The organism is Promicromonospora sp. MEB111, assembly GCF_030209445.1.
In the GTDB taxonomy this organism is placed as follows: domain Bacteria; phylum Actinomycetota; class Actinomycetes; order Actinomycetales; family Cellulomonadaceae; genus Promicromonospora.
Genome location: NZ_JARVSD010000016.1, coordinates 57,672 through 113,082 on the forward strand (window position 1 = coordinate 57,672; position 55,411 = coordinate 113,082).

Annotated in this window: 56 protein-coding genes and 1 pseudogene (2 of these 57 only partly in view); 31 read left to right on the forward strand and 26 right to left on the reverse strand. The window is 72.8% G+C overall.

Annotated features, from left to right (window positions below):
* The 3 genes from QRN56_RS19485 to QRN56_RS19495 all read left to right on the forward strand — a co-directional run.
* Positions 1-606, forward strand: partial view of a TetR/AcrR family transcriptional regulator gene (locus QRN56_RS19485; protein WP_285106467.1) — the 3' portion only. The gene continues 9 nt to the left of window position 1, outside the view; 606 of the gene's 615 nt are visible here — the last part of the coding sequence; its start codon lies off the left edge, out of view; its stop codon occupies positions 604-606.
* Positions 607-702: 96 nt separating this feature from the next.
* A complete protein-coding gene (locus QRN56_RS19490; RefSeq protein WP_285106004.1) occupies positions 703-1,272 on the forward strand; it encodes a TetR/AcrR family transcriptional regulator in 570 nt (189 codons plus the stop codon).
* 25 nt (positions 1,273-1,297) lie between these two features.
* On the forward strand, positions 1,298-2,818 hold the full coding sequence (locus tag QRN56_RS19495) for an aldehyde dehydrogenase family protein (protein ID WP_285106005.1): 1,521 nt from the start codon (positions 1,298-1,300) through the stop codon (positions 2,816-2,818).
* Positions 2,819-2,889: 71 nt separating this feature from the next.
* Here QRN56_RS19495 and QRN56_RS19500 read toward each other — a convergent pair whose 3' ends face one another.
* The 4 genes and pseudogenes from QRN56_RS19500 to QRN56_RS19510 form a co-directional block, all read right to left on the reverse strand.
* A complete protein-coding gene (locus QRN56_RS19500) occupies positions 2,890-3,339 on the reverse strand; it encodes a roadblock/LC7 domain-containing protein (protein ID WP_285106007.1) in 450 nt (149 codons plus the stop codon).
* 38 nt (positions 3,340-3,377) lie between these two features.
* Positions 3,378-4,193 carry an SDR family NAD(P)-dependent oxidoreductase gene (locus QRN56_RS19505; RefSeq protein ID WP_285106009.1) on the reverse strand — a complete coding sequence of 272 codons (816 nt, stop codon included), beginning with the start codon at positions 4,191-4,193 and terminating at the stop codon, positions 3,378-3,380.
* A gap of 142 nt (positions 4,194-4,335) precedes the next feature.
* Positions 4,336-4,536, reverse strand: a pseudogene (locus QRN56_RS27660) (dehydrogenase); the annotation flags it as partial.
* A complete protein-coding gene (locus QRN56_RS19510) occupies positions 4,533-5,384 on the reverse strand; it encodes a helix-turn-helix transcriptional regulator (RefSeq protein ID WP_285106010.1) in 852 nt (283 codons plus the stop codon). The pseudogene QRN56_RS27660 and the gene QRN56_RS19510, both read right to left, overlap by 4 nt.
* A gap of 215 nt (positions 5,385-5,599) precedes the next feature.
* Between QRN56_RS19510 and QRN56_RS19515 the strand changes: the two genes are divergently transcribed.
* From QRN56_RS19515 to QRN56_RS19545, 7 genes are all read left to right on the forward strand, one after another.
* A complete protein-coding gene (locus QRN56_RS19515; RefSeq protein ID WP_285106012.1) occupies positions 5,600-6,355 on the forward strand; it encodes an SDR family NAD(P)-dependent oxidoreductase in 756 nt (251 codons plus the stop codon).
* A 59-nt stretch (positions 6,356-6,414) separates the two neighbouring features.
* Positions 6,415-7,359: an SDR family oxidoreductase gene (locus QRN56_RS19520; protein ID WP_285106014.1), complete on the forward strand. Its 945-nt coding sequence runs from the start codon at positions 6,415-6,417 to the stop codon at positions 7,357-7,359.
* 52 nt (positions 7,360-7,411) lie between these two features.
* Positions 7,412-8,773 carry an MFS transporter gene (locus QRN56_RS19525; protein WP_285106016.1) on the forward strand — a complete coding sequence of 454 codons (1,362 nt, stop codon included), beginning with the start codon at positions 7,412-7,414 and terminating at the stop codon, positions 8,771-8,773.
* A 420-nt stretch (positions 8,774-9,193) separates the two neighbouring features.
* Positions 9,194-9,817, forward strand: coding sequence for a (2Fe-2S)-binding protein (locus QRN56_RS19530; RefSeq protein ID WP_350224589.1), 624 nt, complete (start codon positions 9,194-9,196; stop codon positions 9,815-9,817).
* Entirely contained in the window at positions 9,817-10,794 is a 978-nt protein-coding gene (locus tag QRN56_RS19535) for an FAD binding domain-containing protein (RefSeq protein ID WP_285106018.1), read from the forward strand. The genes QRN56_RS19530 and QRN56_RS19535 overlap by 1 nt, the downstream gene beginning before the upstream one ends.
* Before the next feature lie 18 nt (positions 10,795-10,812).
* Entirely contained in the window at positions 10,813-11,988 is a 1,176-nt protein-coding gene (locus tag QRN56_RS19540) for an XdhC family protein (RefSeq protein WP_285106020.1), read from the forward strand.
* An 11-nt stretch (positions 11,989-11,999) separates the two neighbouring features.
* Positions 12,000-12,332: a hypothetical protein gene (locus QRN56_RS19545; protein WP_285106022.1), complete on the forward strand. Its 333-nt coding sequence runs from the start codon at positions 12,000-12,002 to the stop codon at positions 12,330-12,332.
* 44 nt (positions 12,333-12,376) lie between these two features.
* Here the strand turns inward: QRN56_RS19545 and QRN56_RS19550 are convergent, their stop codons facing one another.
* Positions 12,377-12,550 carry a hypothetical protein gene (locus tag QRN56_RS19550; RefSeq protein ID WP_285106024.1) on the reverse strand — a complete coding sequence of 58 codons (174 nt, stop codon included), beginning with the start codon at positions 12,548-12,550 and terminating at the stop codon, positions 12,377-12,379.
* Between QRN56_RS19550 and QRN56_RS19555 the strand changes: the two genes are divergently transcribed.
* Entirely contained in the window at positions 12,525-14,261 is a 1,737-nt protein-coding gene (locus QRN56_RS19555) for a xanthine dehydrogenase family protein molybdopterin-binding subunit (protein WP_285106026.1), read from the forward strand. The two genes, QRN56_RS19550 and QRN56_RS19555, sit on opposite strands and share 26 nt — an antisense overlap.
* A gap of 23 nt (positions 14,262-14,284) precedes the next feature.
* On the opposite strand, the gene QRN56_RS19560 is transcribed toward QRN56_RS19555, so the two are convergent.
* From QRN56_RS19560 to QRN56_RS19585, 6 genes are all read right to left on the reverse strand, one after another.
* Positions 14,285-16,024, reverse strand: a complete 1,740-nt coding sequence (locus QRN56_RS19560; RefSeq protein WP_285106028.1) for an alpha/beta fold hydrolase — start codon at positions 16,022-16,024, stop codon at positions 14,285-14,287.
* A 178-nt stretch (positions 16,025-16,202) separates the two neighbouring features.
* Positions 16,203-16,550 carry a MerR family transcriptional regulator gene (locus tag QRN56_RS19565; RefSeq protein ID WP_285106029.1) on the reverse strand — a complete coding sequence of 116 codons (348 nt, stop codon included), beginning with the start codon at positions 16,548-16,550 and terminating at the stop codon, positions 16,203-16,205.
* Positions 16,551-16,593: 43 nt separating this feature from the next.
* The gene (locus QRN56_RS19570) at positions 16,594-17,514 is read right to left on the reverse strand and encodes an alpha/beta fold hydrolase (RefSeq protein WP_285106031.1); all 921 of its coding nucleotides are present in this window, start codon (positions 17,512-17,514) and stop codon (positions 16,594-16,596) included.
* Positions 17,515-17,609: 95 nt separating this feature from the next.
* Entirely contained in the window at positions 17,610-18,149 is a 540-nt protein-coding gene (locus QRN56_RS19575; protein ID WP_285106033.1) for a small multidrug efflux protein, read from the reverse strand.
* A 146-nt stretch (positions 18,150-18,295) separates the two neighbouring features.
* Positions 18,296-18,958: a hydrolase gene (locus tag QRN56_RS19580; RefSeq protein ID WP_285106035.1), complete on the reverse strand. Its 663-nt coding sequence runs from the start codon at positions 18,956-18,958 to the stop codon at positions 18,296-18,298.
* 49 nt (positions 18,959-19,007) lie between these two features.
* Positions 19,008-19,562 carry an NAD(P)-binding domain-containing protein gene (locus QRN56_RS19585; protein WP_285106037.1) on the reverse strand — a complete coding sequence of 185 codons (555 nt, stop codon included), beginning with the start codon at positions 19,560-19,562 and terminating at the stop codon, positions 19,008-19,010.
* Positions 19,563-19,688: 126 nt separating this feature from the next.
* On the opposite strand from QRN56_RS19585, the gene QRN56_RS19590 reads away from it, so the two are divergent.
* Positions 19,689-20,597, forward strand: a complete 909-nt coding sequence (locus QRN56_RS19590) for a LysR substrate-binding domain-containing protein (protein ID WP_285106469.1) — start codon at positions 19,689-19,691, stop codon at positions 20,595-20,597.
* A 237-nt stretch (positions 20,598-20,834) separates the two neighbouring features.
* Here QRN56_RS19590 and QRN56_RS19595 read toward each other — a convergent pair whose 3' ends face one another.
* The 3 genes from QRN56_RS19595 to QRN56_RS19605 all read right to left on the reverse strand — a co-directional run bounded on the left by QRN56_RS19595 (position 20,835) and on the right by QRN56_RS19605 (position 24,360).
* Positions 20,835-22,703, reverse strand: a complete 1,869-nt coding sequence (locus tag QRN56_RS19595) for a carboxylesterase/lipase family protein (protein WP_285106038.1) — start codon at positions 22,701-22,703, stop codon at positions 20,835-20,837.
* A 101-nt stretch (positions 22,704-22,804) separates the two neighbouring features.
* Positions 22,805-23,245, reverse strand: a complete 441-nt coding sequence (locus QRN56_RS19600) for a TetR/AcrR family transcriptional regulator (RefSeq protein WP_285106040.1) — start codon at positions 23,243-23,245, stop codon at positions 22,805-22,807.
* 263 nt (positions 23,246-23,508) lie between these two features.
* Positions 23,509-24,360 carry an enoyl-CoA hydratase/isomerase family protein gene (locus QRN56_RS19605; RefSeq protein ID WP_285106042.1) on the reverse strand — a complete coding sequence of 284 codons (852 nt, stop codon included), beginning with the start codon at positions 24,358-24,360 and terminating at the stop codon, positions 23,509-23,511.
* A 121-nt stretch (positions 24,361-24,481) separates the two neighbouring features.
* Here QRN56_RS19605 and QRN56_RS19610 point away from each other — a divergent pair, with 121 nt between their 5' ends.
* The 6 genes from QRN56_RS19610 (at position 24,482) to QRN56_RS19635 (ending at position 28,962) form a co-directional block, all read left to right on the forward strand.
* Positions 24,482-24,871 (forward strand): winged helix-turn-helix transcriptional regulator, encoded by a 390-nt coding sequence (locus tag QRN56_RS19610; protein ID WP_285106043.1) that lies wholly within the window; start codon positions 24,482-24,484, stop codon positions 24,869-24,871.
* Positions 24,872-25,051: 180 nt separating this feature from the next.
* Positions 25,052-25,816, forward strand: a complete 765-nt coding sequence (locus QRN56_RS19615; RefSeq protein ID WP_285106045.1) for a MerR family transcriptional regulator — start codon at positions 25,052-25,054, stop codon at positions 25,814-25,816.
* A gap of 76 nt (positions 25,817-25,892) precedes the next feature.
* Positions 25,893-26,606: a nuclear transport factor 2 family protein gene (locus QRN56_RS19620; protein ID WP_285106047.1), complete on the forward strand. Its 714-nt coding sequence runs from the start codon at positions 25,893-25,895 to the stop codon at positions 26,604-26,606.
* A gap of 68 nt (positions 26,607-26,674) precedes the next feature.
* The gene (locus QRN56_RS19625) at positions 26,675-27,256 is read left to right on the forward strand and encodes a MarR family winged helix-turn-helix transcriptional regulator (protein WP_285106048.1); all 582 of its coding nucleotides are present in this window, start codon (positions 26,675-26,677) and stop codon (positions 27,254-27,256) included.
* Between the two features lie 328 nt (positions 27,257-27,584).
* Complete coding sequence (locus QRN56_RS19630) at positions 27,585-27,926, forward strand: hypothetical protein (protein WP_285106049.1); 342 nt, start codon at positions 27,585-27,587, stop codon at positions 27,924-27,926.
* A gap of 202 nt (positions 27,927-28,128) precedes the next feature.
* Positions 28,129-28,962, forward strand: a complete 834-nt coding sequence (locus QRN56_RS19635; protein ID WP_285106051.1) for a hypothetical protein — start codon at positions 28,129-28,131, stop codon at positions 28,960-28,962.
* 17 nt (positions 28,963-28,979) lie between these two features.
* Here the strand turns inward: QRN56_RS19635 and QRN56_RS19640 are convergent, their stop codons facing one another.
* Positions 28,980-29,258: a hypothetical protein gene (locus QRN56_RS19640; protein WP_285106052.1), complete on the reverse strand. Its 279-nt coding sequence runs from the start codon at positions 29,256-29,258 to the stop codon at positions 28,980-28,982.
* 82 nt (positions 29,259-29,340) lie between these two features.
* On the opposite strand from QRN56_RS19640, the gene QRN56_RS19645 reads away from it, so the two are divergent.
* A complete protein-coding gene (locus tag QRN56_RS19645) occupies positions 29,341-30,096 on the forward strand; it encodes an alpha/beta fold hydrolase (RefSeq protein WP_285106054.1) in 756 nt (251 codons plus the stop codon).
* Here QRN56_RS19645 and QRN56_RS19650 read toward each other — a convergent pair.
* Positions 30,065-30,619, reverse strand: coding sequence for a DUF1990 domain-containing protein (locus QRN56_RS19650; protein WP_285106055.1), 555 nt, complete (start codon positions 30,617-30,619; stop codon positions 30,065-30,067). The genes QRN56_RS19645 and QRN56_RS19650 overlap by 32 nt on opposite strands.
* Positions 30,620-30,714: 95 nt before the next feature.
* Between QRN56_RS19650 and QRN56_RS19655 the strand changes: the two genes are divergently transcribed.
* Positions 30,715-31,332, forward strand: coding sequence for a hypothetical protein (locus QRN56_RS19655; RefSeq protein WP_285106057.1), 618 nt, complete (start codon positions 30,715-30,717; stop codon positions 31,330-31,332).
* A gap of 97 nt (positions 31,333-31,429) precedes the next feature.
* Positions 31,430-32,338 carry an alpha/beta fold hydrolase gene (locus tag QRN56_RS19660; protein ID WP_285106058.1) on the forward strand — a complete coding sequence of 303 codons (909 nt, stop codon included), beginning with the start codon at positions 31,430-31,432 and terminating at the stop codon, positions 32,336-32,338.
* Here QRN56_RS19660 and QRN56_RS19665 read toward each other — a convergent pair.
* Positions 32,322-33,596 (reverse strand): cytochrome P450 family protein, encoded by a 1,275-nt coding sequence (locus tag QRN56_RS19665; RefSeq protein ID WP_285106060.1) that lies wholly within the window; start codon positions 33,594-33,596, stop codon positions 32,322-32,324. The two genes, QRN56_RS19660 and QRN56_RS19665, sit on opposite strands and share 17 nt — an antisense overlap.
* A 116-nt stretch (positions 33,597-33,712) precedes the next feature.
* On the opposite strand from QRN56_RS19665, the gene QRN56_RS19670 reads away from it, so the two are divergent.
* Both QRN56_RS19670 and QRN56_RS19675 read left to right on the forward strand, forming a co-directional pair.
* Entirely contained in the window at positions 33,713-35,155 is a 1,443-nt protein-coding gene (locus QRN56_RS19670) for an FAD/NAD(P)-binding protein (RefSeq protein WP_285106062.1), read from the forward strand.
* Between the two features lie 105 nt (positions 35,156-35,260).
* A complete protein-coding gene (locus QRN56_RS19675; RefSeq protein ID WP_285106064.1) occupies positions 35,261-36,277 on the forward strand; it encodes a hypothetical protein in 1,017 nt (338 codons plus the stop codon).
* Between the two features lie 180 nt (positions 36,278-36,457).
* Here the strand turns inward: QRN56_RS19675 and QRN56_RS19680 are convergent, their stop codons facing one another.
* Together QRN56_RS19680 and QRN56_RS19685 are read right to left on the reverse strand one after the other, a co-directional pair.
* Complete coding sequence (locus QRN56_RS19680) at positions 36,458-38,386, reverse strand: glycoside hydrolase family 3 protein (RefSeq protein ID WP_285106066.1); 1,929 nt, start codon at positions 38,384-38,386, stop codon at positions 36,458-36,460.
* The gene (locus QRN56_RS19685; protein WP_285106068.1) at positions 38,383-39,720 is read right to left on the reverse strand and encodes an MFS transporter; all 1,338 of its coding nucleotides are present in this window, start codon (positions 39,718-39,720) and stop codon (positions 38,383-38,385) included. The genes QRN56_RS19680 and QRN56_RS19685 overlap by 4 nt, the downstream gene beginning before the upstream one ends.
* A 144-nt stretch (positions 39,721-39,864) precedes the next feature.
* Between QRN56_RS19685 and QRN56_RS19690 the strand changes: the two genes are divergently transcribed.
* Positions 39,865-42,261 (forward strand): glycoside hydrolase family 3 C-terminal domain-containing protein, encoded by a 2,397-nt coding sequence (locus QRN56_RS19690; RefSeq protein WP_285106069.1) that lies wholly within the window; start codon positions 39,865-39,867, stop codon positions 42,259-42,261.
* Here QRN56_RS19690 and QRN56_RS19695 read toward each other — a convergent pair.
* The 3 genes from QRN56_RS19695 to QRN56_RS19705 form a co-directional block, all read right to left on the reverse strand.
* Positions 42,258-42,953, reverse strand: a complete 696-nt coding sequence (locus tag QRN56_RS19695) for a TetR/AcrR family transcriptional regulator (protein WP_285106071.1) — start codon at positions 42,951-42,953, stop codon at positions 42,258-42,260. The genes QRN56_RS19690 and QRN56_RS19695 overlap by 4 nt on opposite strands.
* A 91-nt stretch (positions 42,954-43,044) precedes the next feature.
* The gene (locus QRN56_RS19700) at positions 43,045-43,989 is read right to left on the reverse strand and encodes a hypothetical protein (protein ID WP_285106072.1); all 945 of its coding nucleotides are present in this window, start codon (positions 43,987-43,989) and stop codon (positions 43,045-43,047) included.
* 99 nt (positions 43,990-44,088) lie between these two features.
* A complete protein-coding gene (locus QRN56_RS19705; protein ID WP_285106073.1) occupies positions 44,089-45,165 on the reverse strand; it encodes an N-acetylmuramoyl-L-alanine amidase in 1,077 nt (358 codons plus the stop codon).
* Positions 45,166-45,248: 83 nt separating this feature from the next.
* On the opposite strand from QRN56_RS19705, the gene QRN56_RS19710 reads away from it, so the two are divergent.
* The 3 genes from QRN56_RS19710 (at position 45,249) to QRN56_RS19720 (ending at position 47,135) form a co-directional block, all read left to right on the forward strand.
* The gene (locus QRN56_RS19710) at positions 45,249-45,686 is read left to right on the forward strand and encodes a VOC family protein (RefSeq protein WP_285106075.1); all 438 of its coding nucleotides are present in this window, start codon (positions 45,249-45,251) and stop codon (positions 45,684-45,686) included.
* A gap of 76 nt (positions 45,687-45,762) precedes the next feature.
* Positions 45,763-46,122: a GntR family transcriptional regulator gene (locus QRN56_RS19715; protein ID WP_285106076.1), complete on the forward strand. Its 360-nt coding sequence runs from the start codon at positions 45,763-45,765 to the stop codon at positions 46,120-46,122.
* Positions 46,123-46,298: 176 nt separating this feature from the next.
* Entirely contained in the window at positions 46,299-47,135 is an 837-nt protein-coding gene (locus QRN56_RS19720; protein ID WP_285106078.1) for a DUF899 family protein, read from the forward strand.
* 151 nt (positions 47,136-47,286) lie between these two features.
* On the opposite strand, the gene QRN56_RS19725 is transcribed toward QRN56_RS19720, so the two are convergent.
* On the reverse strand, positions 47,287-47,490 hold the full coding sequence (locus QRN56_RS19725) for a hypothetical protein (RefSeq protein WP_285106080.1): 204 nt from the start codon (positions 47,488-47,490) through the stop codon (positions 47,287-47,289).
* A gap of 132 nt (positions 47,491-47,622) precedes the next feature.
* Here QRN56_RS19725 and QRN56_RS19730 point away from each other — a divergent pair, with 132 nt between their 5' ends.
* Positions 47,623-48,462 (forward strand): alpha/beta fold hydrolase, encoded by an 840-nt coding sequence (locus tag QRN56_RS19730; protein ID WP_285106081.1) that lies wholly within the window; start codon positions 47,623-47,625, stop codon positions 48,460-48,462.
* 144 nt (positions 48,463-48,606) lie between these two features.
* Positions 48,607-51,624 (forward strand): GH92 family glycosyl hydrolase, encoded by a 3,018-nt coding sequence (locus tag QRN56_RS19735; RefSeq protein WP_285106083.1) that lies wholly within the window; start codon positions 48,607-48,609, stop codon positions 51,622-51,624.
* Positions 51,625-51,707: 83 nt separating this feature from the next.
* Here the strand turns inward: QRN56_RS19735 and QRN56_RS19740 are convergent, their stop codons facing one another.
* Positions 51,708-52,175, reverse strand: coding sequence for a hypothetical protein (locus QRN56_RS19740; protein WP_285106085.1), 468 nt, complete (start codon positions 52,173-52,175; stop codon positions 51,708-51,710).
* A gap of 102 nt (positions 52,176-52,277) precedes the next feature.
* Here QRN56_RS19740 and QRN56_RS19745 point away from each other — a divergent pair, with 102 nt between their 5' ends.
* Positions 52,278-53,330, forward strand: a complete 1,053-nt coding sequence (locus tag QRN56_RS19745) for an FUSC family protein (RefSeq protein WP_285106087.1) — start codon at positions 52,278-52,280, stop codon at positions 53,328-53,330.
* Positions 53,331-53,363: 33 nt separating this feature from the next.
* Here the strand turns inward: QRN56_RS19745 and QRN56_RS19750 are convergent, their stop codons facing one another.
* Positions 53,364-54,266, reverse strand: coding sequence for a serine hydrolase (locus QRN56_RS19750; protein ID WP_285106088.1), 903 nt, complete (start codon positions 54,264-54,266; stop codon positions 53,364-53,366).
* Positions 54,263-55,135, reverse strand: a complete 873-nt coding sequence (locus QRN56_RS19755; protein WP_285106089.1) for a LysR family transcriptional regulator — start codon at positions 55,133-55,135, stop codon at positions 54,263-54,265. The genes QRN56_RS19750 and QRN56_RS19755 overlap by 4 nt, the downstream gene beginning before the upstream one ends.
* Before the next feature lie 97 nt (positions 55,136-55,232).
* Here QRN56_RS19755 and QRN56_RS19760 point away from each other — a divergent pair, with 97 nt between their 5' ends.
* A protein-coding gene (locus QRN56_RS19760) for an MBL fold metallo-hydrolase (RefSeq protein WP_285106091.1) crosses the window boundary here: on the forward strand, positions 55,233-55,411 show its start. 856 nt of this gene lie beyond the right edge of the window; 179 of the gene's 1,035 nt are visible here — the first part of the coding sequence; its start codon is at positions 55,233-55,235; its stop codon lies off the right edge, out of view.

Below are 55,411 nucleotides of genomic sequence, written 5' to 3' on the forward strand. Positions count from 1 at the left end.
GCCCCCGGGTCGCCGTCCGTGTCCCTCAGCCGGCGCGAGCGGAACAAGCAGCAGAAGCTCGAACGCATCGTGGCCGCCGCCACCGAGCTCTTCGCCGAACGCGGCATGGACGATGTCACGACGCAGGAGATCGCCGACAAGGCGGATATCGGGGCGGGCACCCTGTTCCTCTATGCCAAGACCAAGGGCGAGCTCCTGCTGCTCGTGCAGAACTCCACGTACGCCGAAGCCCTCGCCCAGGGCAGGCAGGCGGCCGAGAACGTGACGGATCCGCTGGATGCCGTGATGGCCGTCGTGCGGCCGGTCGTGGAGTGCAACCGCAAGCAGGTCGACAACGGGCGGACCTATCTGCGCGAGATGGTCTTCGGCGACCCCGCCGAACCTCACCACCGCGAAGCCCTCGGTCTGAGCGCGCAGACCGAGGAGGCGATCGCCGCCGTCCTGCGCCGCGACGAGCGCCTCACCGCGCAGGACGCCGCGGCCCGGGCACGCATCGTCTCCGCCATCATGTTCGTCAGCATGGCCGCGTCCTTCAACGCCGCCAACCCGGTGGACGACATCGTGCAGGAGATCCAGGACCAGGTGCGCGTGCTCCTGCCGCGGTGACGACCCGAAGCAGTGGCCGAGAATTTGAACGCCGCCGCCTGACGACGCGTAAACCGATCAGTTTCCATAGTGGCCTGCACGGCTAAACTCAGCCGCATGACCACGGAGGCGAAAGCGAGCCCTCGGGAGCGCCTGCTGGAGGCGGCGGCGGCACTGACCTACCGCGAAGGCATCGGTGTCGGCATCCAAGCACTGTGCCAGGCAGCGGGCGTCTCGAAGCGCTCCCTGTACCAGCTCTTCGACAGCAAGGACGAGCTGCTGGCCGTGAGCCTGGAGCGGGGCGCGCCCGCCTACACCGCATGGCTGCTGCCCCCGGCGGGAGACGAGAGCTCACCGCGTGAGCGGATCCTGCACGTCTTCGGCCAGCTGGAGTCCCAGTCGACCGCACCCGACTACCTGGGCTGCCGGTACCTGGCCATCCAGATCGAGCTCAAGGACCCGAGCCACCCGGCGAGCCGGGTGGCTCGCGGCGTCAAGGCCGACCTCGCCGGGTTCTTCCGGACCGAGGCCGAGCGGGGCGGGGCAAGAGACCCCGACCTGCTGTCCCGGCAGCTCATGCTGATCTTCGACGGCGCGAGCGCCCGCGCGGGCATCGGGGTCGACGACCTGACGGGTCTCGTCTCCCCCACCGCCGGCAGCGTCCTGGACGCGGCAGACGTGCACTGAACGCTTCGACGACTGAGAGAACCTCATGACCATCGCTCCGCTGACCGGCCTCGCCGAGGGCGCCATGATCCCGTTCGGCGGGGACCGGTACACGACCGTGACCGCCGAGCTCGCCGCGGCCTTCCGACCAGGCGACCATCTGCACGTCGTGCAGTCGACCGGGGCGCTCCTGCACGTCCCGGCGACGGTGCGGACCGCCGTGGCGGCACAGGTCGACGCCGCGGTCGACGCGTTCGCCCAGCTGCGCTCGGCGCCGGCAGGCGCGGTGCGCGACTTCTACCTGGCGTTCGCCCACGCCCTGGCCGACGACGCCGTCTGGAACCTCATCGAGGCCGCCAACACCGAGGACGTACTGCGCGCGGAGCGGCTCGGGCGTTCGACCACCCGGCTGCGCGTCTCTGCCGGGATGCGCCAGGACATGGTCACCGGCCTGCGCGGCTGGGCGACGCAGCAGGCCGCGCGCGCACGCGACGACTCCGCCGACCTGATCGAGCGCGTCGAGCACGACGACTGGTCCGTCGAGATCGTCTCGGCCCCGCTGGGGGTGATCGGCTTCGTCTTCGAGGGCCGCCCGAACGTCTTCGCCGACGCCGCCGGCGTCCTGGCGACCGGGAACACTGCGGTGCTGCGCATCGGGGGCGACGCGCTCGCCACGGCCCAGGCGATCGACCAGCACGCGTTGCGCCCGGCCCTGCGGTCCGCCGGGCTGCCCGAAGGCGCGATCGCTCTGGTCCCCCGTCGCGAACGGGCCGCCGGCTGGGCCCTGTTCAGCGACTCGCGCCTCGCGCTCGCCGTGGTGCGCGGCTCGGGGCCCGCGGTGACGCAGCTCGGCAGTGTCGCGCGCCAGAGCGGGAACCCGGTGAGCGCCCACGGCACCGGCGGCGCATGGCTCGTGGCCGACGACACCGCGGACTCCGCGCGTTTCACCAGGGCAGTGCGGCACTCCCTGGACCGGAAGGTCTGCAACACCCTCAACGTCGTCGCCGTCGTGCGCGAGCGCGCGGAGGAGCTGGTGCCGTTGCTGCTGCGGGCAGCGGACGAGGCCGCGGCCGCCCGGGGCGGCGTCGCGCGCGTGCACGTCGCCGGCGGCAGCGAAGGCTGGGTGCCGCCGGCCGATCTGGAGCGCCGGATCGTGGTGCGCCGAGCCGAGGGGCCCGTGGACGAGCCACGCGCGAGCCTGCTACCGCTCGACGAGCTCGGCACCGAGTGGGAATGGGAGGACACCCCGGAGCTGAGCCTCGTGGTGGTCGACGACGTCGACCAGGCGGTCGCCCTGTTCAACGCCCACAGCCCGCAGTTCGTGGCGTCCCTCATCTCTGCTGACCCGGGTGCGCACGCGCGGTTCCGTGACCAGGTCAACGCCCCGTTCGTCGGCGACGGGTTCACCCGCTGGGTCGACGGCCAGTACGCGCTCGAGCGCCCCGAGCTGGGCCTGTCCAACTGGGAGAACGGTCGCTTGCTCGGTAGGGGCGGTGTGCTCACCGGCTCCGACCTGACCACCCGGCGCACGTTCGCCCGGCACGACAACCCGGACCAGCACCGCTGACCCGACACCCAGGGCCGGGATCCCTCGCACCGCGGATCCCGGCCCTGTCTGCTCCGTCAGAAACCGACCGCTCAGCGCGATGAGACGCCTCGGGCCTGCCCGTCGACCGGAAGGCTGCCGCGCATCTCCGAGATCAGCTGGGGGGTGAGCGTGGCCTCGGTCCGGGAGACCAGCAGCGCCATCTCGTATCCGACCAGTCCGATGTCGCAGGTGGCCTCGGCCACCACACCGAGCACCGACCCGTTGGAGACACTCATCAGGAACAGGAAGCCCTGGTCCATCTCGATGATCGTCTGCCGCACATTGCCACCGTTGAGCTGGCGGGAGGCCCCACGGGTGAGGCTCGACATGCCCGAGACGATCGCCGCAAGCTGGTCCCCGCTGGTGCGGTCCAGCTGGTCGGACATCGCCATGAGCAGGCCGTCTGCCGACACGACGAGCGTGTGCCGGCTACCCGGGACGGTCCGCACGAAGTTGTCCAGCAGCCATCCGAAATTCGTGGCCTCGGTACTGAGTGTCACTCTTTGCTCCTCTGGTGCCGGGTCGCCCGCGTGCGGGCTCAGCCGGGCAGCTGGTTGTGCTTGCGGACAGGGGCGTAGAACATGTGCAGGGGAACCATCTGTGCTTGACCGGGGCGGCTCACCACGTCGATACCGCTCCCCGGCAGAGCCGCGACGTATCGCGGCTTCGGGTCCGGCGCGGTCGCCGCCGCCACGACGGCCTTCGCGATGACGGCGAGCGGGTCATCGGTGCGCACCTCCGCCACCGCTCGGTCCGCGATGCGCCGACGCTTGTCGTCCACCACACTCGTGTCGCCGATCGCACGGGTGGCGGGCGTCGCGTGGTTCACCCGGGAGACGCGACCGGTCCCACCGGGTACGACCAGGAGCACGCGAACGCCGTCCTCCCACGCCTCGTGGTCCACCGCCGCGGAGTATCCCGCGACGGCATGCCTGGACGCCCGATCGGCCGCCAGGTAGGGCCCGGTGATCAGACCGGTGACCGACGGAAGGTTGATGATGCGGCCGTCGCGCCGAGAACGCATGTACGGCAGGACGGCCTGAGTCATGCGAACGAGGCCCAGGAGGTTGTTGTCGAAGTCACCCTGCGGACGCGCCGAGCCGACGGCAGCGGTGTTCACCAGGACGTCGATCCGCCCGAATCGCTTGACCACCCGCTCGACCACCCTGGTCGCCGACGCCCCCTGGGTCACGTCAAGACCGATGAAGACGACATCGTCGACCAGGCCGGCCCCCGATGCGTCGCGACCGGTGCCGGCCACGTCGAACCCGGCGGCCACCAAGGCGAGCGAGCACGCTCGCCCGATGCCCGAGGACGCGCACGTCACCAGGGCGACTCGGCGACGTGTTGCCATCTGAGCTCCTCGCCCGTTGAACCGATCGACTGCGGACCACCGTAAACTGATCGGTTTCCAAAGACAACTCCCCCGTACCGGCGATGCGCGCGTCCGACGACCTGCGCAGCAGCGGCAGCATGGCCTGGTACACCGCCAGCACGCCGAAGACGTTGACCTCCCAGAGAGCCCGCACCTCGTCGAGGGAGACGACGCCGGGCTGCGACAGCGCGCGCAGCTTCTCCATGTCCTGCACGTCGGTGTGGGTGCTGGGGATGGCGGCGTTGTCGACCAGCAGGTCGAGCCGGCCTGCCTCCTCCTGGATCCGCTCGGCGGCCCTGGCGACAGATGCCGCGTCTGTCACGTCGAGCTGGAGCGCAGGGACTGCGCGCCGATGACGGACAGCACCTGGAGCTTCTCGTAGCTCTCGCTGCCGGGAACGGCGGTGTAGACCATCAGGGCGTGGGCCTGGCCCGGGTCGATCAGCCGCTGGCAGTTCAGCTCCAGCGCGCCGACCTCGGGGTGGACGAAGTGCTTCATCTGGTGGGGGTGTATCCCGATCTCGTGGTCGTCCCACACACGCCGGAACTCCTCGTTGCTGTCCAGGAGCAGGTCGGCCAGGTAGGCGGCCCGGGAGTCGGGGCCGCGGAGGGTGACGAGCCCGCGCAGGCCGGCGGCATACATCCGCGTCATGAAGGCGTGCTCCTCCGGGGCGTAGAGGTCCCGCACGCCCGGGTCGGTGAACCACCGGTACCCCAGGCTGCGGGCAGGCCCGGTGTACCGGGTCGTGTCGCCGGTGAGCGCGACGCCCATCGGGGTCTGCCGCAGGGTCTCGCCGAGCTCGGTGACGATCTCCGCGGGAGTGTCCTCCAGGCGGTCGAGGATGCGCAGCAACCCGGGGTTGATGTGCTCGCTGGACGAGCCCCTGGGCGGTGGGTTGTGGCCGGCGAGGCGGAAGAGGTGGTCGCGTTCGTCGATCGACAGGTGCAGCCCCTGGGCGATCGAGGCGAGCATCTGCTGCGACGGCTGTGGCCCGCGCTCGCGCTCCAGGCGGGAGTAGTAGTCGGCCGACATGTTGCAGAGCGTCGCGACTTCCTCGCGTCGTAGCCCGCTGGTCCTGCGGCGCTGTCCCCGAGGCATGCCGACGTCCTCGGGCTGTAGTGCCTCACGCCGGTTGCGCAGAAAGCCGGCCAGCCCGGTGCGATCGATCATGGCGCTCCCCTTCTGGAGTAGTGCCTCGTTTCTATCCCGTGCGGACCGGGGTAACCACGGCCTGGCGATCCCCCCTTACGGACCGGGCCCGTGACCCGGCGAGCCTGTGATCGGGAGGTCCTGGATAGGTCTGCGCCGTCCGCCAAGGATCGATGCCACGGCCACCGACCGGGTGGACGGCCCCGGCAGAAGCCCGAGCGCACATGGAGCAGATGATGACCGACCTGACAGGGAAAGTTGCCGTGGTGACCGGTTCGGCACGCGGGCTCGGAAGGGCGATCGCGCTGCGGTACGCCTCGTTGGGCGCGAGCGTGGTGATCAACTACTCCGCCGACGAGGACAACGCACGACGCACGCTCGACCAGGTCGAGGACGCCGGAGGGCGAGGGATCGTGGTCCGTGCCGACGCGCCGTCGCTCGCCGACCTGGACCGGCTGTTCGCGACCGCGATCGACACGTTCGGCGGTCTCGACATCGTGGTCGCCAACGCGGGGCGCGAGGTGATCGGCCAGCCGGCGGTCGAGGTCACCGAGGAGCAGTTCGACGGTGTGTTCGCGGTCAACGCCAAGGGCGCCTTCTTCACGCTGGTCAAGGCGGCGAAGCTGGTATCGGACGGCGGACGGCTGATCTACATCGGGTCGAGCACCACCGTCAGCCCCTATCCGGGTATGGGCCTGTACTCGTCGTCCAAGACGGCCGCGGCCAACCTCGTGCGGATCCTCGCGCTGGAGCTGGGCCCGCGGAACGTCACCGTGAACACCATCCTGCCCACCGCGACGGCCGGCGCCGGCGTGTTCGCCGACGTCACCGAAGGGGACGAGTTCCACCGGATGAACGCCCAGCTGCGCCCGATCGGCGGACGGGGCGGCACCCCGGAGGACACCGCCGACGCCGCCGAGTACCTCGCCGGCGACCTGGCGGGCTGGGTCAGCGGTCAGTCGCTCGTCGTCGCGGGCGGCGCCGTCCAGTGACGACCGACCACCCCACGGGCTCAACCACAACCACAACCTCAACCACAAGGAGCAGAACAATGCCGCGTACGCCGATCGACATCACCGTCCCCGACCTGTCCGGAAAGCGCGCGCTGGTCACCGGAGCCAGCGACGGCATGGGCCTCGGCATCGCCGGACGCCTGGCCGCCGCCGGTGCGGAGGTCATCATGCCCGTGCGCAACAAGGCCAAGGGCGAGACCGCGATCACCAAGATCAGCCGGGTCGCCCCTGGCGCGAAGGTCTCGCTGCGCGGCCTCGACCTGGCGTCGCTGGAGTCCGTCGCGGCCCTGGGCGACACCCTGCGCGAGGAAGGGCAACCGATCCACCTCCTGATCAACAACGCGGGTGTGATGCGACCGCCGCAGCGGCAGACCACGGTCGACGGGTTCGAGGTGCAGCTCGGCACCAACCACCTGGGCCACTTCGCGCTCGTCGCCCACCTCCTGCCGTTGCTGCGCGCCGGGCACGCCCGCGTGACCTCCCAGGTCAGCGTCGCCTCCGCCAGCGGCTCGATCAGCTGGGACGACCTGAACTGGGAGCGCTCGTACGACGTCATGCGCGCCTACCGCCAGTCCAAGATCGCGTTCGGGCTGTTCGGCCTGGAGCTGGAGCGTCGCAGCAGGGCCAACGGCTGGGGTATCACCAGCAACCTCTCCCACCCCGGTGTCGCGCCGACCAGCCTGCTGGCCGCCCGCCCCGAGATCGGCCGCAGCGACGACACGGCCCACATCCGGCGCATCCGCTGGCTCTCCGAGCGCGGCATCCTGCTGGGCACCGCCGAGACCGCTGGGCTGCCCGCCCTCATGGCCGCGACCGACCCGGCCGCCAAGCCCGGCACCCTCTACGGTCCCAGCGGTCCGGGCACCCTGGGCGGCGCGCCCGCCGAGCAGCGGATGCACCGGCCGCTGCGCAGCCTCACCGAGGCGGCCCGCGTCTGGCGAGTCTCCGAGGAGCTGACGAAGACCTCCTTCCCGACCGCGTGACCGCACAGCCGACCACCACGAGCCCCACGAGCCGAGCCGCAGGAGAAGCCACATGAGTTCTGTCACCCAGCCCGCCGCCCGACGCCGAAGCCCCTGGTGGGTGGTCGTCGGTGCCGGTACCGCCAACGCCGTCGGCCCCCAGATGTACCTGGCCACCACCGGCCTGTTCGTCCTGCCGATCGTCGAGGAGACCGGGTTCAGCCGCACGACCGTGACCGGCTCGTACTCGGTCGCTGCCGTCGGGATGGTCATCGGGCTGGTGATCGTCAGCAGGCTCGTGGACCGGTACGCCGCGCGCTACATCCTCGTGCCGGGGTTCGTGCTCTTCGCGGCCTCGATGGCCTCGATCGCCCTGGTCCCGCCGGTCGAGGCCGTGTACTTCGTCCCGTGCTTCTTCGTGGGGCTCTTCGGAGCCGGCACCGCGCTCCCCGCCGTCCGGGTGGTCGTGAGCTGGTTCGACAACAACCGGGCGCTGGCCGTCGGCGTCGTGACGGGCATCATCGGCCTGGGCGCGGCCCTGGGGCCCCTGCTGGCCGGCTCGCTCATCGACAGCGTCGGCTGGCGGCAGGCCTACGCCTCCATGGCCCTGATCGCCGTCGTCGTCTCCGTCACGATGGTCGCCCTGTTCGTCCGGGGCCGCGCCGAGCGGCACGTCCGCGGCCGGCTGGTCCAGGAGACGCAGGTCGAGGGCCGCGACGTGAGCCTCGAGCTCCCGGGCCTGACGTTGCGCGAGGCGGTCGGCACCCGGCAGTTCTGGGGCATCGCGCTCGGCCTGGGCCTGGTCGGCGCCGTCGTGATCGGTCTCCAGGTGCACCTCGTGCCCATGATGACCGACCGTGGCCTGAGCAACGGCCAGGCGGGACAGCTGCTCGTCGTCTTCGGCCTGGCCTCCCTCCTCGGCCGGGTGGCCGGTGGCTTCATCATCGACCGCGTCCACGGCTCGATCGTGGGCCCTATCGTGATGCTCGCCCCCATAGCGGGCATGTTCTTCCTGCACCCGCCGTTCGGCAGCGCCGTCGTCGCGGTCGCCTTCATCGGCATCGCGTTCGGCATCGAGGGCGACCTGGCCGCCCTGCTCATCACCCGGTATCTCGGCACCCGCAACTTCGGCCAGATCTTCGGCCCGGTCCAGGCCATGTTCCTCCTCGGCAGCGCCTTCGGCCCCCTGCTCCTCGGTCTGGGGTACGACGAGCTGGGCTCCTACGACCCGGTCATCCCGGTGCTGATGGGCGTCCTCGTCGTCGGCGCGGTCCTCATCGCGACGCTCGGCCGCTACACCTACCCCGCCGTCAGCGGCTTCGACCGGCTCGCCGCGCGCGACGAGCTCGCCGCCGCCGAGGTGCTGAGCGACATCGCCGAGAGCCACGACACCCACACCCCGGCAGACCGGCCGCGCCCCCATGTCCACAGCTGATCGCGCGCGGCGCCGCCGAGGCAGCACGCGTCTGGGACGTCTCGGAACAGCTGACCAGGACCACCGTTCCGGCCGCCTGACGTCCGCGCGCCGGCAGCTCGTCCCTACCGGCGGCCACCTGTCAGGTGAGCACCACGACCTCGGCCCGACCCGTCTGGCCCCTGGTCGACGGCCGCTCCTCGTCCCGTTGGTCATTCGGCATCGACGAGCTCGCGCGGAGAGGTGGCCACGGCCTGCCGATCCCCTGTCCCGGAGCCGAACCGGCCCTGGTTCGGCAGTCCTCAGCCTGGGATCGGTAGGTCCTGGATGTCCCGATCCTCTGTGGTCAGCCTTGGAGCAGCACCGAGCCCGGAGACCAGACGGATGGTCGCGGCGCTGCCTGTCCCCTGCCCGAACGTGCGACCAGCCAGGAGAGACCCGATGAATCCAGCCAACGATGCGGGACGCGGCCGTTCGGGTGTGTCCCGGCGGAACTTCCTGGGCGGCGGCCTGGCCGCCGCTGCCGTGACCCCGCTGCTGACCGGACAAGCCGAGGCGGCAGAAGCCGCCGCGGCGCCCACCGCGGACGGCGTCACCCAGGTGACGGTGCGGGCCGCCGTCAACGGCTCCCCCGTCACGCTGCGGGTCGATCCGCGGGCCACCCTGCTGGACACGCTGCGCGAGAGGCTGGACCTCAAGGGCACCAAGAAGGGCTGCGACCGGGGCCAGTGCGGGGCCTGCACCGTCCACGTCGACGGCAGGCGCGTGCTGTCCTGCCTCACCCTGGCCGCCACCACGGCCGGCCGCGAGGTCACCACGATCGAGGGTCTCGCCGACGGTGAGCGGTTGCATCCGATGCAGCAGGCCTTCGTCGACCACGACGGCCTGCAGTGCGGCTTCTGCACCCCGGGGCAGATCATGTCCGCAGTCGCCATGGTCGACGACGAGGGCCCCGCACGCTCGGACGACGAGATCCGCGAGCGCATGTCGGGCAACATCTGCCGGTGCAGCGCCTACCCGCGCATCGTCGACGCGATCCGTGACGCGCAGCAGGTGATGCGCTGATGCGGCCCTACACCTACGCTCAGGCGCGCTCGGTCCGCGAGGCCGTGCGGGGCACTGGACCGGATACCGCGTTCCTGGCCGGCGGGACGACGCTGGTCGACCTGATGAAGCTCGAGGTGATGACTCCCGAGCACGTCGTGGACATCAACCGGCTCCCGCTGGACGGCATCACGCTGGACGACAAGGGTCTGCACATCGGTGCGCTCGAACGGATGAGCGACGTGGCCGCCGACCGCACCGTGCGTGAGCACTACCCGATGATCGCGCAGGCGCTGGAGCTGAGCGCCTCGGCCCAGCTGCGCAACATGGCGAGCATCGGCGGCAACCTGCTGCAGCGCACCCGGTGCGGGTACTTCCGCGACGTCACCACCCCGTGCAACAAGCGCGAGCCGGGCTCCGGCTGCTCGGCGCTGGAGGGAGTGAACCGGGGCCACGCGATCCTCGGCACGAGCGAGGCCTGCATCGCGACACACCCCAGCGACCTGGCCGTCCCGCTGGTGGCACTGACCACCGTGGTGCACCTCGCCTCGGCACGGGGCACCCGCAGCGTGCCGCTGGACACCTTCTACACCCTGCCCGGTACCACGCCCGACGTCGAGAACGTGCTGCGGCCGGACGAGCTCATCACCGGTGTCACCGTGCCCCGTTCCCCCTGGGCGGCGCGCTCCGTCTACGTCAAGGTGCGCGACCGGCAGTCGTACGAGTTCGCGCTCACCTCGGCGGCCGTCGCCCTCGAGCTGCGGGGCCGCACCATCACGAGCGCCAGGATCGCCGCGGGCGGTGTGGGAACCAGGCCGTGGCGGCTGACGGCGGTCGAGCGCGCCCTGACGGGCCGGCCCGCGACGTCCGCCACGTTCGAGGCCGCCGTCGTCCATGCGGCGGACGGCGCCCGGCCGCGGGAGCACAACGGGTTCAAGCCTGCCCTGCTGCGCCGCACGCTGGTGCGGGCACTGACCGAGCTACGGGAGAGCCGATGACGGGCGGGGGCGGCAGCCTTGCTTGAGCTCGCCGCCGACCTGCTCGAACGCACCCGCAGCCTCACCCCGTTCGTGACGGCGACCGTCACGGGCGTGGCCGGGAGCGCCCCCCGGCAGCCCGGCTCGTCGCTGGTCGTCGACGCGGACGGCGCGGTGCTGGGCAACGTGTCCGGCGGCTGCGTCGACGCCGCGGTCCACGAGGTCTGCCAGGAGATGCTGGCCGGGGACCACCGACCCCGGTCCCTGCGGTTCGGGTACACCGACGCCGACGCGATCGGCGTGGGCCTGACCTGCGGCGGCACGATCGAGCTGCTCCTGCGCCACCACGACCCGGCCACCGAACCGGAGCTCGAACCTGCGCTCGTCGCCGCCGCGGAGGGCGAGACGGTGGCGGTGGCCACGATCGTGCGCGGCCCCCGCCGCTACCAGGGCCGAAGGATCGTCGTGCGGCCCGGACGGCCGGTAGCAGGAACCCTCGGGGATGCGCTGCTGGACCGGGTGGCCGAGGCACAGGCGACCGACCTGCTGCACGCCGGCCGGACCGGCACCGTCGAGATCGGGGTCGCCGACAGCTACTGCCAGGAACCCATGACTCTGCTGGTGGAGTCCAGCGCCCGGGCCCCGCGGCTGCTCGTCTTCGGCGCCATCGACCACGCTGCCGCGCTGGCCCGGCTCGGCGCCTTCCTCGGCTACCGGGTGACCGTCTGCGACGCCCGGGCCACGTTCGCCACCCCGGAGAGGTTCCCGGACGCCGAGGTCGTGGTCGAGTGGCCGCACCGCTATCTCGGGTCCCAGGCCGAGGCCGGGCTGCTCGACCGACGCACCGTCGTGTGCGTGCTCACCCACGACCCCAGGTTCGACCTGCCGCTCCTGACCGCCGCACTCCGCATGCCCGTGGCGTACGTCGGGGCCATGGGGTCACGCCGCACCCACGAGGAACGCCTGAACCGGCTCCGCGACGCGGGTCTGAGCGATCACGAGCTGGGTCGGCTGCACTCGCCGATCGGGCTCGACCTCGGCGCCCGCACCCCGCAGGAGACCGCGCTGTCGATCGTGGCGGAGATCGTCGCCTCCCGGCACGGCGGCTCCGGCGTCCCGCTGAGCACCGGGGTCCCCATCCACCGCGGCGTCATCCACCACGACGTCATCCACCGCGGCGTCCCGTCGCCGCGCCCGCTCACGCACAGCAGCTAGAAGGAGTCACGATGCCCCGTTCCCCCGTAGGACGCGAGACCGAGCGCGTCGACGGCAGACTGAAGGTCACCGGCGCAGCCGAGTACTCCGGTGACTACCGCGCCGCCGACCTCGCCCATGCGTACCTCGTCACCAGCACCGTCGCGCGAGGCACGGTCACCGGGATCGACACGGCGGCCGCGGAGGCCTCCCCCGGTGTCGTGCGCGTGTACGCCGCGCCGGAGCCCCGGCTGGCGCTGTACGCGGTCACCGGACAGGCCGCCGGCTTCACCGAGAACTACCTCCCGCTGAAGAGCGAGATGGTCCATTTCCACGGCCAGGCCATCGCGATGGTCGTCGCCTAGACACCCGAACAGGCACGCGACGCCGCGGCACTGGTCACCGCGACCTATGACACCCAGCCACCACGCACCTCGATCGCGGACGAGCCGCACGTACCCGCCGGCCCCGCCATCAGCGGCGCGCCGAGCAGCCTCGACATCCTGGCCCCCGGCGTCGGGTCGATCGACGCCGCGCTCGCCGCCAGCGACGTCGTCGTGGAGGCCGAGTTCCACCAGAACATCCAGCACCACGTCGCGATGGAGCCCCACGCGATCCTCGCCGTCTGGGACGGGGACCAGGTGACCATCCACGCCGGCGCCCAGATCCCCGCGGCGTACGCGCTCGGGATGTCCCAGCGGCTTGGCGTCCTGCCCCAGGACGTCCGGCTGATCACCAGGTACGTGGGCGGCGGCTTCGGCGCCCGCGTCGTCCTGTGGAGCGACACGCCGCTGGCCGCCGCGGCGGCCCGGGAGATCGGCCGGCCGGTCAGGCTGGTCCTCACCCGGGAGCAGATGTTCACCCTGACCGGCCACCGTTCGCACCTCACGCAGACCGTCCGCCTGGGCGCCTCCCGGGAGGGAGTCCTCAACGCGGTCAGCCACCGGAGCGTCGCCGAGCGGCCGACCACCATGGCCACCACCATGACTCCCGCCCACTCCACGTCGGACGCGCTCTACCGCACACCGAACCTGCACGTCGACGCACAGGTAGCCGTCCTCGACATCCCCGGGAGCCGGGCCATGCGCGGCCCGAACGAGGCCCCCGGGGCCTTCGCCCTGGAGACGGCGATGGACGAGCTGGCCGTCGCCACCGGCGTCGACCCCGTCGAGCTGCGGCTGCGCAACCACGCCACCACCCACCCCGCCACGGGCCTGCCCTGGTCGAGCAAGCATCTCGAGGAGTGCTACCGCCTCGGCGCGGAACGCTTCGGCTGGGCCGCGCGCAGCGCCACGCCCCGCGCGCGTGCCGACGGGCAGTGGCTGTACGGCACCGGCATGGCCACCGCCATCTACCCGGCACACCGGCGACCCGCGAGCGTGCGCGTCCGGCTGCTCGACGACGACACCGCAGTCGTGTCGACCGGGGTCTCGGATCTCGGCACGGGCGGGGCGACCGTGGTGGCGATCTCCGGCGCCGACGCCCTGGGGATCCCGCTGACGCGGGTGACGCCCGAGATCGGCGACACCCTGCTGCCGCAGGGCGCACCCGCCGTGGGCTCCAGTGCTACGCACGCCACGGTCCCCTTGATCGTGAACGCCGCCCGCGACGCAATCACCGAGCTCAAGCGGCTCGCCGTGACCGACGCCCGGTCGCCCTGGCACGGGGCGGACGTCGAGGACCTGCGCTACGAACGCGGCATCCTGCACGGACAGGGTCGTTCGATGACCTTCGGCCGCCTCTTCAGAGCGGTCGGCTCACCGGGCATCACCACCCTCGCCCAGTCACCCGGCACAGCCGACCCCGGCTACGTGCACCACAGCTTCGGCGCCCACTTCTGCGAGGTGCGCGTCAACCGGTTCACCGGTGAGACCCGGGTCACCCGGTTCACGACGGTCGCCGACGTCGGGCGCGTCGTCAACGCCCGGGCCGCCCGGAGCCAGCTCGTCGGCGGCGTCATCTTCGGCATCGGCCACGCCCTGCTCGAGGAGAACCACCTGGAGCTCGACACCGGACGCCTGGCGAACAGCACCCTCGCCGACTACCTCGTGCCCGTGAACGCCGACGTCCCCGACATCGACGTGGTCATGCTCGACCGGCCGGACCCCGTCCTCACCGGGCCGCTGGGCGACGGGAGCGAGGACGTCGGCACCCAGAGCCTCGGCGCCCGCGGCCTCGGGGAGATCGGCACCGTCGGGTCGGCAGCCGCAGTCGGGAACGCCGTCCACAACGCTACCGGTATCCGCGTGCGTGACGTCCCGATCACCCTCGACAAGCTGATCGTGCACCTGTAGGAATCAGGAGGGGTACCCGATCATCACGATCGGGTACCCCTCCTCGGCGTGGGTTGCGGGGTCGGGTTCTTGCCGAGTGCGCCGGTCTCGGCCGGGATGGTGGGGTCGGTGAACCGGGGGACGTCGGTGGTGTGTTCGGCGTTGCCGTCCAGCGGCGTCCACGACTCATACGTCATCTGCTCCAGCGGCAGGGGTTTGGCCGCCGCGACGATGGTCCGCGCGGGCCGGTCACCACCGAGCAGGAAGTCGATCACCGGCCGGTCGACCTCGTCGGTCCCGTAGGGAAAGACCCCGTGGATGCTCTCGTTGTCGACCGCGATGAGGCTGGTGTTCGGCAGACCCGTGCCGGCCGCCCGGCCCTGCTCGAACGGCGTCATCGAGTCGAGCTCGCTCTGCAGGACGATCGTCTGCGGGAAGGACTCGTCCACGGGCGGCATCGTCGAGTCGGTCGGCCAGAACGCGCACGTCGGCGTGACCAGCAGCCCGAGCTGCTCGGAGAGCGGCGCGACGTCCGACGTGCGCTCGTTGAAGTCCTCCCAGAACTCAAGGCCCTGGGTCCACTGGCCGTCCGTGCACGCGGTGAACTCGATCACGTGGTCGTACGTGCCCCGGACGGTCTCACCCGGTTGGTGCACAGGGGGCTTGGCCAGCTGCGCCAGGCGCTCGTGGGCTGCCGCTCGTAGCTCGTCGGGCAGTTCCGTCCGGTTGATGATGCGTGCGGCCGACGTCGCGGGATCCACCGGTTCGGTCGCGGTCTCCCCCTCGGTGATGATGTGCGACACGAGGCTGGCGGCCATCGGGTAGGCGATCGGGTTGGAGAAAGCGACCGGTCCGTTCACCGAGTTCCAGGCCAGCGTCGCTGCCTGAGACGTCTCCGGTGAGCTCGTGGCTGCGAAGTACCGCTCCCAGATGGTCTCCGGGTCGGCGCCGAGCCCGACGGTCTCGTCGTTGCGCGCCATCCAGTTGATCATGTGCAGCCGGAACTGCCGGTCGCGGCCCTCGTGGGCGGAGTTGTACAGCGTCTGGATCGATTCCTGCGTCGAGTCCGTCGCCGAGTCGAGGACCATCCGGTCGATGTTGTCGGCGAAGAGGCCGCCGAACCAGGTCCCGAGCCAGGTGCCGTACGAGTAGCCCATGTAGGTCACCGACTCCAGCCCCAGAAGATGCCGGATGAAGTCCATGTCGTACGCGGCCTGCTCCGTCGTCATGGTCGCCACGTCGGCATCCTGGGAGCACGCCTCGCCGATCGCCCGGGCCTCGGCCGAGCGGCGGTCATCGGGGTCGTCGTACCGGTACTCGTACTCGCACTGCGCGTGGCTCGACTGACCGAGGCCACGCTGGTCGAAGCTGACGTAGTTCGTGGTCGGGCGTAGCTCCGGGGTGTACATCTGCACGGTGGCGCCGTACGACAGGCCGGATGCGTACGGTCCCCCGGGATGCGTGATGATCGTCGTGCGGTAGTCAGGGTCGGCGGGATCGATGTTGCGCGCCTGGGAGATCCGGACGTCCCACGTCACCGCCGGGTCGGGATCGCGCCAGTCGCGCGGGACCTTGATGGTCGCGCACTCCACGTTCGACAGGTCCGCACCTGGTAGGGGTGGGCCGTCGTCGTTGAACTCGCAGGCCTCCCAGGCGAGCTCCTGGTCGGCGAGCGGACCTGCGAGCGCCGCGATGTCCGGCGTCTGCGTGGGCGCTTCTTCATCGCCGCCGCGGGCGACGATCGCTGCCGAGACCAGGGCAGCGGCGATGACAGCACCAGTCACGACTCCCGCGATCAAGGTCTCAGGCCGATGGATCCGCCTGGTCTCCGTGCGGTCAGAATCGTCATGGGTCATCAGGGGCTCCCTCTCGTTCGTGGCTGCGTGCCACCGCGCATGAGCGGTCCGTGAGCGCCGCTCGATCGTCGTTGCCCCGAGTGCACTGCGTGTTCCCAGAACCAGGTCAAGCGCGGGTGTGCGAGGAGACGATGACGTGGTCGAGGCGGCTCAGCAGGGCCTGCAGGTCGTCGATCCTGGCCCTGGTGCGGTCCCGCTCGGCTCGGACGAGGGAGTGCTGGTCGGGATCGGCGTGGTTGAGCTCGACGGGCGGCAGGAGCGTCACGATGGTGCGGCTGGTCATGCCAGCGGCGTACATCTGCCGTACCAACCGCACTCGCTCGATCGCGTCGGGCCGGTAGCGGCGTTGGCCCGACGGTGTGCGATCCACGTCGAGCAGGCCCTGCTGCTCGTAGTAACGCACTGCGCGCACCGAGACGCCTGCGCCTCGCGCGACCTGGCCGATGCGGATCATCGGGTCGGCTGGTGGCTTCGGGACGGACACGGCTGCCCCGTGGTCACGTCCAGCCATCAGCGAGTCGCCCCTTCGGCACGTCGAGGAGGGGGCGGGGTGCCCGGGCTGACAGGGCGCGGAGCTTCTCACCCAGGCTGCCGACCGCGAGTGAGAGGTGTCCGTCGCCCGGCGTCAGGTGTGCCACTGCCGTGGGCAGGTGTGCGGTCAGCCACTGTCCGTGCGTGACGGGGACCATCTGGTCCAGGGCGCCGTGCCACAGCTCGACCGGCGCGGTGATGTCATCGAGGTCGAAGCCCCACGGGCTGGTCAGCGCGGTCAGGTCCGCGACCCAGCCCTCGTCGCTGCGAGACAGGCCGTGGTCCATGGTGGCGGCGTTGTCCGCGCCGTACCCAGCGGTCAGCACCGCCAGGTCGACCGGGGGAAGCAGGGACGCCATGCTGGTCCCGACGTCGGCTGGTGTATTGCCACGGACCGCCGCTGCCATCTGGCCTACGATCTCGCGCACCGCCGGCTCGCCCTGACCGGCTGTCGCGAACTGCGCGACGTTCTGCGCGCCCATGCCGTCGACGTAGTCAAGACCGTCGGCGTCGAACGGCGCGAACGAGGCGACGATCAGCACACCCTCGACGTGTTCAGGGGCGACGGCCGCACTGGCCAGTGCGTGGGGCCCGCCGGCGGACCATCCGACGACCCGGTGGTGGTCGACGCCGAGGTGAGCGAGCAGGAGTGCGCAGTCGGCAGCCGTGTCCGCGACGGTACGACCGGCGTTCGGACTCGAGGTGCCGTACCCGGCCCGGGAGTACGTGACGACCTGGTACCCGCTCTGCGTCATCGACCCCAGGACGGTGTCCATCGGGACGGCCGAGCCTGGCATGCCGTGGTGGAACAGGACGACCGGTCCCGAGCCCGGTCCACGCACCTCGTACTCGAGGTCGCGGCCGTCGGGGAGCCGAAAGATTGGCATGGGAGCCTCCAAGACTGAGCGAATCAAACAGACATCCGGGGCCGCACCCGGCCCCTACGGGCGGCGGCGCGAGTGCTGTGCACGCAGGACGCAGTTCAGACCGGGACGACGAGCTGGAGCGCGAGCCAGGCCGAGACCGTCGCTATGGTCGTCCACAGGACGATTGCCACGGCCTGCCAGAGCAGCACCCACATCCGCGGGGTTCCGCCGGCGACGAGCATCGCGGACGTGAACTGCGTCGGGATGGCGAGAGGGCCGAGGATGCTCGCGCCGGGAACTCCGAATCGGACGAGCCACTTCTTGAAGCGCTGGCGGCCCTTGGACTCTGGCCTGGCCGGCGCTCCCTCCTGTGCAGCGGATTCCGTCGCGGCACGGCTCGCGCGGTGGTTGACGACGGCGGTGCGGGCCCGTGAGGTGAGGAGGACCACGAGCAGTACGCAGACGAAGTTGCCTACCGCCGCAGCGATGCCCGCAACGATGGGGTTGACGCCACCCACGACACCGATCATGGAGGCCACCTCACCCTCGACGAACGGGATCGCGCCGGCGAGCATCACGATGACAGGTCGGACGATCTCGGGGACCTGGCTCACGAGGTCCTGGAAACTGCTCACGAGCTGCTCGATGGGATTCATGGTGCTTCCTTGTGTGCTGGCCGTGACGCCGAGATGTCTCGGCGCTTCCCCCAGTTGAGACTGTGTCCTCGGGACAGAGTCAAACGAGGCGGGCCTGGCCACCGCCGCAGGTACCAGGCCCGCCTCCGGCTCATCGGCGGAGCGCGCTACGCGCCGGCACCGCCCGTGGTGGGTGTGGCCAGCAGCTGCAGCTCCCAGGCGAGTGCGGCACCGGTGGCGCCGCCGTGCTCGAAGAGGATCGGTCCGAGCTGGTTCGCCGTCTCCTCGCGAGCCCAGTCCCGCTGCCACTCGCTGGACACGACCAGCCAGGTGACCGGGACCACGCCCGCGCGCTCCATGCGGCGAACGGCCATGTCGTGCGACTCGGCGCTGACCCCGCCGCTGGCGTCGGTGACGACGAAGACGTCATACCCGTCGGCCAGCGCGTGGATGGCGGGCATGGCGACGCAGATCTCCGTCCACAGCCCCGCGATGATCAGCTTCTTGCGCCCGGTCTTCTCCACGGCCTCGACCACACGGCGGTCCTCCCAGGTGTTGATGGAGGTGCGATTGATCGGCTGCTGGTCGGGGAAGACGTCCTGGATCGCCTGGATCAGGTCGCCACCGCGTTCCTCGATGACGGTCGTCAGGATCGTCGGCACGTCGAACACCTTGGCGAACTTGGCCAGGCCGACGGTGTTGTTGATGATCATCGTCGGTTCGTGGCTGTGGAGGTTGGCGACCTGGAAGGGCTGGTGGTCGATGAGCACCAGGACGCTCTCCTCGGGGGTGAGCAGTGCGTCGAGTCCTACCTTCGGGGTACGCGTCATGTCGCTTCCTTCTGTGTGATGGGTTGAACGCCAGGAGGGAACGGCAGGCTCAGAGCTGGTCGGGTGCGGCCATCCGGTAGACGAACTCGCCGAGCCCGGACTGCGCGATCGAGAAGAGCACACCGGCAAGCCCTTCCTGGCTGGCCGCCATGTCCAGGCCGCCCAAACGGACGGCTTCATAGCCCGCGTCGAGGCTGAGCCGCACGACGATGTCCTCGACCTGCTCGTCACCGGACCAGAGATTGCTGGGGCGCACCCGGGCACCGGCAACCTGTCCGAAGAGGGAGGCGAAGTTGGTGCTGAACGCCTTCGCCGTCGGCCCACCGGTGACCGCCTTGACGTACTCGGCGTTGGACGCGAACCCGGCCGGCGGCCGCGCGCTGCCGTAGAGGTTGGTGGCATCGAGCACCGGCCGACCCGTGAGCCCGCACACGGACGACAACGCGGCTTCGACGGCGGCTCCCGGGACGGCGAGCAGCACCGCCTCCGCGGATCCGGCATCGCCGCCCCCGCGCCCGAGCCGGGTCACCCGGTGCCCGGCACGCTCCCACAGGTCGGCCAGTCCTCCGCCGATGTTTCCTCGTCCGACCACGGTGATGTTCATGCTGTTCTCCTCGCCGAGCTCGCCCCTGTGACGTGGCACGACGCTATGGCGGCCGTCCCGAGGGCGTCCAAGACTTGTCCCGCCGCCGGACGATAGGCTCTGTCTATCGATATCCATCCACGCCTGCTGCGCTACTTCCTGGCCGTGGCCGAGGAGCTCCACTTCGGACACGCGGCGACGCGCCTGTACATCTCCCAGCCGTCCTTGAGCCACCAGATCCGCAAGCTCGAGGAGACCCTTGGTGCGCCGCTGTTCGTACGCTCGAGCCGCCGGGTGCAACTCACCGCTGCGGGCCGGACCCTGCTCCAGGAGGCGCCCGTCGCGTTGGCCGCGCTGGAACAGGCAGTGCAGCGCACACGCCTGGCCGGGTCCGGGACCACGACCACGATCCGCATGGGCTACACCCCGGTCGCGAACTTCGGCACCTTCACCGTGCTCCTGGATGCGCTGCGGGAGGAGCACCCCGGCCTCACGATCGTCGCCCGGGAGATCTTCAGCGCCGAGATCCCCGAGCGGCTCTGCGCCGGCGACCTGGACATCGGCCTCGCCCTGTCGCCGCCACCCACCGACGGTGTGGGCAGCGAGGTCCTGCGCCGGGAGGCCGTCTCCGCGCTCCTGAGCACGCGCCATCACCTCGCCGCGGCACCGAAGATCCCGCTCGCCGAGCTGCGCGACGAGACACTGCTGCTGTTCCCGCGCCGGCTCGCACCGGCGTACTACGACGGTATCGTCGCCGCGTGCCTGGAAGCAGGTTTCACGCCCGAGGTCTGCGCGTTCGAGGACCCGCCGGTCAACGCCATGCTCGCCCGGCTCTCCGGAGGGCACGAGATCGGCCTGGCTCCCGCGTCGTTCGCCGAGCACGCCGCGAACCTCGGCACCGCCCTCACGGTGCGCGATGTCGTCGATCCCCTGATCGCCGCGGACCTGTCGGTGCTGTGGCCCACCAACGACCTGACGCCCGCCATTGAGAACGTCCTGGCCACGGCGCGACGTCGTGCCGAACGGCATGGGTGGTTGCACCGACCTGCTGCGTAGCAGACCGCCTCAGGCGAGCAGCACCACAGACAAAGGGGCGTCCCCGGGGTCAGCGGGACGCTCCTTTGGTCCAGCTGGTCGGGAGGCCGCGCTGTCGACGGCTCAGCCCTGGGCCGGCGGCATCCGGACCGCCAGGGGGCGGCGGCGCCGCGGCCGGGCGCGCCCGGAACGACGTGCCCGTGACGGTGCCGGGGCGTTGGGCCCGGGGGTCAACCGGCAGTACCGCGCTTGTGCCGCTCAGGCGATCGGGCCCTGATAGCTCATCCAGTAGTCGATCGCCTCGGGGCGCGGGCGGGCGGTCATGCCGCTGGGGACGCCGAGCTCCATGACCCGGTCCGGTGACCGGTCGAACGTGGGCCATCCGGGCAGGCCCGGCCCGTTGGGGTCCCCGGTCCGCACGAAGTTGAGCCAGTACCCGCTGAGCTGGTCGCGCAGCACGTGGTCGGCCTGGCCGTAGTCGGCGTCGCCGTCCGCGCCGAGGTTGTCGAAGGCGTACATCACCTCCGCGCCGTGGTAGGCCCCGTACTCCTGAAGGCTCGCGTCGGGCGGGGTGTGCGTGAAGAGGTACAGGTAGGCGGGCGCCTGACCGCTGAGGGTCTGGAGGTGTGCCCACCGGTACATCGCGCGGGTGAAGACCCGGTCGGTCTGGGCCTGCAGGAGCGAGTCGAGCACCTGTTCCTCGGTCTCGCCGGGATACAGGTCGAGGAACGTCGCGGCGTCGTCGCCGTGGTCCGCCTGGGCCGTCGCCCGGTACTCCGCGGGGGTCATGGGTTCGGGCGGGAAGGCCCGGATCAGGGAGTCCTCGTCCGCGTTGCTGCCCACCATCGTCGGCACGTCGAGCTGGTCCCCTGCCGCGTAGATCTCCGCCGGGCTGCGGTCGAGCACGTGCCCGTCCACCGACGGGCGCCAGTGCGGGCCGACGGCGGCGGCCGCCTCGACGATCCGGTCGACAGGCAGGTCGCGCACCTGGTCGACCGTGTCGACGCCGAGTTCCTGGAGCAGCCGTGTCCCCGCGTCCTCCGCGACGGCCCGCGAGTCGCTCTGGTCGCCGCCCTCGGTGTTCCCCTCGGTGCCCATGCACGCCCCGCTGCTGCCGATGATGCCGTCCACGAGGCCCTTCGCCAGGGGCGTCGCCCCCAGGATGCAGACGCTCTCCCCGCCCGCGGACTCGCCCGCCGCGGTCACCCGGTCCGGGTCGCCGCCGAACGCGGCGACGTTCCGCCGCACCCAGTCCAGCGCGGCGACCTGGTCCAGGATCCCGTAGTTGCCCGACGCGCCGTACGCCGACTCCGCCGCCAGGTCCGGGTGCGACAGGAAGCCCAGGACGCCCAGCCGGTAGTTGATCGTGATCACGATCGCCTCACCGGTGGAGGCCAGCGACTCGCCGTCGTACAGGGGCAGGGCGCCCGAGCCGGTGGCGAAGCCGCCGCCGGGCACGTAGACGAGCACGGGCAGGTCGGCCGACGCCGGCCGCGTGGGACGCCAGACGTTGAGGTAGAGGCTGTCCTCGCTGACCGGGTACGGGTTGAGGAACGTGTCCTCCAGCGGGATGTCGACGACCCGCGTCAGCGCCCGGGTGGTGAACGTCGTGGTGCCCTGGACCGGCACCGCCGAGAAGCGGTCCGCGACCAGCACCTCGGAACGCGGCTCGGCAGGCCGCGGTGCCCGCCAGCGCAGCTCCCCGACCGGGGGCTGGGCGTAGGGCACCCCGGCGAAGATCTCGACCGTGCCCTCGTCGTTGCGCACGCCCGTCACCGGACCCTCCCGCGTCTCGACCGGCGCCGTGGCCTCCCGCTGCGTGCCCCCGGCCACCCGAGGCTGCGGGCCCGGATGGGCGAGCACGGCGATGCCGCACACGAGCGCGGCGGCCACCAGCCACGCCCCCACCCGGAGCAGGACGCCACGCCGCAGCCACCAGGGAGCGGTCAGCACCAGCGCCACCAGGAGCGCCGTGACCAGGGCCCAGCCCCACCACGGGGTCCCGTTGAGCCAGCTCAGCGTCAGCGCCGCGGCGGCCACGAGCGCGAACGGCGCCCAGAACCAGGCCGAGCGCCGCGAGGCACCGGATCGGGACGTGCGAGGTGTCGCCTGCTCGGTGATCGCCACGATCTCTTTCCCTTGTCGACTTCTCGTCCGAGCCGCCGCGTCAGCGGCAGCGCCGGATCAGGGTAGCCCAAATTGTCCGAGTGGATATTTTGACGGACCGCCTACTCCGGGCTCTGCGCAGGCGGATCCAGGAGACGGTCCAGGACCAGGAGCGAGGCCTCCATGTCGACCTCGCGGTCGAGCAACCACTGCGTCGACAGGCCGTCCGCCGCTGCGACCAGGAGGCCGGCCGTGGCCTCGAGCGGGATGTCCGATCGCACGGTGCCCGCCGCGCGTGCGCTCTCCAGGACCGCGCCGACCTGCCGCCGAAGACGCGCGTAGCGCTCCACGAAGTAGGCGTGGCTGCGCTCGTTGCCGGACTCGAGGGCCCGGGCGACCATGTTCCCCAGCAGCGCCGTCAGGCCCGGGACCCGTGCGCTGTAGCGGGCCGACCGGCGCAGGAGGTCGGCCAAGGTCTCGTCCTGGACCTGGGCGCCGAAGCGCAGGTCGTGCTCGCGCAGCACCTCGAGGAACAGTTGCTCGCGGGTCCCGAAGTGGTGCACCAGCACGGGGTGGTGACGCCGATGGAAGTGGCGATCGCGCGCAGCGACGTACCCTCGAAGCCGAGCTCGTCGTACACGGACAGCACCTTGTCGACGATCTGTCGGCGGCGCTCGGCGCTCTTCGCGTACGGCCCACGGCGCTCGCCCCTCCGTGCCGGCTCGGCTCCTGCCGCCTGGTCCACTGCCGTTCCCCTTCCGTGGTGACTTCACCTTCCAGTCCGCACATCGTAGGTAGGGGGCGACCGGCCACCGGCGGCGACGCGTCAACCGTCTTCCGGTTCGAGGTCTGCGACCCCGGACCGGAGAAGTCCCTCCAGGTCACGTTCGCCGTCGCGGCTCTGGGCACCGGCCGCCAGTCCTCCGCGGATCAGCTTCTCCGCGGCGGGCCGGGCGATCTGCTGCGCCCAGGCCTCATGCTCCCGCGCGTACCCGTCGCTCAGGTCCTGCGGCCTGATCGCACGCTTGGCCGCCGCGATCACACCGTCCGGCAGGTCTGCGACGTGGCGAGCGAGCCGGTCGACGAACGCGTCCAGGTCGGCAGCAGGCAGTGCCCGGTTGACCCACCCGTAGCGCTCGGCGGTCGCGGCGTCGAAGAGGTCTGCGCCGAGGACGATCTCCAGGGCACGATGACGCCCGACCCGACCGGTCACGTACTGCGTGCCACCGCCTCCCGGGACGATGCCCATCAGCGCCTCGATCTGACCAAGACCGGCGCCCTCGGCAGCGGCGAACGTCATGTCCGCCGCGGCCACGAACTCAGCTCCCCCACCGCGCGCGATCCCGGCCAGCTTCACGATCGTCACCTGCGGCTGAGACCTGAGCGCTTCACCCAGCCCCTGGAAGACGTTGACGCCGCCTGGCAGGCCGGCCTCGAACCGGTCGAACGCGTCCGGCGCGTCGATCAGGGACATGTCGACGTGCGCGATGAAGAACTCGGGGTTCGCACTGTCGAACACGATCACCCGCACCGACTCGTCGTCCCGCAGCGCCGCCAACAGGTGGCGCAGGTCGGCCATCAGAGCCACGTCGAGCACGTTGACGGGCGGGTTGTCGATGGTCACGCGAGCGATGCCCGCTTCCCGGGAGACGTGCAACGTCGTGTAGTCGCGGGACATGGAAGTGCTCCGTTCGGTATTCGGTAGGCATCTAGGTTCCCGATGCATACTTACCGTGCGGGCGAGAACAACCGACGTCAATAACGCACTTTGGCCATCGTTAGGATCATGGAGGATACCGATGACAGCGCAACAGACCCTCCCGGCCGGGGATCAGAAGGTCGTCCTGCGTTCCGACTGCCCGAGCCGGCCGATCCTCGACCAGATCGCGGACAAGTGGTCGATGATGGTGATGACGGTGCTCGAGGAGCCCACCCGGTTCAACGAGATCAAGCGCCGCCTGGAGGGCGTGACGCAGCGGGTCCTGACCCAGACGCTGCGCCGCCTGGAGCGCAACGGGATGATCGTGCGCACCGTCCTGCCCACCGCGCCGGTCGGTGTCGAGTACTCCCTCACGCCACTGGGCGAGTCCCTGCGGGAGCCGTTCGGTCACCTGTACAGCTGGACGATCGACAACGCCGACGAGATCCTCGCGCGCCAGGCCGACTACGACGGCCGGTCCGACCGCTGAGGCACCGCGGCCGTACGGCTCTCGAGCGTCGGCCGGTCACTCTCCCCGCGGGCCGAACTTGACCCTGTTCCAGGAACACAGTTCTCAATGGGCGGGCATCCGAGCGCACAACCGCTCGGGCAGGAAGGACGTGATGAGTCTGGGACACAGGTCCCGGCGTGGAGCGAGCGGAGGCAGGCCGTGGCCTGGAGCACCCGTGAGCTAGCCGACCTGGCGGGCACGACCGTCAACACCGTGCGGCACTACCACCGGCGTGGTCTGCTCGAAGAACCAGACCGCCGGACGAACGGATACAAGCAGTACGGCGTTCCCCACCTGATCCGCCTGCTGCAGATCAGGCGCCTGCGCGACATCGGTGTCCCGATCGCACAGATCGAGCGCCTGGACTCCGGCGTCGGGACCTCCCCGGAGGTCCTGGCAGCCATCGACGCGAGCCTCGCCGAGACGATCGAACGCAGCAGCCGGGCACGCGCCGAGATCGCCGACATGATGGAGCACGGTTCGATCACCGAGGTGGCACCGGGGTTCGCCAGGGTGGCACCGCGACTGTCCCCGTCCGAGCGATCCCTGACGCTCATCTACTCCCAGCTGTACCAGCCCGACGTGATGGAGGACGTCCGCGAGATGCTCGATGCCGACGTCGACGCCGCGACGGTCGAGTTCGAGACACTGCCCCCGGACGCCGACGAGGCGACCCGGGATCGTCTCGTGGCGCAGTTCGCACGGACCATCGCCCAGGCCCTGACGACCTACTCGTGGATCCGTACACCGCAGGAGCACCTGCGACAGACGCCGATGTCGACCGCCGTCACCATGGTCGAAGCGATGCAGGAGATCTACAACAGCGCACAGCTGGACGTCCTGACACGAGCCGCGGAACTCGCCCGGGTGCAAGCCGGCGAGGCACCAGGGGTGACGTCAACGCGCAGCCCTCATGGCACCTGAGAGCGGGAATCGACCCGTTGACTTGAATGTTCAACTCAGCGACCGGGGCCTCCGGGACACGAAGGAAAGGATCGCCATGACCGCGCCGATGATCGGCAAGACCTACACGTTCGACATGGGGTGGCTGAAGGTGCGGTTCACCTTCGACTCCGAGTCGAAGGGCAGCTTCGTCGTCGAGGAGGGAGGCGGACTGACTCCCAACGGACATGCCGAGACCGTCGCTCTCGACCTGAAGGAGATCCGCGACGGCGTCTTCATGAACTCCTGGACAGAAGCCAGTGGCGCGACGGTGACCCACGTGGAGGACTTCACGAACTCGACCCTGTACTCGAACGTCACGGTCGACGGCACCCTGTACAACTTCGTCGGGACCATCACGGAGGTGGCCAGCGCCATACCCGACACGACGGTCACCGAGGACGACCAGGCGAAGCGCAACACCCAGATCGTGCTCACCGCGATGCGCGAGCTCTTCGCCGAGAAGGACCTGACCGCTCTGGAGCGCTACTGGGCCGAGCCGTACGTGCAGCACAGCCCGCAGCTGCCCGACGGCCTGGACACGCTGCGCTCCGCCGTGCCCGGCCTGCAAGGATTCTCCTGGGAGCCGCAGCGCATCGCCGCCCAAGGCGACCTCGTGTTCACCCACAGCATCGTGCACGGCTGGGCGGCGGGTCCTGTGGTGATCGTCGACATCTACCGGTTGGAGAACGGACGCATCGTCGAGCACTGGGACGTCGTCCAGGACCTCACCCCGCCCGCGTCGACGGCCAGCGGCAACCCCATGGTGTGACCACGAGCATTCCCGGGAGGAGCGAGGCAACGGCCGTGCTCCTCCCGCCTCGACGAGAGGACGAGACCGTGACGCCGGAATCGAGCACGCCGCCGACGAGCGCGCCGCCGCCAAGCACGGAGCGCGCCGCCCACGCGCAGACGGGCCCCGACGACAGCCCCGGCCGGGTCGCCGCCTGGGAGGACCTGATCCTGGCGATGCACCTGCTCGAGACCGCTCTGGAACGGCAGGCGCAGCGCGACGGCGGTGTGTCGCACGGCCACTTCAAGCTGCTCGTGCTCTTGAACGCCGCCGAGGACCGGACCCTGGGACTCAAGAGCCTCGCCGACAGCCTTCGCTTCTCGCTCAGCCGTATCAGCCACGCCCTGACGGCCCTCGAACGTCAGGGGCTCGTGACGCGCCGTCTCGTACCGGGCGGACGGCGCTCGTCCGAGGCGACACTCACCGACGACGGTCGGCGGCTGGTGGCCCGCGTGCTGCTCGCCCAGCGGCGCGAGATCCGCGACCCGCTGTTCGACGACCTCGGCGACCTCGCCACCCTCGCACTCGGCGACGTCAGCACGCGCCTGATCAGGTCTCTCGACGAGGGCGGTGCCACCGGAACCAGGAGTGACACCGCCAGACCGAAGCAGGACCCGGCCCAGCCTTGACCCTGCCCCAGAGCACAGGTTCGACTACGGCGATGGTGACCGGCCTCCCCGACGGTCCGCCAACGAGATCCGACCCGCGACAACCTGAGAAGGAACAGCGTGGCATCTCGGTCGAGATCGACGCCCTCACCGGACACAGCGAACTCAGCGACCTGGCCGCCGCCTACCTCGTGGTCGTGGTCGTCGTCCTGGTCAGGCACCCACCGCTGAGCACGCACACCCCGTCACCACCGCGCTCGCGACGGCGACCGACCGACGGCACGCGCCACGGCGGGTCAGGGCGGGGCAGGACTGATGGATCGTCCTGCCAGGCCCTACGCTGGCGCCCATGACTGAGAGCTCGGGCGCCGGCGTCGAGGCCTTGCTCGGTGAGGACACCGTCTCGCTCGCCGCCAGCACGTTCGTGACGGTGTTCACCGGCGTCGGGCTGGGGCACGAACAAACCCGGCACGAGGTGGACAAGGATCTCCGCCGCCGGTTCGGGAAGCCTCGCAGCAGCGACGACCACTATGCCTACGAGGCAGTCGTCCTTCAGCTCGTCCTGGTGTGGGAGCAGGCGCGGATCGCCGCCCGGGCACACTCGGGTGCTCTCGTCCTGCTGCCCGACGGAGCCCGGCTGCTCGCCACCTCGAATGCGGCCGACACGCTGCGCGCCCTGCTTTCGCGGTGAAGACCTAGCCGGCACATCCCCACCATTGGGCTGACATGTCGTCTCACACCCTAGCCATCACGGCAGAAGTCCGTGCAGCAGTCCTGGCCTCAAGTGGCCGTCGTTGTCCACCACAGTCACAACGCCCTGCAGCAGCCATGCAGCAGACGCCACTCCCGCCGTGGTAGTCGACCTACAACGGGCAGAGCAGTACGTTTCCCCCATGAGCAGTGACAGCGACGCGCCTCGGACCGAGGGCGGCGAGAAGACTGAGCGGATGGACCGCCTACGGGCTCTGCTGACCAAGCCCATCAAGATCCCGGAGTCGGCCTCGACCGGCACCGAGGACGCCGACTACGCCGCAGCCGTGGCAGCCGCCGCGACACCCCAGGGGGCCAGGACTCCGATGACATCCGAGGGAAAGACGCCCAAGGGCGCCAAGGCTCCCGTCGAGACGCCGCCGGCGGTCAAGGCGGCCGCCGAGGCGCTGGACCGCCTGACCGAGGAGGAGAAGGAGGCCGTGGTCGAGGGCTCCGGACCGGGCAAGAGCCGGTCGCGGCGCACCTGGGCCGACGCCTACCTGGCCAAGCCGGACAAGCCCCTGACCCCGGAAGAGGTCCGCGCCGAGCTGACCGTCGCGCTCAAGGAGCAGGGTGCGGACCTGCGGGAGCTGGTCGCGAAGCGGGGCGACACGCAGGAGAAGGCGCTGAAGGAGGCCCTGGAGACGGGTCTCGAACAGGGTCTCGAGGCGGCGCGGGAGAAGACCGTGACCGAGCTGGCCACCCGGTTCGACGGCCGGCTCGACGAGCAGGCGGCGTCGGCCGAGCAGGCCGCGGCCGAGGCCCGCGCGGAGGCGGAGCGGCTCCAGGGCAGGCTCGACGAGCTCACCACGACCGCCGGCACGCTACGCACCGATCTCGACTCGGCGCGCACCGCCGCCGACGCCGCGCGCGAGACCGCGGAGGCCGCCGCCCGGAAGGCGGCCACGGCGACGACGTTCGCCTGGGTCGGCATCGCGCTGGCGGTCGTGGCCGCCGTGGTCGGGGTCGTGGTGTAGCGGGCGCGGCCGGCGGGCTAGCGCGGGTCGTCGAGGCGGGGGTCGTCGAGATCGGTGCCGGCGCGCAGCACGAAGCGCCGGTGCCGCCGTCCGCCCTGGCGCTGCTCGGCCTGATGGTGGCCGCCGTAGTACGTCGGGGCCTCGCGTACCGGTGCGTAGGTGACCCGAGGGCCGGTGAACAGCCCGTCCAGCAGGGCCGCGAACGCCACGTCGACCGGGGACGGCGCGGCGAGCGCGCCGTCCCCGTCAAGCACACCGGGCCCGTCGAGCGCCTGACCTTCCATAGGTTCGTACATGTGTTCGAGTATATCCGCCGCCTGGACTGGAGTCCACCGAATGCGTTGGCCCGTGCCGCGCCGCCGCCGTTACGGTCGGCGGATGATCCTCAGCCACGACACCACGGGTTCCGGCCCTGCCGTCCTGCTCCTGCACGCCGGCGTCGCCGACTCCCGGATGTGGGATCCCCAGCGGGCCCCCCTGGCCCAGCACCACCGCGTCATCCGCTGCGACCTGCGCGGCTACGGCGACACCCCGCTGACCAGCGCGCGGTTCGACAACGCGGGCGACGTCAAGGCGCTGCTCGACTCGCTGGGCGAACGGCCCGTGGCGATCGTCGCGGCGTCCGCGGGCGGCAAGGTCGCCCTCCAGGTGGCGTCCGAGTGGCCGGACCTCGTGTCGCACCTCGTGCTCGTCAACTCCGCGTTCGCGCTGCCGCCCACGCGTTCGGTGCAGCGCTTCGCACGCCGCGAGGACGCCCTGCTGGAGGCAGGCGACGTCGACGGCGCCACCGAGCTCAACGTCGCCACCTGGCTCGGGCCGGACGCGGACGACGACGCCCGCGAGCTGGTGCGCACCATGCAGCGCCGGGCCTTCGAGGTCCAGCTCGCCGCCGGCGACGACATCAACCAGGAGGCCGGGCCCGCGATCGACCTGGCGGCGATCACCGCCCGCACCCTCGTCGTCTCCGGCGGTCAGGATCTGGACCACTTCCGGGCCATCGCGAACCACCTGGCCGGGCACATCCCCGGCGCCCGGCACACCCAGCTCGGCTGGGCGGGCCACCTGCCGAACCTGGAGCGGCCCGCCGAGACGACGGCGTTGATCACCGAGTTCCTGGACGACTCCCGCGGCTGAGCTCCCGGGCCGCGCTCAGGTAGCCGCGCGTCACGCGGTCCTGCACCCGGCGGGCCGCCGGCGGCACGATCCGGCTGCCCCAGAAGTCGTGCCGGGCCACGGCGTGGATCTCGAAGGCGAGACCCGCGCCGTCGCGCAGCACGCGGAAGGACTCCACCCCCGTCTCCGGGTGGTGTGGCAGCGTCGCGTAGGTGAACCCGGCCTCGTCGGGTTCGCGGACGACGTCGACCACCCGGCACGGGGCGGTGAACCACAGCGGCCCGACGTGCACGGCCTGCACCACGGTCACGCCGAGGGCGGCCGGGCCGGTCGGGGCGATCGTCAGCCCGGCGCCGCGGTGCACGGCCCAGCCGAACAGCGCGTCGGCCGTGTCCGCCAGGGACGCCCCCGGGTCCAGCGCCACCCGCTCGCGCAGCACCCGGCTGCGCGGCGGCGGGGCCGCCAGCCAGCCGACGTCGGCCACCGGCTCGGCCGTGACGGAACGCTCCAGGACGCGGGCGAGGTCGGGCCGGGTCAGCTGCACCCCAGCACCGTACCCGCAGGTGGAGCCGGATCTCACCCGGCCACCCGCCATCCGGACACAGGTCACAGACCGGCCTCCGTGTATCTTCCTCACCCATGGCGAGCGACCACGACCCCAGCGCCCTCGACGCCCCGATCCCGGCCGGCGGTGTGCCCCGCCACGCCTCCGCGAAGGAGCGCCGCGGTCTGAAGCCCTTCCTGTCCGACCTCAAGGCCGAGGTGCAGAACCAGCTCTCCCGCGCCGAGATCCCGGGCCGGGTGCCGCAGGCCGCCCAGGCCACGGCCGTGGATCTCACGGCGCGACAGGCCGCGGCCGCGCCGGCCGCACGCGAGGCGGCGACAACATCGGGCACCGCCTACGAGCCCTCTCCGCAGCAGCCCGACAACGCGACGGCGCTCGCCTCCGCCGCGCTGGCGACGGCCGACCACGCGGGTGCCGAGGCGGCCGCGGCCCGCGACGAGGCCGCCGACGCACGGGCCGACGCGGCGGCGGCGCGTTCCGAGGCGGCGGCCGCGCAGGCCACGGCGGCCCGGGCCGACGCGCAGCTCGCGGCGCTTCGCGCGGAGATCGAGGCCGCCCACCGGGAGTTCGAGTCGCTGCGGACCCAGCTCGACGACGCCGGGGCGCGCACCCGGCGGCAGGTGCTCGTCGCCTGGGCCGGCGCGGGCGTGGCGGCGGTGCTCGCCGTGGTCGCGCTGGTGCTCGGGCTCTGACGACGGCGGGTGCTGACCCCCAGTGTTCTGACACAGCCCCGCCACGGCTCGGCGGCCCGGACCGATGAGCTGGCAACCGCCCGGTCGTCACAACCTCATGACAGAGACCCTTGTCGACGTACCGGGCGCATCGCTGTGCGCCGAGACCTTCGGCGACCCTGCCGACCCGACCATCCTCCTGATCGGCGGCATCGGGGGCCCCATGGACTGGTGGCACGAGGACTTCTGCCAGGCCCTGGCCGACGGCGGCCCGCCGGGCAGCACGACCGAGAGCCAGCCCAGCAGCACGACCGACGGCCCGACAGGCCGATACGTCATCCGCTACGACCACCGCGACACCGGACGTTCCCGGACCGACCCGCCCGGGGCGCCGTCGTACACCGGGGACGACCTGGCGCTGGATCCGGTGCGGCTGCTCGACGCGCTCGGGATCGGCCGCGCGCACCTGGCCGGGGTGTCGATGGGCGGCGGCATCGCGCAGCAGACGGCGATCGAGCACCCGCACCGGGTCGCGTCGCTCACGCTGATGTCGACGAGCCCGGTCGTCCGCGACCCCGGCGGGCCGGACCTGCCCGGCCCCACGCCGGAGGCGGCCGCCCAGTTCCACTCCCCGCCGCCGGACCCCGACTGGAGCGACCCGGACGACGTCGTCCGCTCGATCGTCGCGGCGGAGCGGGCGTTCGCCGGGCCGGGTTACGACGAGACGGACACGCTGGCCACCGCGCGCCGCATCGTGCGCCGGTCGATCGACCCGGCGGCCGCGGCCAACCACTTCCTGGTCGGGAGCAGCCCCGTGCACGGCACGCTCGCCGACGTCTCCGTGCCCACCCTGGTGCTGCACGGCGACGCCGACCCGCTGTTCCCGCCCGAGCACGGCGCGGCGCTGGCCGCCGCGATCGACGGCGCGCGGCTCGTGCTGCTGCCCGGCGTGGGGCACCAGTACCCGCCGCGGGCCGCCTGGGCCGTGGTCGTGCCGGAGATGCTCGCGATCAGCGCTCCGGCCTGACCGGCCTAGCCGGCCTGGGCACCTCGAACCGCACCGGCAGCTCCCGCGGCGCGGACGAGAAGAGCGTCCCGGCCGAGCGCAGCGCCTCCGGCGGCACGGTCAGCGCGACCCCGCCGAGGCGGCGCAGCGCGGCCTCGACCGTGATCTGGGCGATCAGCGTCGCGGGGCGGCGCGCCGGGCACGCGTGCGGGCCGGCGCCCCACGTGAGGTAGGAGAGGTTGCCCGACTCGAGCCAGATGTCGTCGCCGGTCCCCCGGGACTCGGCGCTCGCGCCCAGGATGCCGGGCACCACGGCGTCACCGGCCGCGATCGCGCGGTCGCCGAGCGTCGTGTCGGCCAGGGCGAAGCGCGGCGCCGCGTTCGGGGCCGGCGGCGTGGAGCCGAGCACGGCCTCCAGCGTGTCCGGCGCGGAGAGCCGGCCGCCCGAGCGCCCGTCGAACCGCGGGTCGGTGAGCCGCAGGCGCAGCGCCTGCGTGATCCACCCGACCTCGAACTCGCTGCCCAGGATGAGCGTGGCGGACACCGCGCTCTGTGCGTCCAGGTCGGTGGGCGCGCTCGGGTGCCGCAGGATCGCCGAGGTCAGGTCGTCCGACGGCGCCGCGCGGCGGTCGGCGATCAGGTCGGAGATCAGCGCGCGCTGCGCGTTGAGCGACTCGACACCGGCCGCCCCCTTGGCCTGGAAGACCTTGCGCGCGTGCCCGAGCATCGCGCGGGCCTGCTCCGGGTCGAGGCCGAACATCGTGGACATGACCAGCAGCGGGACGGCGCGCGCGTAGTCGGCCACGAGGTCGGCCTCGCCCGCGGCCAGCACGCGGTCCAGCGCGAGGCCGCACCAGTACTCGACGGTCGCCGCGAGGCGGTGCTCGTCCACGCTCTCGAACGCGTCGTCGACCAGCCGGCGCAGATGCCGGTGCCGCGCGCCGTCCACGTAGTAGATGCCGTCCCGCGGGGCCAGGATCCCGCCGACGCCGCTGCCCGGGCCGACGGTGCCGTCCGCGAACAGGCCCCAGTTGCGCGCGTCGCGCGAGTACAGGCCCTCGTTGCGCAGCACCGTGACCAGCTCCCGGTGCCCCAGCACGAGCCAGGCCGGCACGCCCGGCTCCAGGAGCACGGGGGCCACGTTCCCCCAGCGGGCACGCAGCGCCTCGTACACCGCGGCAGGGTCGGGGCCGCTCGTGGTCTCGCTGAGCGGCGTGAGGTCGGCCAGGCCGGCCAGGTCGGTCAGGCGCTCCGACTGGGTGGACGTCGTGACTGTCATGGCTCCCCAGGTTCTGTGCGCGACAGAGGCGCGCGCCACGTCTTTTAGCCGGAATGTACCTCATGTCCGATGCGCGGTAATACATCGGCCCTGGTCGCAACCGTTATCCTCGGGCCATGCAGCGGACCATCGCCGTCGTCGGCGGCGGGGCCGCCGGCGTCATCCTCTCGGCCCACCTCGTGCGTGCGGCCGCGTCGCACGGACCGGACCGGCAGGTCCGGGTCCTCCTGGTCGACCCCGCGGAGACACCCGGCCGCGGCCTCCCCTACCGGACCACCGACCCCCGGCACACCCTCAACGCCGTGGTCGCGCGGCTCAGCGCCTACGACGACGATCCGGAGCACCTGCTGCGCTGGTGCGCCTCCGCCGGCGTCGCCGCCGAGCCAGGCACATTCCTGCAGCGCGCCGACTTCGGCCGCTACCTCACCGAGCTGCTCGGGTCGGTGCCCGTGCCCGACGGGTCCGCGGTCGAGCACGTGCGGGGCACGGTCGTGGACGTCGTGGACGGTCCCGAGCCGGGCGTCACGCTCACCCTCGCCGACGGCGGCACCCTGCGCGCCGACGCCGCCGTCCTCGCCCTCGGCACCCCGCCGCCGGTGCGGCTGCCCGAGTACGAGCCGTGGGGCGAGCGGTACGTCGCGGACCCCTGGTCGCCGGACCTCGACGACCAGGCCGCGGGCGCGCGCCGGGTACTGGTGGTGGGCACGGGCCTGACCACGCTCGACGTCGTCGCGCACCTGCACCCGCTGCTGCCGGGCGCGACGTTCACCGCCGTCTCCCGGGGCGGTGCCCTGCCCGCGGCGCACGCCGCCGACCCGCTGCCGCCGGCCGTGGAGGTCGACCTTGCGGGCGAGCCCGGCGCCACGCCCAGCGCCACGTACGGCAGCAGGCCTGGCGGCAGGCCGGGCGACGAACTCGGCAGCACGCTCACGGGCACCCTCACGCCGACCGGCACGCTCGACGCGGCCCTCGACACGGTGCGGCGGCACGTGGCCGCGGAGCGCGCGGCCGGCCGCGACTGGCGCGCGGTGATCGACGCCGTCCGCCCGCAGGTCAACCCCGTCTGGTCCCGGCTGACGGCCGACGAGCAGGCGGCGTTCCAGCGCGAGCACGCGCGCTCGTGGGAGAACGTGCGGCACCGCATGTCGCACGCGATGCGCACCCACGTGGACGAGCTGCTCGCCGACGGCGTGCTCACCGTCTCCACGGTCGAGGCGGTGCTGGGCGGGCCGGGCTCGGGCGGGGCCGGCCCGGACACGTCCGCGTTCGACCTCGTGGTCGGCGCCACGGGGCTCCCGGCCCTGACCTCGCCCGGCTGGAACCCCCTGGTGGACGGGCTGGTCGCGCGCGGCGTGATGCGCCCCCACCGGCTCGGCACGGGCCTCGACCTGACGCCGGACGCCGCGCTGGTCGACGCCGCCGGCGTCGGCCACCCGCGGCTGCGCGCCATGGGCCTGGCCCGCCGCGGGCTGGAGTGGGAGTGCACGTCGGTGCCGGACCTGCGCCGGCAGGCCGCCCGTCTGGCGCACGACCTGCTGGCGGACGACCTGCTGGGCTAGCACTGGTCATCGAACTGCCATGTCACGGTTGCCCTACGGCAACACGTGGGGTGAAGTCTTCCCTCGAACACCCACCTGTCACACCGACCGGGACGAGGGACACAGATGCCTGGACCTGCACGAACACTCACACTGGCCGCCGGCGCGACGGCGGCCGTGGTCGCCCTGGGGATCGCGGCGGCGGGCTCCGCCGCCGCGGGACCGACGGCCGCGAGCACTGCCGAGGTGTCAGCCGCGAGCAACGCCGACCTGGCTCAGCGCTGGGCGCCGATCCACTACCAGGACGTCGACCAGACCGGGACCAACGCCCTGGGCGGCCGATCGGACTACCTCGCGGCGTACGACTTCGACGGCGACCTGAACGCGCGCAACAACTGGGAGAACACGGGCAGCTACCCGCTGGCGGCCACCGCCTACTACTCGGTCATGGAGACGTCGACCCACTGGTTCGTCACCTACATGTTCTTCCACCCGCGGGACTGGTCGGACTCGATCTTCGACACGGAGCACGAGAACGACGCCGAGGGCGTGATGGTCGCCGTGCAGAAGGACGGCTCGACCTACGGCACGCTGCGCGGCGCCGTCACCGTGGCGCACACCGACTTCTACTCGTACACCCCGCAGGGCAGCACCTGGGGCGCGGGCGCCGAGACGATCGACGGCACGCTGCAGCTCGCGACCAGCCCGCACGACGGCCTGGCCCACCCGGTCACGGCCCAGGAGGCCAAGGGCCACGGCCTCAAGGCGCGCCCCGGGTACGACATCAAGGGCGACGGCGTCATCTACTACCCGGCCGGCCGCGCCGAGGTGCCCGAGCACCCGGACGACCGGGACGTGTCCTACCGCCTCGTGGACATCCACGCAGCCGGCGGCCTGTGGGCGCAGCGGAACAACACCCAGCTCTTCGCGAGCGCGGGCACCTTCGCGGGCGACGCGTCGGGCAGCTGCGGCGACGGCGGCATCTCCTGCACCCAGAACTCCGCGAACGCCCCGTGGGGCTGGGACGACGGCAACGACGTCCCGGGCCGCGGCGCCCTGGCGACGGACCCGGCGGGCCTGTCGGCGAACTACTTCCGCATCCCGGAACCACTGAACCGCACATACGCCACGAACCCCTTCTGACCCGAACCCGCCCCCCTGGCGTTGACCACAGCAGTTCCTGCCGGGAGATCGCCTCTCGTGGCAGGAACTGCTGTGGTCAACACCGGGGGCGGACGGCGGCGCACTCAGGTTCAAGTCGAGGTTGAAGGTTCGCGCTGTCTCAACCTCGGGTTGAGGGTGAGGTCACCGGCAGACGGCGGGTCAGGCCGCGACGTCGTCCCCCACGGGGAGCGACTCGCCGTCGCCGAAGCGGAACAACGGGTCCGCCGTGTCGAACGGGACGTCCGAGCGGGACTCCTCGACCGCCGCGGTCGACCGGGGCAGGTCGAACGGCAGCCGGCCCTCGGGCGGGACCGCCCCGGTGAGCGCGTCGAGCAGCGCGGGGGTGCCCACGCCGAACGTGACGACGAGCGTGGTCGTGCCGGGCAGCTCGGCCAGCGGCGTCAGGACCGCCGGGCGGTCCAGGTGCACGTCCACCACGGTCGGCACGGCCGCGGCGACCTCGGCGACGTGGGCCACGACGTCGTCGGCGAGCTCGAGCGACCCCGCGTGGAAGAAGCTCTCGAAGCCCGGGCCTCGCACCTCGAACGGCGGGTCGAGGCGCAGCACCGCCACGTCGGCCTCGGCGGGCGAGGCCACGCGCCGGAACCCGGCCACCTCGCCGTCGGGCACACCCTCGGCATACAGGCGCAGGCCGGGTGCGAGCGGCAGGCGTGCCGCGCCGCCCGCTCCCCCGCCGACGCCGCCGGCACCGCCGCCCGCGTTCTGCAGCACCGTCACCGACCGGGACTGCGCCCGCCGCCCGGCGGCGACCAGGTCCGCGCTCCCGACGACGACGGCGGCGGCGTCCTCGTCGACGTACCGGCGCTCGTCGAACAGACCGAGCTCGAACTTCTCGGCCAGCAGGCGCCGCACCGACGCGTCGATCCGCTCCTCGGCGACCCGTCCCGACTCCACGAGCTCCACGACGTGCTCCGGGCACGCCTCGCCGCCGAGCTGGTCGGCACCGGCGTCGAGGATCTTCGCCACGCGGTCCAGCGGGCTCAGGTGCTCCACGCCCCAGGCGCGGGCGGGGAACGGGAGGCCGAACATCTGAGCGTCGGTCACCAGGCCCCAGTCGGTGCAGATGATGCCGTCGAACCCGAGGTGCTCGCGCAGCAGCCGCGTCAGCACGCCGCGGTTGAAGCCGAACCCGACCTGCTCCACGTCCTCCGGACCGGAGCCGAGGTCCGCGCGCAGCCCCACGGGCATGCCGTAGTACGGCATCATCTGCCGCGTGCCGGCGGCGAGCAGCGCCTTGAACGGCTCCAGGTGCAGGTCGAACCGCCCGCCCGGGTAGACCTGCTCGCGGCCGTAGGCGAAGTGCGGGTCCTCGCCGTCGAGCTGCGGGCCGCCGCCCGGGAAGTGCTTGGTCATCGTGGACACGCTGTCGCGGCCGAACGCGCCGTCCAGCCCGGCGGCCCGGGCGACGGCACCGCCGGCCTGGAGGCCGCGCACGTAGGCGGCGCCCAGCCGTCCGGTGAGGTCGGCGTCCTCGCCGAAGGTGCCCCCGCCGCGCGCCCAGCGGGGCTCGGTCACGAGGTCCACCTGCGGGTGCAGCGCCGTGCGGATGCCGACGGCGAGGTACTCCCGGCGCGCGGCGTCGCCGTGCTCCTCGACCAGCCGCTCGTCGCGGGTCGCGGCCAGGCCCAGCGTCTCGGGCCACTGCGAGAACGGCCCCGACAGCAGGGCCGCGCCCGGGTTGTCCGTGAAGCCGTGCCGCGGGTCGGAGGCGATGGTCACCGGGATGCCCAGCCGGGTGCCGGCGGCCAGGCGCTGGAGCCGGTTGTGCCAGGCGGCGAACTCACGGGCCGTAGGCGGCGCGGCGAGCACGTTGAGGTGGGTCAGGTGCCGGTCCAGCACCAGGTCGGAGGTGCCGGGCATGCCGTGGTCGGACGGCTCGTCGGCGAGCGTCCCGCCGGGACCCACCTCGACCATGGTCTGGAACATCTGCCCGGCCTTCTCGGCCAGGGTCATCCGACCCAGCAGGTCGGCGACGCGCTCGGCGACGGGCAGCGCGGGGTCGCGGTACGGCACCGCCGGGTGCGGTGCCCCGCGGGCCGCGTCGCGGGCCGCGTCGGTGGCCGTCATCGCGCACCCCGGATGAACATGGTGCTCACGGCGCCGACGACGGCCACCAGCGCGCCCACCAGGAACAGCGAGGTGTAGTTGCCGCCCGCCCCGGAGGCCGGGCCGATCGCCAGGAGTGCGGGCGCGAGGGCCGGCGCGAGCGACTGCGGCAGGGCGTTGGCGATGTTGAACACGCCCATGTTCTTCGCGGCCTCGGTCTCGCGGTTGGGCAGCACGTCGGTCACGAGTGCCAGGTCGACGGCGAAGTACGCGCCCAGGCCCGCGCCGAACAGCGCGGCACCGAGGTACAGGTGACCGGGCGCGCCGGCGAACGCGAAGACGAGCAGGCCCGCGCCCGCGAGCACGGTGGAGACGACGACGAACACCTTGCGGCGGCCGGTGCGGTCCGACAGCGCACCGCCCGCGGCGCCCGCCAGCAGCAGCACGGCCGCCTGGAGCACCATCAGGCGCAGCTGCCAGCCCAGCGCCGTCGGCTCGTCCATGCCGAACCGGTCCTGCAGGAAGTACACCTGGTAGCTGTTGTAGAGCGCGAAGCCGAACAGCAGCAGGAAGCGCCCGGCGAAGGCCCAGCCGAAGTCGGGGTGCTTGCGCGGCGAGACCCAGAAGCCCCCGAGGAAGCGGCCCAGGTGGAACGGCTCGACGTCGGCCGGGTCCAGGCGGCGGTCCCGCAGGACGGCGACCAGCGCGAGCACGCCGACGATCGCCAGCGCCGTGGGCAGCAGGAACAGCCAGGCCGAGCCCGCGCCGGCCGCCGTCAGCCAGGCCGCGATACCGATCCCGGCCAGCGGCGCGAGGTTCTGCGCGATGCCGAGCCAGCCGGAGACGCGGGCCCGCAGGCGCTCGGAGACCTGGTCCGGCAGCAGGGCCTGCAGGGCGGCCTGCGTGCCGTTGAACGCCGTCTGCGCGATCGCCCAGCCGATGGCGACCACCGCGATGTTCGGCGCGACCGCGATGATCGCGATGCCGACGGAGCCGAGCAGCACGCCCCACAGCAGCCAGGGGCGGCGCATGCCGAGGCGGGAGGTGGTGCGGTCGGACAGGGCGCCCGCGAGCGGGTTCGCCACGAACGCGAAGAACGCGCCCACACCGGTCACCAGGGCCAGGTCGGCCGCGCGCGACTCCGGGGTGGACAGGGCGCTGACCCGCAGCGCCAGGGTGCTGATGACCGGGGTCAGGAGCGCCACGTACAGCGCGAAGAACGCGGCCACGTAGGCGAGGACGAGGCCGGTGCCGCCTTCCCGGCGCCGCGCCGGTTCCTGGTCCGAGGGCTGGGCCGAGCGTGGTGCCGCGGCCGCCGGGTCCTGCGGCGCGGGAGGCGAGTCGAGGGTTGCCATGGTCTCTCCTGAGTGGGGCAGCACTGCCCCGGCTGGTCGGGCCCTGGCGGGCCGCTGTCGACGTCGGCCTACCAGGTGGTAGTTTTTGAATTCCTACCACTCGGTAGGTTTGCTACGCAACAGACCAGGCTAAGGAGCGCACCCATGACCATCGAGGAGACCACCGAGGCCCCGGCAGCGGCAGTTCCGGGCACCACGGGCCCGGGTTCGGGCCGCGCGTTCGACGTCGAACGCGTGCTCGCCGCCCTCACGCTCGAGGAGAAGGCGTCGCTGCTGTCGGGCCTGGACTTCTGGACCACGCAGCCGGTCGACCGCCCGGAGGTTGCCGTACCCGGCGTCATGGTCACCGACGGCCCGCACGGGCTGCGCAAGCAGGCCGAGTCCCCCGACCACCTGGGGCTCGGCACCTCCGTGCCCGCCACCTGCTTCCCGCCCGCGGCCACGCTCGGCTCCACCTGGGACCCCGCGCTGCTGCGCCGCGTGGGCGAGGCGCTCGGCCGCGAGACCCGCGCCAACGACGTCGCCGTGCTGCTGGGCCCCGGCATCAACATCACGCGCTCGCCGCTGAACGGCCGCAACTTTGAGTACCTCTCCGAGGACCCGGTGATCTCGGGCGAGCTCGGCGCCGCGCTCGTGGACGGCATCCAGTCCCAGGGCGTCGGCACGTCCCTGAAGCACTTCGCGGCCAACAACCAGGAGGCCGACCGCATGCGCGTCTCGGCCGACGTCGACGAGCGCACCCTGCGCGAGATCTACCTGCCCGGGTTCGAGCGCGTGGTCAAGCGGGCACAGCCGTGGACCGTGATGTGCTCGTACAACAAGATCAACGACGTCTACGCGTCGCAGAACCACTGGCTGCTCACCGAGGTGCTGCGCGACGAGTGGGGCTTCGAGGGGCTCGTCGTGTCCGACTGGGGCGCGGTGCGCGACCGGGTCGCCGCCGTCGCGGCCGGGCTGGACCTGGAGATGCCCGCCTCGGGCGGCCGGACCGACGCCGAGGTGGTCGCCGCGGTGCGCGCCGGCACGCTCGACGAGGCCGTGGTCGACGTCGCGGCCCGCCGCGTGCTGCGGCTGGTGGCGCGCTCGCTTCCGGCGCTGGACGCCGCGGCCGCCTCCGGCGAGGGCTTCGACGTCGACGCCCACCACGCCCTGGCCCGCGAGGCCGCGGCCGCGGGCACGGTGCTGCTGAAGAACGACGCCGTCCCCGCCGGCGGTTCGGGTGACGGCCCGACCGGGGTGCCGCTGCTGCCCCTCGCCGCGGTCGACGGCGTCGCCGTGATCGGCGAGCTGGCCCGCACGCCGCGCTACCAGGGCGCCGGATCCTCGCAGGTCAACCCCACGCGGCTCGACGACGCGCTGTCCGCGCTGCGCTCCGCCACGGGCGCCGAGGTGCCGTTCGCCGCGGGCTACACGGTCGACGGCGCCGACGCCGGCTCGGGCACGGACGCGGCGGCCCTGCTGGCCGAGGCCGTCGAGGTGGCCCGCGCCGCCGGGACGGTGCTGGTGTTCCTGGGGCTGCCCGCCTCCTACGAGTCGGAGGGCTTCGACCGCGCCCACATGGACCTGCCCGCGGAGCAGGTCGCGGTGCTGGAGGCCGTGGCCGCGATCAACCCGCGGGTCGTGGTGGTGCTGGCGAACGGCTCGGCCGTCTCGGTCGCGTCGTGGCGGCACCTCGCCCCGGCCGTGGTCGAGGGCTGGCTGGGCGGCCAGGCCGGTGGCTCCGCCGTCGTCGACGTGCTGCTCGGGGCGGTGAACCCGGCCGGGCGCCTGGCCGAGACCATCCCGCTGCGCCTGGCGGACAACCCGTCCTACGGCAACTTCCCCGGCGAGCTGGGACACGTCCGCTACGGCGAGGGCCTGCTGGTGGGATACCGCTGGTACGACGCGCGGCAGGCGGACGTCGCCTACCCGTTCGGCCACGGCCTGTCGTACACCACCTTCGCCTACGACGGCGTCGCCGCCGAGGTGCTGCGCCCCGACGCGACGGCGGCGGACGACGACGCCGCGGACGGCGCCGCGGTGCGCGTGCGGGTGACCGTCACCAACACGGGCGACCGGTCCGGCGCCGAGGTGGTGCAGGTGTACGTGGGCGACCCCGCGGCCCAGGTGCAGCGCCCGGAGCGCGAGCTCAAGGCGTTCGCGAAGGTCGACCTGGCGCCGGGCGAGTCGCGCGAGCTCACCCTCGATCTCACGGGCCGCGACCTGGCCTACTGGCACCCCGTGCTGCGCCGCTGGGTGGTCGAGGGCGGCGAGTTCGTCGTCTCCGTGGGCGCGTCGTCGCGCGACCTGCGCGGCTCGGCCACCGTCGTCGTCGACGGCGAGGACGTGCGCCTGCCGCTGGAGCCGCTGTCCACGGTGGCCGAGGCGATGGCGCACCCCGTCGTCGGGCCGCACATCCAGGCCCTGGTGCACGGCGGCGCCGTCGCCGAGGACATGCTCGGGATGATCGGCGACATGCCGCTGACCGTCGTGGCCGACTTCGGCATGGGCGGGTTCGACCGGGACGGCCTGACGGCGCTGCTGGCGGAGGCCAACGGCTAGCGCAGGATGAGATCCAGGTAGCCGCGCAGGTCGGCGGCCATGTCCACGCGCTGCGCCCCCGGCCGTTCGAGGGACAGCAGCCACTGGATCTGCAGGCCGTCCATGAGCGCCACCACGGTGCGCGCCGCCTGGTCCGGGTCCACGCCGGGAGCGAGGCCGCCGCGTGCGGCCCGCTCCCGCAGGAGCTGGGACTGCTCGCCCAGCACGCGGGCGTACCTGCGCTGGAAGTAGTCGTGCGCGGGATGGTCGGGCGACGTCGCCTCGGTGGACAGGCCGGCGAACAACTCGACGAGCGGACGGCGCAGGCGGTTGCGCTCCACGACGTTCAGCAGGGCCTCGAAGTAGTCGGAGCCGCGCTCGAGGTCCTCCTGGAAGGACTGCTCGTCCACCGCGTCGCGGTACTCCAGCACGGCCTCCAGCAGGGCGGCCTTGTTGGGGAAGTGGTGCAGCAGGCCCGGGTGGGAGATGCCCACCCGGGCCGCGATGTCCCGCAGGGAGGCGCCGTGGAAGCCGACGTCGGCGAACACGAGGATCGCCGTGCGGATGATCTCCTGCTGCGTCGCGCGACCCTTGGCGTAGCCGCCGCGCTGACCCGTCGTCGCCGCGGTGCCGGCGGCGCGGGTGCGGGCGGTTCCGGTGCCGGCGGTGGCTTTCGTCCTGGTGGACGGGCCGGTCTGAGCGCTGACGGACATGCGCCCAACGTACCCCGGCCGGGGCGGCGCGACGGTCTCGGGCCGCTACGCCCCGCTCGTTGTCGCCTGAGCCTGCGGTTCCGCCTCGGGCTCAGGCGAGGCGGGCGCTGGCCACGATCTCGCGGTCCACGTCCAGGCGGACGTCGGCCAGGCGGACGCCGTCCGGCAGCTTCTCGGCGAGGTCGATGTCCCGGCTGGTGGCGGCCTCGACCTTGCCGCGGATCGTCCCGAGCAGCGCGGCGACCAGCGGGTTGCCGCTGCCGAGCTGCACGTCGCGCACGGCGAGCACCATGTTCTCGTCGATGCTGACCGACGCCGTGGCCTGCACCCGTGCCGAGAGGAACACGCCCTTCTTGATCGCGGCGTCGACCCGGAGCGTCGCCGCCCGCGGACCTCGCGAGACCACGTCGAGGTCCAACCCGGTCAGCGTGATGCCCTGCTGCAGCAGGACGACCGTGAGCACCCCGCGCGCCGTCGTGACCAGGCCCGCCTTGTCGACGGCGACCCGGGCGTGGCCGGAGACCGGGTGGTCGGCGCTGGGCTCGACGGGCTGGATGCCGACGCGGCCGTCGGACCCCTCGACCCAGTCGAACCGCAGGTTCGTCAGCTCCGCGGTGATGTCCACGGGCAGGTCCACCACGACGAGCTGGTGCGCGTCGACGCGCAGGTGGCGCAGCGTCCCGGGCTCGTGGCCGACCACCTCGGGGTGCCAGCGCCTCGCGGCGGACGCGGGCCGGGCGGGGTGGCCGGGCAGGCCGTTGTGGACGGGCTGGGCCGGGGCCTCCGGCAGGCGCACGACGACGCCCGACAGGTCGATGACGGCGGACGCGATGTCCGCGCCGTCGAGCTCCGCGGTGATCGGCGCGCGGTCCAGCCCCAGGGCCTGGCTGCCGATCTCGTCCGCGAGCGTCGCGCGGATCCGGGCCTCCAGGTCGGCGCCGAGGGCGGGCCGGGGTGCGGTGCCGAGGGGGATCGGGTCGGGCGCGGGGCGGCCGGCGGACTGGTCGGGTGCGGGGCGCTGGGCGGCGTCGGTCATGGACGCGAGACTAGCCGCGATCGCGCGGGCGGGGCCGGTGACCTGCGGTGCGGGTCGGACCCCGCCGTCGTCGGACGAAGGCGGGCCAGCCGGGCGCCGTCAGACGCGGCCCTGGTTGAGGCGCCGCTGCAGGGCCATGACGGCGCGGGACTCGCGGGAGATGACGCCGTCGACCGGGGTGCCGAGGTAGCGCTGGAGGGCGCGGATGGTCTGCGGGCCGATCTTCCCGTCGCGCTGGTCCGCGGGCATGCCGATCTTGCGCTGCAGGGCGGCGATCACACGGGAGCCCTGGGCGTCGGTGACCCAGCGCCAGCCGGTGGTCAGGCCGGGGTTGACGTCGCGCCAGGCGATGCTCTGGGACGAGACGACGCCGTCGACCGTGGTGCCGAGCTCCTGCTGAAGGCGGCGGGTGGTGGACGAGCCCCAGAAGCCGTCGACGGTCAGGCCGCCGGGCTCCCCCGGGCTGGGCGGGGTGGAACCCTCGCCGGCGCGGATGTCGTCGAGGCGCGCGTACAGGTTCCGCCCGGGGCAGGCGGTCTGCGAGACGTCGCGGTGGCCGCCGAGCGGCGCGCCCTGGGTCCACCAGCGGCCCTTGCCGGCGCCGTAGATGGCCGCGGCGGTGGAGATCTGGGCGGCGGTGGGGTTGTTGGTCTCGTAGTTGCCGGCGAAGCAGATGGAGCGGGAGGTGCTGTTGCGCCCGCCGGTGTGGGTGCCGCGCCGGTTCCAGCTCACGCCCTGGTAGGCCCGGCCGGAGGGGAAGACGACCACGTTGTAGGAGATGCCGGTGCCGAACCGGGTCTGGCCCACACTCTCCAGCGCCCGCATCTGCTCGGCCTCGGCGGCCACGCTCGCGTCCGGGGAGAGCTGCGCCGTGACCGAGTGGTGCACCCACACCTCGACGGCGGGGCCGGTCAGCGTCAGGTCGCCGTCGGGGTAGCGGGCGCCCCAGGAGGCCCGGGTCGCGATGTTCACCGTGGCGGTGGGCTCGACGTACGGCTCGGGCGGTGCGGGGGCGGTCGTGGGTTCGGGGGTCCCGGGCGCCTCAGGGGTCTCGGGTGCCTCGGTGGGTTCCGGGGCCGCCCAGGGCTCGGTCACCTCGCCCTGCGGCTGGTCGTCGGGCCCGAGCACCTCCAGCACGACGCCGCCCTCACCCTTGATCTCGTACGTCTCAGCCACGGTTCCCCCTCGCGCCATGTTCCGTATATGTCGGTCATGTCTACCACCGTGCGCGAGGCGGGGCGACCCCTTAGCGTGCGGGTATGACCACCGCCTGGTCCCTCACGATCGACTGCGCCGACGTCAGCGTGGTCGCCCCGTTCTGGATGCTCGCGCTCGGCTACGCCGAGCGGCCGCCGCCCGCGGGCTGGGGCTCGTGGGAGGACTGGCTGGCCGCCCAGGGCGTGCCCGAGGAGGAATGGCACGACGTCGCCTACCTCGCCGACCCCGAGGGCCGGCTGCCGTCCGTGGCGTTCCTCAGGGTGCCCGAGCCCAAGACGGTCAAGAACCGCGTGCACGTGGACCTGCAGGTCTCGGGCGGACGGGACGCCCCGCCCCCCGTACGCGAGGAGCGCATCCGCGCCAAGGTCGCCGAGCTGGTCGCGGCAGGCGGCACGATCGCGTGGGAGGTCCCCGGGCCGGCGGGCCTGGACCACGTCACGGTGCGCGACCCGGAGGGCAACGAGCTCTGCGTGGTGTGACGGGGCCGGCGTGACCGGGCGGGACCGCGTCGTGTGGGCCGCGCCCAGCCTGTCCCGGGCGTGCCACGCTTGTACTGTGGCGAGCGTGATCAGCATCGACGCCGAGTCCTCCGTCCCGCCGTACGAGCAGGTGCGCACCACGCTCGCCCAGCAGATGGCGGACCGGACGCTGCCCGTCGGCGCCCGGCTCCCGACCGTGCGGGCCCTGGCCGCCGACCTCGGGATCGCCGTCAACACCGTGGCCCGCGCGTACCGCGAGCTGGAGGCGGCCGGGCTGGTCGAGACCCGCGGCCGCGCCGGGACGTTCGTCAGCGCGGCCGGCAACCAGCGCCTCGCCCTGGCCCAGGACGCCGCGGCGCAGTACGCGGAGACGGCCCGCGCGCTCGGGATCAGCCGGGCCGAGGCCCTGGAGATCGTCTCGGCGGCGCTGCGCTAGCCGGCAGTCTGCCCGACAAGGTCGGGCTGCCGACCGTGCCCTGGGTGTCGAGTTCCGCCAGGCTCGTTCGTCGTGGTGGTGAGGTGCCGGCCGATGATCTTCGGCAGAGCCGGTCGTCAGTACCTCGGGGCGCCTGCGAACGGCGTACCGACCGGACCGTCGCACGAGGAGAGCACATGACCACGTCACAGGAGCACCACCCCGCACCGGACGGCACCGCACACGACGCCGCGAGCGCCCGGCCCGACTCCCCCGGCGTGCCGCCCGTCGTCGACCGGGCCGCCTGGCAGGCCGAGCGCGACGAGCTGCTCGTGCGGGAGAAGGCGCACACGCACGAGGGCGATGCGATCGCGGCGGCCCGGCGCCGGCTGCCGATGACGGAGGTCGACGCCGGCGCCGTCGTCGTCGGACGGGACGGGCCCACGACGCTGCTGGACCTGTTCGCGGGCCGCGAGGAGCTGATCGTCTACAAGCACATGTGGCACCCGGGCGAGCCGTTCGAGAACCAGTGCGAGGGCTGCACCCTGACCTACTGGGCGGTGCAGGACCCGGCCTACCTGACCGCGCGCGGCGTCTCGTTCGCGGTGTTCGCGAAGGCGCCCTACGCGGAGCTCGCGCCGTTCGTCGAGTTCATGGGGTACCCGGAGCACTGGTACTCCGTGCTGGACTACTCCGAGCAGAACGGCGCGGACGAGATCGTGGGCGGCGGCGAGTTCGGCACCTGGGTGTGCTTCCTGCGACAGGGTGACCGCGTCTATCTGACCAACTCCGTCACGGGGCGCGGCGCGGAGGCCACGATGCCCGCGCTCGCGCTGCTCGACATGACGGCGCGCGGCCGGATCGAGTCGTGGCAGGACTCCCCCGAGGGCTGGCCGGAGGGCAAGGGTCCGGGCTGGTTCTGGCGCACCCACGAGGACGGCGTCGGGAACAGCTGGACGGGCGGGCGGCCCGCCATCCAGTGGACCCGCCCGGGCGCGACGCCGGTGACGACGGCCGAGCACCACCACCACTGACCGCCGCCCCTGCCGCCCGCCGGCCGCCGTCGGCCGAAGGCGCGGGTGCGGAGGTGCGGCTGCGAAGGTGCGCTTCTACCCAGTCATCGGGCCCGGAACGAGCTGTGTTTCGGGCACGATGACTGGGTAGAAGCGCACCTCGGTCAGCCGGTCAGCGCAGGTCGGCGCGGATCGCGGCGCGCACTCGTGCCGAGCGCGAACCCACGCGGTTGGTGGCGCCGGTGCGGTAGGCCCGGGCCTGCTGGTCGACGTGCACGCCGGCCGCTCCCGACCGGGCGTGCTCGGCACGCTCCCGCACGGCCTCGGCCGGGAGCGCGTGCTTGTGCCGGGCGCGGTTCTTCTTGTTGCTGCTCACGCGTCTCACCTCCGTCCGGTGCGTCAGCGACGCCCGACCGTAGCGGCCGGACACCTACGCGGTCAGCGGATTTTCGCTGTGGGATGTTCCCGCTGGTCAGCAGCAGGTCGCGGGATCGGCATACTTGCGCGGATGACCACCGCAGCACAGCACCCGGTCCGCCACGTCGACATCCACCACGCACCCGTCCGGCACGACGACGACGTCGCGCCCACAGGCACCGCGCCCACCGGCACGCCCACGCCCGCCACGCCGGCCGACACCAGCCGCCTGCGCCTCGCCTACCGCGAGGCCGGTGACCCGTCCGCCCCGGTACTGCTCCTGCTGCACGCCCTCGGGGAGAGCTCGCTGTCCTGGGAGCCCCTGCTCGACGACCTCGCGGCCCTCGGCTACCAGGTCCTGGCCCCCGACGCGCGGGGCCACGGCGAGAGCGACCGGCCCGGGCAGTACTCGTACGAGCTGATGACGGCCGACACCCTCGCGTTCTGTGCCGCGCTCGGCGTGACCGCCCCGGGCGGCCTCGCGATCGTCGGGCACTCGATGGGCGCCGTCACCGCCGCCCTGGTCACCGCCGCCCTGAACGCCACCACGCCGGTCACCGCCCAGCCGGCCCCGGCCCCCGTCACCCGGCTCGTCCTCGAGGACGCCACCCCGCCCCGCACCGGCGGGCCGCGGTTCGAGCCGTTCGACGAGCCGGACCACCCCGTCCCGTTCGACTGGCCGCTCGTCAACGCGCTGCGCGCCCAGCGCGGCGACCCCGACCCGGCCTGGTGGGACGACGCGCTGGGGATCGAGGCGCCGGTGCTCGTCGTCGCGGGCGGTCCCACGAGCAACGTGGACCAGGCGGACCTCGCGGAGTTCGCCGGCAGCGTGGCCCACGGCAGGCTCGTGGAGATCCGCGTGGGCCACATGGTGCACGACGAGGCCCCGGACGAGTTCCTCGCGGTGGTGACCGACTTCCTGCGGCGGTAGCCGCGCCGCACGCGGCAGCCACGCCGCACGCGGTAGTCGGGCCGCCACCGCGCGTTCATCCGGCGGCCGTGCGGCGCTCACCTGGGCGAAGACCTCGGACAACACACTGAGCCGACCCTTCCCCGGACACGTCAGGAACCAGTCATGTCCTCATCCAGGTGGCGCCCAGCACCACACCGAGCGGCGCTCGCGGCGGGGGTGGTGACGCTCCTCGCGCTCACCCCCGCCGTCACGCTGTCCGCGGCGGCCCAGCCCGCAGCCGAGCAGGCATCGGCCCAGCAGGCGACAGCACACCCCCGCGAGCTCTCGCCCGTCGACGCCGTCGACCCCTTCATCGGCACCGAGCTCGACACCACGGAGAACAAGAGCAACGACGCCTACGGGAACACGTTCCCGGGCGCGACGGCGCCGTTCGGCCTGGTGCAGTCCAGCCCCACGACCTACCGCGAGGGCAGCAACGGCGAGAAGGGCGGGTACGAGTACACCGCCGACCGGATCCGCGGCTTCGGCATGACCCGCATCTCGGGCACCGGCTGCACCGGCAACTACGGCGGCTTCGACTTCCCGGTCCTGCCCTTCACGGGCGCCCTGCCCGAGGGCGCGCTGCCGACCGACCCGGCGGCGAACATCCGCGACTACTACCTGCCGTTCAGCCACGACGACGAGCGCGCCAAGCCCGGGTTCTACGAGGTCACCACCGGCAACGACGTGACCACGCAGCTCACCGCGACCGAGCGCACCGCCGTCAGCCGCTTCGAGTTCCCGAGGGACGCCGACGGCGCCACCCTGCTGCTCGACGTCGCCGGGTCGAACAACTCGATCCGGGCCAGCGAGGTGACGGTCGACGCGGAGCGCCGCACCGTGACCGGCACGGTCACGGCGGGCGCCGTCTGCAACCAGGGCACCTTCTACACGGTCCACTTCTCCGCGACGTTCGACCAGCCGATCCGCAGCCACGGCGTGTGGGACGACGGCCGGGTCACGCCGGGCCAGGACCACGCCGTCGGCACCGACACGAAGCACGGGACGGGGGCCTACCTCGGCTTCGAGCCGGGCAGCACCGTGACGGCCCGCATCGGCCTGAGCTACACGAGCGTCGAGAACGCCGCGCTCAACCGCGTCACCGAGGTGCGGCACAAGAGCTTCGACGCCGTCCGCGTGGGCGCTCGCAACGCCTGGCGCGACGCGCTGGGCACCATCGACGTCTCCGGTGGCGACGGCCCCGACGCCGGCTCGGACACCGACGCCGAGCGCACCAAGCTCTACACGGCGCTCTACCACGTGCTGCAGCAGCCGAACGTCTTCGAGGACGTCAACGGGCAGTACGTGGGCTACGACGGCGAGGTGCGCCGCGTGGAGAAGGGTCGGCACCTCTACGTGAACTTCGCCGGCTGGGACTTCTACCGCGGCCACGCCCAGCTCCTGGCGATGACGTTCCCGAAGGTCGCGGAGGACATCGCCCAGTCGCTCGTGCTCATGGCTCAGCAGACCGGCACCTGGTACGACGGCCCGACCTACAACCTGGTGCAGGCCCGCATGGCCGCCGACTCGCTGCCGATCGCGCTGGCCGCGATGGACGACTTCGGCGCAAAGGCCTACGACCGCGAGGCCGCGCTGGCCTCCCTGCTGGAGACCCAGTCCCTGCCCGGCGACACCAGCACCCGTCCGGACGCCTACCAGTACCTCGCCACGGGCATGATCGAGAACCGCAAGGGCGGCTTCGCCACGGCCCGCGTGCTGGAGTACTCGATCGAGGACTTCGCCATCGCGCAGCTCGCCGAGCGCCTCGGCGACAACAAGGCGCACGATGCGCTCATGGTCCGCGCCCAGTCGTGGCAGAACGTCTTCGACCCGGTGACGCGGCACATCCGCCCGCGCGAGCGCACGGGCTTCGACCGGTCCTTCGACCTGCGCGTGCGGGACGACGCGGCGGGCCGCGGTCAGTTCAACCAGTCCACCGGCTACCAGTACGGCTGGATGGTGCCGCACAACGTCGGCACGCTCGTCACCAAGCGGGGCGGGGCGGAGGCCGCCGAGCAGGCGCTCGACGTGCTCATGGAAGATCTCGACGCCGGCGCGTACACGCAGACCGGCAACTATCTCAGCAACGAGCCGTCCTTCAGCTCCCCGTGGGTCTACAACTGGCTCGGCAAGCCGCACAAGACCACGGACGTGCTGCACCGCGCCGTCGACGAGCTGTACGACACGACGCCGACGGGCCTGCCGGGCAACGACGACCAGGGCGGGCTGAGCGCCTGGTACGTCTGGGCCAACCTGGGCATCTACCCCGTGGTCTACGGCACCGCGGACCTGGTGGTGAGCGCCCCGCTGTGGGAGCGCATCACGATCGACGCCGCCGACAGCCGCCGGGACTACGAGATCGTGGCGCCGGGCGCGAGCAGCGAGCGCCGGTACACGACCGGCCTGCGGGTGAACGGTCGCGCGCAGAGCGCCTCCTGGATCGACTCGTCGTTCGCCCGCACGGGCGGCACGCTGCGGTTCAGCATGTCCACGACCGCCGGCACGTGGGGCGCCGGCGCGGACGACGTCCCGCCGTCGTACACGGAGGGGATGGACGGCCGGAACAACGTGGGCACCACCCACGACGGCCGCGGGAACCTGGGGTCGATCGACCTGAGCGACTGGTCGCTGTCGCGCGAGGGCCTGGCCGCGGCTGGCGCCACGCCGGGGGCGCGCCTGCCCCTGCGCGTGGACGGCGCGGACACCGGCGTCGCCTTCACCTGGCCCGACGCCGGCGTGGGCGAGCCGGACAACTGGATCGTCGCCGGTCAGCGCATCGACCTGGAGGACGCGCCGGCGGCGGCGGTCTCGTTCCTCGGGCTGGCCACGAACGGTCCCGCACGCGGTACGGCATACGTCGAGTACACGGACGGCACGCGCCAGCCGGTCGAGGTCGAGCTGACCGACTGGGCGGCGGGACCCTCGGCGGGCAACACCACCGTGGTCGAGGTGGCGGGCCGCAACAACCGCAACGGCACGTCGGGCACGGGCACCTTCCGCGTGTTCGCGACGCGGCCCGTGGCGCTGGACCCGGACAAGACCGTGGACGCCGTGGTGCTGCCCGCCTCGACGGACCACGGCATCATGCACGTGTTCGACGTCGCGACCGCGCCGGTGCCGGCCGGGACGCCGGCCGGCTGAACCCACCATGCACCTGCTGCCAGGGCCAGGCCGGTTCTGGCAGCAGGTGCGTGCTCGTCTCCGCCCGCACAGCGGGGCGCTGGCTAGCTGTGCTGACCGCGCGCGCCCAGGCTCGCGCGGACCGCCGGGTGCAGCATCAACGTGACCCCCGTCAGCACGGACACGATGTGCAGCGCGCGGATCACGGGGAAGAGCGGCGCGACGTCGCGCTCGAAGACGGTGGACCAGGAGGCGCCGTCGGCCAGCGCGGCGGCCATGGGCAGCAGCATCGAGGCCAGCCCCACCACGCCGAGGCCGAGCAGGAGGGCCCACCATGCCCACCGCCGGCCGCGGGCCAGGTACCAGGCGCAGGTCAGCGCGCCGGCGAAGATCAGGCCGCGTGCCACGACCTGGGTCACGAGGGCGCCGTCGGCCCCCTGCTGCGCCACGATCGAGGTGACGGCGACGACGGCCTCGGTGATCCCCGCCGCGACCGCGAGCGCGAACGCGCCGGCCGCGGCGATCCGGAGCGACCGGCCTGTGAGCAACGTGTGCGGTGCGGTTTCGGTCATGTGTCCATGCTGGTCAGCGGGCTTTCGGCGCACCAACCGGCTGTCCTCCGTGCTGCGCCGTGGGTTATCCCCACCCCGGCCGCGTGGGAAGATGCAAAGGTCATGAACTCCCGCTCCCCGCTCCCCCACCTGCGCCGGATGCTGCACGTGGGGCCGTACGGCGGGGAGCTGCCCGTGGCGCTGCGGGCCGCCGCGTCGGTGGCCGTGCCGATGCTGGTGCTGTGGGCGACGGGCCACCTGGAGTGGTCCCTGTACGCGACGTTCGGCGCGTTCACCAGCCTGTTCGGCCGCACGGTGCCGATCCGGCCACGCCTCGTGATGCAGGTCCAGGCGGGGGCCGTGCTGGTCGCGTCGGTGCTGGTCGGCACGCTGATCGCCGTGCTGGCGTCCGCCGTCCCCGGCACGGGGTGGGTGGTGGTGCCCGTCGCCGCACTCTGGGCCACGGGTGTGGCGATCGTGTCGCACCGGCTGCGCTGGCACCCGCCCGGGCCGCTGTTCCCCGTGTTCGCACTGGGCGCCTGCTCCTCCGTGCCGGCCGGGGCGGACCGGCTGCCGGTCGCCCTGGCCGTCGCGGTCGCCGCCGTCCTGTTCGCGCTCGCGCTGACGGCCGCCTTCGCGCGGTTCGAGCCGGGCCCGCTCCCGGCCGTCGCCACCGCCACCGGTACAGGCACGGCCACGGCCACGGGCCCGGAGTGGACGATCTCGCACTACCTCGTGCGGTACGCCGCCGGCGTGGCCGTCGCGGGCGGGATCGCCACCGCCGTCGGGCACCCCTACTGGGCCATGGTGGCCGCGGTGGTGCCGATGTCGGCCCCGGACGCGGCCGGGGCGCTGATGCGCGCCGCCCAGCGCCTCGCGGGCACGCTGGTGGGCGTGCTGCTCGCGTGGGCGCTGCTGACGGCGGGACCGCCGCCGTTGGTCGTCATCGCGGTCGCCGCGCTGCTGCAGGCCGGCGCCGAGCTGTACGTGGGCCGCAACTACGCCGTCGCGATGCTGTTCATCACGCCGCTCGCCCTGTCCATGACGCACCTCGCGCATCCCGTCCCCGTCGCGGGCCTCGTCAGCGACCGCGCCGTGGACACGCTCGTGGGCGTCGTCGTGGCCGTGGTGATCACGCTCCTGACCCACGAGCGACGGCAGGACGCCGCGGGCTGACGGCGGTCGCGCGTCACCGGTCGTACGGAGCGGTCAGACGTCGTCGGGCAGCCGCAGCGGCGCGACGGCGAGGCGGGCCAGCTCACCGATCGCGGCGTCCACCCGCGGCAGGTGCCGCTCCGGCCGCGCAGCCCGGGTCAGCACCACCACACCCACGGGATGCTCGTGCGGGAACCGTACGACGGCGGCCTCGTGCCGGAGCCGTCCGAGGGTGCCGGTCTTGCCGAGCAGCGTGACGTCGTCGTGCGGGAACCCGCTGCCCACCCGGTGCCGCCACGCCTGGTGGGCCAGCGCGTCCCGCACCAGGTCGTGGGCCGGGCCGGTGCGCGACCACAGGAGGCGCAGCACCTGGCCGACCTGCGCGGCGGTCCCGGCGCTCGCGAACGCCGGGTCGTACTGCGACGTCTCGGCGGCCCGGTCCGGGTCGGCGAGCGCCCGCTGGGCGGCGGCCCAGTCGCCGGTACCGGTGTCGCGCAGCACGGCGCGCGTCTCCTCGGCCGAGCCCTGCCGCACCAGGGTCTCCGGGAGGCCGAGCGCCGCCAGGTGCTCGTGCACGCGTGCGCGGCCGACCAGGGTCAGGAGCGCGTCGCCGCAGGCGTTGTCGGACACCGCGAGCATCAGCCGGACGACGTCGCGCGCGGTCAGCGACACGTCGTCGAGCAGCATCGCCACGCCCGTGGGGCCGGGCATGCGGGAGTCCGCCGGGAGGCGCACGGGCTGGTCCGCGGCGAGGTCGCCGGCCGCCACGAGGTCCGCCCAGACCAGCGCGAGCGGCAGCTTGTAGAGCGAGGCGACCGCGACGGGCTCGGCGTCGTCGAGGGCGACCGTCCCGGGCGGGCCGGTCAGCCGGGTCGCGTGGACCCGGGCCGTGACACCCGCGTCCCGCGCGACCTCCCGGAGCGACGCGACGACGGCGGAGGTGTCGACGGGTGTCATCGGGCCGGTCCCGATGTGAGCGCCCGCTCGATCGCGGCGGCGACCGCGTCGTGGTCCACCTCGGGCCGGCGCTGCGCGGCGTGCGGCACGGCGACCCGCAGCCGCAGCGGCGGGCACGACGGATCGCCGGGCTGCTCCACGGTGGTGGGCACGACGCCGACCGCCGCACCCGCCGCGACCAGCGCCCGGCGCTGTGCGGTGTCCCGCGCCTCGACCACCGCGCCGCTGTGCCCGGCGCGGCGCAGGGCGTCGACGAGCTGGTCGTGCGCGGGCGGCTGGTGGTGGCGGGGCGGGACGGCCACGGGCAGCCGGACCTCCGCGAGGCCGACGCCGGCACCCACGTCGACACCCTCCAGCCGGGTCGGCAGCACGAGCACCGGCCCCGCCGTCAGTCCGTCGAGCACGCCCGGGTGCCGCACGACGGCGACGTCGAGCAGACCGTCCCGCAGCAGGTCGACGAGCTCGACGCTGCCCGCGACCGTGGGCACCACGGCGCCGCCCGCGTTCGCGAGAGCCTTGGGGACGAGGTCGACGCCGACCGCCCGGAGCAGGCCGGGGACGGCGTCCTCCAGGTCGGCGGCGATGCCGAGGCGGACCTGCTCGGGCAGGGCGAGGTCGCGGGCGGCGACGACGAGGTCGTCCGCGGCGTCGAGCAGCTCGCGGGCGGAGGGCAGGAGCCGGCGCCCGGCGGCGGTGATGCGCACGCCGCGCGCGTCGCGGTCGAAGAGCCGCACGCCGAGGTGCCGCTCCAGCCGGAGGATGCCCTGGGACAGCGGCGGCTGGGTCATGCCGAGGTCGGCGGCCGCGTTGCCGAAGTGCCGGGCGTCGGCGACGGCCGCGAAGAAGCCCAGGTGCTTCAGGAGGTCCACGGCCCTGAGCCTAGGCGGGGGCCATATCAAGATCGACTCGGGTCGCGTCGGCAAGACTCTTTGACTCTCGCCCACGGCCTCGCGAAGGGTGTGCCGCATGACGACACCCACCACCTCGAACCGCGGCCTCAGCCGCCGCACCCTGATGACGGGCGCCGGGACCGCGGCCCTGGGCGTGCTCGGCGGTCTCGCCGGTACCGCCGTCCCGGGCGCGGCCCGGACGTCGGGCGCCGGCACCGCCGCCGACGTCGTCCCGGGGACCACGGCGGCCCCGGC

Coding starts and splice junctions, on each gene's coding strand:
- QRN56_RS19490 (WP_285106004.1), top strand. CDS start 703: ATGACCACGGAGGCGAAAGCGAGCCCTCGGGAGCGCCTGCTGGAGGCG.
- QRN56_RS19495 (WP_285106005.1), top strand. CDS start 1,298: ATGACCATCGCTCCGCTGACCGGCCTCGCCGAGGGCGCCATGATCCCG.
- QRN56_RS19505 (WP_285106009.1), bottom strand. CDS start 4,193: ATGGCAACACGTCGCCGAGTCGCCCTGGTGACGTGCGCGTCCTCGGGC.
- QRN56_RS19510 (WP_285106010.1), bottom strand. CDS start 5,384: ATGATCGATCGCACCGGGCTGGCCGGCTTTCTGCGCAACCGGCGTGAG.
- QRN56_RS19515 (WP_285106012.1), top strand. CDS start 5,600: ATGACCGACCTGACAGGGAAAGTTGCCGTGGTGACCGGTTCGGCACGC.
- QRN56_RS19520 (WP_285106014.1), top strand. CDS start 6,415: ATGCCGCGTACGCCGATCGACATCACCGTCCCCGACCTGTCCGGAAAG.
- QRN56_RS19525 (WP_285106016.1), top strand. CDS start 7,412: ATGAGTTCTGTCACCCAGCCCGCCGCCCGACGCCGAAGCCCCTGGTGG.
- QRN56_RS19530 (WP_350224589.1), top strand. CDS start 9,194: ATGAATCCAGCCAACGATGCGGGACGCGGCCGTTCGGGTGTGTCCCGG.
- QRN56_RS19535 (WP_285106018.1), top strand. CDS start 9,817: ATGCGGCCCTACACCTACGCTCAGGCGCGCTCGGTCCGCGAGGCCGTG.
- QRN56_RS19545 (WP_285106022.1), top strand. CDS start 12,000: ATGCCCCGTTCCCCCGTAGGACGCGAGACCGAGCGCGTCGACGGCAGA.
- QRN56_RS19550 (WP_285106024.1), bottom strand. CDS start 12,550: ATGTTCTGGTGGAACTCGGCCTCCACGACGACGTCGCTGGCGGCGAGC.
- QRN56_RS19565 (WP_285106029.1), bottom strand. CDS start 16,550: ATGATCCGCATCGGCCAGGTCGCGCGAGGCGCAGGCGTCTCGGTGCGC.
- QRN56_RS19570 (WP_285106031.1), bottom strand. CDS start 17,514: ATGCCAATCTTTCGGCTCCCCGACGGCCGCGACCTCGAGTACGAGGTG.
- QRN56_RS19575 (WP_285106033.1), bottom strand. CDS start 18,149: ATGAATCCCATCGAGCAGCTCGTGAGCAGTTTCCAGGACCTCGTGAGC.
- QRN56_RS19580 (WP_285106035.1), bottom strand. CDS start 18,958: ATGACGCGTACCCCGAAGGTAGGACTCGACGCACTGCTCACCCCCGAG.
- QRN56_RS19585 (WP_285106037.1), bottom strand. CDS start 19,562: ATGAACATCACCGTGGTCGGACGAGGAAACATCGGCGGAGGACTGGCC.
- QRN56_RS19605 (WP_285106042.1), bottom strand. CDS start 24,360: ATGTCCCGCGACTACACGACGTTGCACGTCTCCCGGGAAGCGGGCATC.
- QRN56_RS19610 (WP_285106043.1), top strand. CDS start 24,482: ATGACAGCGCAACAGACCCTCCCGGCCGGGGATCAGAAGGTCGTCCTG.
- QRN56_RS19620 (WP_285106047.1), top strand. CDS start 25,893: ATGACCGCGCCGATGATCGGCAAGACCTACACGTTCGACATGGGGTGG.
- QRN56_RS19630 (WP_285106049.1), top strand. CDS start 27,585: ATGACTGAGAGCTCGGGCGCCGGCGTCGAGGCCTTGCTCGGTGAGGAC.
- QRN56_RS19635 (WP_285106051.1), top strand. CDS start 28,129: ATGAGCAGTGACAGCGACGCGCCTCGGACCGAGGGCGGCGAGAAGACT.
- QRN56_RS19640 (WP_285106052.1), bottom strand. CDS start 29,258: ATGTACGAACCTATGGAAGGTCAGGCGCTCGACGGGCCCGGTGTGCTT.
- QRN56_RS19645 (WP_285106054.1), top strand. CDS start 29,341: ATGATCCTCAGCCACGACACCACGGGTTCCGGCCCTGCCGTCCTGCTC.
- QRN56_RS19655 (WP_285106057.1), top strand. CDS start 30,715: ATGGCGAGCGACCACGACCCCAGCGCCCTCGACGCCCCGATCCCGGCC.
- QRN56_RS19660 (WP_285106058.1), top strand. CDS start 31,430: ATGACAGAGACCCTTGTCGACGTACCGGGCGCATCGCTGTGCGCCGAG.
- QRN56_RS19665 (WP_285106060.1), bottom strand. CDS start 33,596: ATGACAGTCACGACGTCCACCCAGTCGGAGCGCCTGACCGACCTGGCC.
- QRN56_RS19670 (WP_285106062.1), top strand. CDS start 33,713: ATGCAGCGGACCATCGCCGTCGTCGGCGGCGGGGCCGCCGGCGTCATC.
- QRN56_RS19675 (WP_285106064.1), top strand. CDS start 35,261: ATGCCTGGACCTGCACGAACACTCACACTGGCCGCCGGCGCGACGGCG.
- QRN56_RS19680 (WP_285106066.1), bottom strand. CDS start 38,386: ATGACGGCCACCGACGCGGCCCGCGACGCGGCCCGCGGGGCACCGCAC.
- QRN56_RS19685 (WP_285106068.1), bottom strand. CDS start 39,720: ATGGCAACCCTCGACTCGCCTCCCGCGCCGCAGGACCCGGCGGCCGCG.
- QRN56_RS19690 (WP_285106069.1), top strand. CDS start 39,865: ATGACCATCGAGGAGACCACCGAGGCCCCGGCAGCGGCAGTTCCGGGC.
- QRN56_RS19695 (WP_285106071.1), bottom strand. CDS start 42,953: ATGTCCGTCAGCGCTCAGACCGGCCCGTCCACCAGGACGAAAGCCACC.
- QRN56_RS19700 (WP_285106072.1), bottom strand. CDS start 43,989: ATGACCGACGCCGCCCAGCGCCCCGCACCCGACCAGTCCGCCGGCCGC.
- QRN56_RS19710 (WP_285106075.1), top strand. CDS start 45,249: ATGACCACCGCCTGGTCCCTCACGATCGACTGCGCCGACGTCAGCGTG.
- QRN56_RS19720 (WP_285106078.1), top strand. CDS start 46,299: ATGACCACGTCACAGGAGCACCACCCCGCACCGGACGGCACCGCACAC.
- QRN56_RS19730 (WP_285106081.1), top strand. CDS start 47,623: ATGACCACCGCAGCACAGCACCCGGTCCGCCACGTCGACATCCACCAC.
- QRN56_RS19735 (WP_285106083.1), top strand. CDS start 48,607: ATGTCCTCATCCAGGTGGCGCCCAGCACCACACCGAGCGGCGCTCGCG.
- QRN56_RS19740 (WP_285106085.1), bottom strand. CDS start 52,175: ATGACCGAAACCGCACCGCACACGTTGCTCACAGGCCGGTCGCTCCGG.
- QRN56_RS19745 (WP_285106087.1), top strand. CDS start 52,278: ATGAACTCCCGCTCCCCGCTCCCCCACCTGCGCCGGATGCTGCACGTG.
- QRN56_RS19750 (WP_285106088.1), bottom strand. CDS start 54,266: ATGACACCCGTCGACACCTCCGCCGTCGTCGCGTCGCTCCGGGAGGTC.